Raw genomic sequence first — 57,671 nt, 5'->3', positions numbered from 1 at the left:
AACCAGTATCGGTCCTTATGGCGATTTCGTAGTTATGATAGACGACATGGTGCGCCAAATCGTAAAAACATTAAAGAAGAACAAGCAACTGGATAATACCATCATTGTCTTTGCTTCGGATAATGGGTGTGCCGGTTATATCGGCGTGAAAGATATGGAAAAGAAAGGACATTTTCCTAGTTACATCTACAGAGGCTACAAAAGCGATATTTACGAAGGCGGACACAGAATTCCCCTTATTGTCTCCTGGAAAGGAAAATATGGGAAAGAGATAAATAACTCTTTAGTCTCATTGATAGACTTTTATGCCACTTTTGCCCAAATGCTTAACCACAATTTGGAGACAGAAGAAGCTGTTGACAGTTACAGTATGTGGCCGATATTGAGTAAGAAAGGTGCTTCTACGCGTAAGGACTTGGTGCACGAAGCGGGAGAGGGGTATTTGTCTTTGCGTACTTCCCAACTGAAATTGGTGTTCTACGGAGGTTCGGGTGGCTTTTCTTATCCTGTCAAACCTTCTGATGTGGCGAAGTTCCCTCCGATGCAATTGTTTGATATCGTGAAAGATCCTTCGGAAAAAGAAAACATTATCGGTGATAAGCGTTACGAAAATGAGGTGAAAGAAATGAAACGGGCTATGAAGCAATATGTAGAGAATGGCCGTTCTACTCCTGGTGAAAAAGTATCGAATGATACGAAGAATAGTTGGAATCAGGTAAAGATCTTCATGCAGGAAGAGGAGGGAATATAATATACTGTATACTTTTTTACTAGTAGGCATGGATTACACGGATCTTACGGAAAGAGAATAAACTTGTCCCTATTAATCCGTGTAATTCGTGCCTGAATGATGTCAGTCAGTGAGCAAAGGTGCTGGGAAGGTACGCATTGCTCCACTCAAACGCGGATAAGTTTCCCAGATGTCATCTTGAGTCGGATCATCTAAGTAGCGTGTATCTTTGGTCTTTTTAAGTAATTTGTCCATTTCTTTACGGAGATTATTTAGCTTTTCGGTGCATTTACCATTTCCAACTAAATTATGAAGGCAACCGGGATCGGTAGATACATTATACAATTCTTCATAAGGTCGTTTCCCTGCTGCTTTCAGAAAATAAGGATATATTTCTCTGTCATCTCTGTTGCTGACAATGAAGTCCCATGCCGGACATTGGTCTATGTCGTAATAAGCACTATGCATTGCTTCTAGTTTCCCTTTTTTATCAATAGCGCAAGGGTCACCTGCAGGCCATCTCTCCGGACGGAAGTTTCTGATATAAAGAAAATCTTTTGTTCTTAATGCACGGCTCGGATATCCCCAATTATTATATCGCGCAGAAGCATGACGTTCTCTTCCTGCAAAAACCATCGTTCTTCCTGTGTCTTTTCTCTTTTTCTGAAGATAGGGTAGTAGGCTGATACCTGCCATTTGCCCTTTATTTGGTATACCGACTGCATCAAGGATCGTTGGGGCCAAATCGACGCCACTTACAAATTCATCGCTGATACCTCCTTCGTTAATCTTACCTATCCAGCATATAGCCATTGGAATATGGATACCATATTCAAAACAAGTTGCTTTGGCTGCGGGGAAAGGCATTCCATTGTCTGCCATGACAATAATCAGGGTATTCTCTAATTCGCCCTCTTCTTTCAATGTGTCAAGGATACGGGATAATTGGCTGTCGTACCATTCTATTTCCGTTCCATAGTCTAATAAATCTCCTTTTATGGCCTCCTTATCGGGAAGAAAAGAAGGAACTTTTGCATCGGCCAGTTTTCTATTGGCTTTTTTCCAGCTATCCTTTTCATAAGGACGATGCGGCTCACGTGAACCGACCCAGAAATAGAAAGGCTGTTTCTCCTTTCTGGCGTGGAGAAATTCTTTAAAGTTTTGATAATAATCGGTATTGGACACTCCTTTGAAAGGAGGTTGAATGTGTCTTTTATTGTATTCCGGACCTGCAGGGTTATGCTTTCGTCCCGATATTTTCCAGTCGCCGGGGCCCCATCCTTTCCCTGTGCAGCCAACATGATAACCAGCTTCCGCCAAAATATCAGGAAAGCATTTATATTCGGCAGGGAAGGAGGAAGCATGAGTGCCTGCTTCTGCTATTTGCCAGGGATAAAGTCCGGTTAAGATAGAAGCTCGCGAAGGGCTGCTTCCAGGAGAAGTAACGAACGCATTGTTGAATAACCAGCCGTTACGGGCTATAAAATCAAATGCCGGTGTTTTAGCTATGGGTGAACCATAGGCCGATGCGTGCGGGTAAGACTGGTCGTCAGAAATGACAAATAGTATGTTGGGTCTGTTGGTTTCGGCTGCATTGAGTGACGGAATTACTAAGGGACCGACTAAGGTGGATAAGAAGATATGCTTGCTGTTCATAAAAATCTCCTTTAAATGAAACATTGCTCTCTGACTGATGACAATGGGAGAGCTTTCTTATTATAAATGAAAATACAGCACCTCGAATTTAAAAATTCAAAGGTGCTGTCTTGATATTCAACAAGGAAAAGAGTATTTATTTAATTTGCTATTTCCTATTTATTCAGAGAGTTACAGATCTGTAGGTTGATTTCTCTGACTTTAGCTTCATTCATCTTGATAACTTTACGGTCATAAGTCATCAGACCGTTGATTTCACCTTCTACGTCTGTTGTCTGGGTATATACGGCAGCAGAGAATCCTTTCTGGATCAATTCCAACAGATGTTTGCCATATTTAATGTATTCGTTCGTTACTTCGTCCGATGTATTGAACTTCACATAACCCCAGTTTTTCTTGTCATTCACCCAAGTGTTTCCTTCTACTACCAAGCCGATACCTCCATATTCACCCAATACGGTAGCGCGTCTCGGATCGTAAAGGAACATGTTCGGGCCCGGATAGTGGTGAAGGTCGAGAATATCGCCACAAGTATAGTGATTACCACCACTGGCAGGATTCACCAGGCGGCTAGGATCGTATTCTTTAGTCCATGCTACGATTTCTGGAGTCTTGAATTGTCCCCATGCTTCATTGAAAGGAACCCATACGGCGATACTTGGATAAGAATACAGACAGTCGATGATTTCTTTCCACTCTTTGCGATAGTTAGCTTCCGAAGCAGCAGAACGAATCACTTCCGTACCGTTGAAATAATTGCGTGCCTGCCACTGTGGACTAGGACCACCGTTCGGCATATCCTGCCATACGATCAATCCTAATTGGTCGCAATGAGTGTACCAGCGTGCAGGTTCTACTTTGACGTGCTTACGTACCATGTTGTAGCCGAAGTCTTTCGTCTTCTTCAAGTCATAAACCAATGCTTCGTCTGTCGGTGCAGTATACAAACCGTCAGGCCACCATCCCTGATCGAGCGGACCGAATTGGAAATAGTCTTTGTTGTTCAATTGCAGGCGAGTGATGCCATTCTGACCCTTGCGGATAGAATATTTACGCATAGCCGTATAGCTCTTAACCTGGTCTATTGCTTTTCCGTCCTTATACAGAGTCACTTCCATGTTGTAGAGGAAAGGAGAGTCCGGAGACCACAGTTTAGCATTAGCAGGCATTGCCAGTTCAACAGGTACTCCGTTCAACGCTGCGCCTTTGGCTACAAGGTTCTTGCCATCGAATACTTTTACTTCCACTTTATCTGCAGAAGTTGTATTGGCGGCAACTTCTACCTTAACAGAATTATTGTCAATATCAGGAGTAGTTTTCAGATTAGTGATGTATTGTGTTGCAACCGGTTCCAACCACACTGTTTGCCAGATACCTGTAACCGGAGTGTACCAAATGCCATGAGGATTTGCTATTTGTTTTCCTCTGGGTTGTTCGCCACGATCTGAAGGGTCCCATACTTTTACTACCAAGTCATTATTTCCTTTATTAAGTACAGAAGTAATATCGAAATAGAAAGGAGTAAATCCGCCTGTGTGTTCGCCTACTTTTACATCATTCACCCAAACTTCTGCTTTCCAGTCTACTGCTCCGAAATGCAACAGGATTTGTTTACCACGCCAGGCAGAAGGAACGTCGAAAGTACGTTGGTACCACAGTTCTTCTTTCTCGTTTATCATTTTGCCTACGCCTGATAAAGACGATTCTACGGCAAAAGGAACAAGAATATCACCCTGGTAAGCAGCAGGTGCAGGAGTGCCTTTGGGAGTGATTGCATATTTCCAAAGCCCGTTCAAGTTTTTCCAGTCACTACGTTCCATGATAGGACGCGGATATTCCGGCAATACGTTTTTAGGGTCAAGCTGTTCTCCCCACGATGTTTTGATTTTGTCACCGGCAGGTTTCCATTGAGCAAAAGTCGAACTGCATAAAGCCAATGCAAGCAGCATTGTTAGAAAATTCTTTTTCATGTTCATGGTATAAAAATATAGTTAGTTATTAGATATAAATTCTATTAAAAGGATATTGCAAAGAAAGGGGAATTAAAAGAGAATAAAGGAAATTTGCCGTTCAAAAAACAATAAATTCTCTTCATTTTTGGTCGAATAATGAGTTTTTTCGCTAATAAAACGGACTATTGACTAATTTTTATTCTTTATTGGACCGTTAGTTTCATACGATATTGGAAATTATGTACATCTTTGTAATGCCAATATTGGGTAACGAAAATATAATAACTTCAAAAGTTTTCTTTACGTGAAATTTTATATATTTTTGCAATAACGATTGTGGTAGTTAATCTATATCTTATCTGATATGCAGGAACGTGGACAAAAATATATTTGGGGCTTTTGGATAATATCCTTTGTTATTACTTCTATATTTTACATGGGTTGTTCAGGTGAAAAACCATTTGGAAATAAGGAGGAAATAGCCGGGCAAATGTCGCTTGCTCTACAACAGAAAGATATGTATTGCCAAAAGAAACTGGAGCGTATCGATTCTATTCGAAACTTCTTGAATGTGAATGAAAAAAGGATGGCGGACGAAGAAAAGTTTCTGATCAATGCAAACTTGTATAATGAATTTAAACTTTATTCTTTCGATTCTGCCTTTCATTATGCCACGCAGTTGTGTAAGATAGCTAGTGTTATAGATAGTGCTGCATATATGGTAAATGCTAAAACCAAGCTGGGATATATTTTAGCACGCGGAGGTTTCTTTAAAGAAGCTATAGATTCACTTTCTTCCATCCGGATTGAGAAAGAGACATTACCTGCTCAAGTGTTGGCAGACTATTATATTAGCTTTGGGCGTGTTTATCATGATTTGGCGGATTATGCAAAAGACGATGTGTTTTCATCCAAGTATAACCAAATAGGAAATGAACTCTTGACGGAAAGTCAGTCTTATCTTTCTGATTCGTCAACAATCTATTATGTGAGAGGAAAAATAGCCCTTAAAGAAGATAAGTTAGCTGAGTCCAAACAACTTTATAGGCAGGCCTTAGAAATATGCGATACTACTGATACGGAAACACTTTCAGTACTCTTGTCGACTTTGGCGTTTATCGACCGTAAGTTGGAACTGAACGATGAGGCTATTTATTACTATGTGAAGGCGGCTGTGAATGATATCCGCAGTGCCACCAAAGAGTCAGTCTCTATGAGAGGATTGGCAACGATGCTGTATTATCATAAAAATGATGTAAACCGTGCATCTGAATATATAAATGAGGCATTTGAAGATGCAACTTTTTATGGAACCCGTCACAGGATTAATGTCATCGGAACTTTATTACCTGTATTTGTCGGGGAGAAACTCGATATAGAGCAGGTTAAGCGGCAGACTTTTCAGGATAGTTTTATCTTGACTTCTATTTTTGCGATTATATTAATAGTGGCCATCATTTATATTCTAGTACAGATGAAGCACTTGCGCCGTTCCCGTCAATTGTTGGAAAAACTGAACTTGAAATTGTCGGAAGCAAACCGTATTAAGAATTCGTATATAGGACACTATCTGGATGCTACTTTTAAATTAGTTAATCAGCTTGATAATTTTGTATTGGTAGGGCAGCAAAAGTTGGAGAATAAGCAGTATGATTCTCTTTCTTCGATGATTCATAATTTAAATTCGGATTTTAACAGGAAAAGTGCTTTTGCTGATTTTGATAGGACATTCTTGTCCTTATTTCCAACATTTGTCGAAAATTTCAATTCATTGCTTCAACCGAATGATAAATTTGCATTGGAGAATAAAGATGCGTTAAATTCTACCTTACGTATTTTTGCCTTGATCCGGTTGGGAATTACAGAGTCTGAACAAATATCAGAAATCCTGGGATATTCCGTGAACACCGTTTATAATTATAGAGTTCGCACTCGAAATAAAGCTGTGGATCCTGCTAATTTTGAAAAAAATATCAGAAAAATAGGTCTGTAGTTGTTATATAAGTACGTATAAACCCCTATATTCTCACCTGTTTTTGATTTTGTAATCATTTGATTATTAGTTGATTAGATTTCTAATTCCCCTATATTTTTGTTATATGGCGGATATATCCCCTCTTTTTCCGGTTGGTAATTCTTAATTTTGCCTATGCTTCGATTAACAAAGAGTATAAACGACTTAAATCAAAAAGAACCGTGAAAAGTATGAAGAACTACAACCGATTATTTTTATTGAATCTAATTGCTTTATTTTTTCTTTCCACTTCGTCTCTGGCAATAAATTCCATTTCTTCTTTAAAATTGGAGAAAGGTAATTTTCGGATTTTGTTATCCGGGCATGAAGTAGAACCTGTAAAGCTGGCGGCAGAAACCTTATCTAAAGACTTTGAGAAGGTAATGCATTACAAACCTGTAATCTCACAAACGATTGATGAGGCAAATAGTATTGATATTGTTATCATTAACGAAGAGACGGGCGGTTCTTTGCTTCAGCCTCGATTCATTCGTCCTTTGGATGGTTTCGAATCTCATAGGGTATATTGTAGTCCCGATGAGAAGCGTATTTATCTTCATGGAAAAGATATGCGTGGTGCTATATATGCTATTTATACTTTTAGTGAATTATTTCTTGAAGTGCCCCCGTTGTGGTATTTTTCTTCTTGGGAACCGCAGTATAAGAAACAGGTGGAGATACAATCGGACTTTGACTATTTTCAGAAGTCACCACAAGTCAGGTATCGTGCTTGGTTCCCTAATGATACCGATTTGTTCAGTCCTTGGAGACGCTTGTCGAAAGAGAACAACGAATTGTGGCTGGAGACTATGTTGCGGTTGAAGCTTAATACTGTCGAATTGGAAGCTACGGTTACATATCCGGATTATAAACTGAATGGTCAGGCTGCTTTATTACGTAAATACGGACTGGTACTTACTTCTCATCATCACGTAGCCTGCAACAATAATCTGAAAAACTGGGAAGGATACTGGCGACGAGTGCGCGGCATGGAAGCACCGGAGTTACTTTTATCGAATGAAAAAGCTCTTGTTGAGTTTTGGCAATATAGCATAGAAACGGTGTGTCGTGATAAACAGGAAAATCTGTGGCAGATTGCTTTTCGTGGTGTAAACGACCAGCCTTTTTGGGCTGCTTTTGCCGATGCTCCGGCGGGTGATAAGGAACGTGCAGAGGTGATTAACCGTATGATTCGCATACAATTGGCTATGATAAAAAAAGCAACAGGAGAGAATGATCCTTTTGTACGAATGACCTTCTACGATGAACTTTCTGACTTGTTGGCTAAAGGCTATTTACAACCTCCGACGGGTAAGAATATGCTTTGGACTTTTGTTGCCGGACGGAGAGATCACTATCCTTACGATGATTTGGTTACATTCGATACGACAAAGCAAGTGAAACTGGGATATTATATGAATCTTCAATTCACTTCGACCGGTGCTCATCTGGCTCCTGCAGAAGGACCATGGAAAATGGAAGCGAACTATCGTTATGTGAATACACGTGGTCCGCTGACTTTCTCGGTGGTTAATGCTGGCAACTTAAGAGAATTTGTCATGGAAATGTCAGCCAACGCTCGTATGATGTGGGATATGAAGGCGTATAATACAAATTCTTTCCTGATTGATTTCTGTACCCAACATTTTGGAAAGGAGCATGCTACTGAAGCTGCCAAGCTTTATCATGATTATTACTATGCCTATTGGCAACAGAAACCGTCAGAGTTTCCGGGATTGGAACGTCAGTTTATCTTTCAGGATTTACGCTACTCTCGTGTTTTTGAACAGATCGGAAAACGCTTTGATGACTTTTCTCCGAATCCTTTGTATGAGATCGGATTTGAACGGGTGCCCGGTCGTTCGTTCCGCATTGACGGAAATAATCAGGTTGATTCATTGATTGCGGGAATGAAAAAGACAGCTGTGCGTTTCGAGGAGGTTTCACGACATTGTGAAGATTTTCTCAAATCTTTGCCAAAACAAAATCAACGGTTCTTCAGAGATAACTTGGCTGCTCCTTGCCATTATATGGCAGCATTGAGTCATTCATTATATCATTTTGTATCTGCTTATAAAGAAAAGGATCGCGGTAAACGGACTGAACATCTGGAAGTCGCTATCCAAGAATTGGAAGAGGCACGCGATGCCCTGTATGAAACGCAGGAAGGAGTATTCTCCACTTGGTATATAGGTGATTCCATGAATGGTAAATTTAATATTCCACAACAACTCAAATTGTTAAATAAACTGCACAAAGAATTTTAGTAACAATTTATATTAATTACCTAATTGAATCTAATTTATGAGAAATTTAGACTTTAGCACGAAGGTATTTCGTCTGCTGATGCTGGTTCTCCTACTCTTTTCGGTACAGATAAGCCGTGCTGATGAAGGGTGGCCGAGAACTCTCAAAGGGCGAATTGTTGACGCGAAAAGTGGAGAAACCCTTATTGGAGTAAATATCCAGATCTTGGGAACTACCACAGGTACAATTTCAGATTTTGACGGAGGATTTCAATTGGTGGTCAAAGCCAATTCCGTTATCCAGTTTTCGTATGTGGGATATAAACCCATTGAAATCAAAGCTGAAGAAGCGGTAAAGAAAACTGTTTTCCAAATGGAAGAGGATGCTGGTGTACTTGAAGAAGTGGTGGTAGTGGGGTATGGTACCCAAAAAAAGGTGACTAGCGTAGGCTCTATCACACAAGCTGATGGAAATAAGTTATTAAGAGGAGGTAGTGTCAATTCTGTAACCGAAGCATTACAAGGGAAATTGAACGGTGTAGTAGCTATTAATTCCGGTGGTATGCCGGGAGGAAATGATGTTTCTATGTATATCCGTGGTAAGAGTACATGGGGAAATACAGATCCGCTTGTATTGCTCGATGGTATTCAGAGTGATATTAAGGATGTGGATATGAATGAGATCGAATCTATCTCTGTATTGAAAGATGCTTCGGCAACTGCTGTATATGGTGTACGGGGAGGTAATGGTGTCATTTTGATTACTACTAAGCGTGGTACAAATAAAGCACCTACTATCAGTTTTTCGGCAAATTATACCTATAAGTCACCGACTACCAGTATGGAACTTGCTGATTATGTTACGTCCATGCGGGCTTATAACCAAGCTATGGCTAATGATGGGAGCTGGAACAAGTTGATTCCCAGGTCTACACTTGATGCATGGGAACGTGCTTATGCCGAAGGAAATTATGGTGCGTACAATGATGTATTCCCTTATGTAAACTGGTGGGATGAGTTGGTCGGGTCAGGTTTTACCCAGAATTATAATGTTAATATTCGTGGTGGTACGGATTATATGAAGTATTTTGCTTCGGTTGGTTACCAGGGTGACGGTGATATTTATAAGTTAAAGAAAAATGACTCATTTGATCCCCGACATAGTTATAAACGTTACAACTGGCGGTCGAATTTTGATTTCAATATAACGAAATCCACAAAACTGTCTATTAATGTGGCAGGTAAGATGGCTTATCGTAATAAAGCACTTGATGACAGTAATCCGTTCTATGCTATATTGACGAGCCCGACGAGTGTTTATCCTGTGAAATATTCTGATGGGGAATGGGGAGATGATACTTACACCAATCCGGTAGCTAATATGAATATGGAAGGTGCTAATCTGCGTAAAACATTTCAAGGGTGGTATGATGCTTCTCTTGAACAGAAGCTTGATTTTATTACTAAAGGGTTGAAAGTAAATGCCAAGGTTTCTTATTCTTCATCATCTACTACTTCTACAGCCACTTATCTGGGTACGGAAGCAGCAAGTCAGGCGTTTAAATATATTATTCGTTATTCACGTACATACGACTATGCTAACCCGATTATTGGTGAAGATGGACAGTTAACTTATCCGATGTTGGAAAGCAAGCGTCTTCCTTATGAAACATCTGTGTCTAATCCGGCTTTTGTTAAATATTACGATCAGTTGGATGCTTATAGCCGTCGGTTTTATTACGAATTCTCTATTGCTTACAACCGTTCGTTCGGGGATCATAATGTAAGTGCACTTGCATTGGTGAATCGTCAGATCTTTGACTCAAAAGATGGTGGCGATATTCGTTTCCCGAACTATAATGAGGATTGGGTTGGACGAGCTACCTATAACTGGCGCGAACGTTATCTGGCGGAGATGAACATTTCATATACAGGTTCGGAGAAGTTCGCACGTGGACATCGGTTCGGTTTGTTCCCTTCTTTCTCATTAGGATGGCGGTTATCTGAAGAATCGTTTATCAAGAAACATTTGGGAGACGTACTTACAAATGCCAAAATTCGTTACTCGTGGGGAAAAGTAGGATCGGATGCCGGAGCAAGTCGTTGGAACTATATTCAATCGTTTACCTCCGGAGACCATCTGACTTTGGGCACTGATGCTACCGGACATAATTGGGGACCGCTTTATACAGAAGGTTCTATCGCTAATCTGGGCTCTACTTGGGAAAAATCAACCAAACAAAATTTAGGTATCGAAATTGGTCTGTGGAATAAATTGTCATTAACGCTTGACTTGTTTGACGAAAAGCGTAGGGATATCTTAATGACACCCAATACCACATCTTCTATTGCGGGAGCTACTTTTAATTCGTTGAATATTGGAAAAACGAAGAATCATGGTATCGAACTGGAGTTGCGTTGGGATGATAAGATTGGCAAGGATTTTCATTATTATGCCAATTTTACAATGGCGTCAAGCGAGAATCGTATTGTATTCCAGGATGATCCGTATAAATCTCCAGACCATTTGAAAAAGGCGGGAAAGCCGATCGGGCATCAAGCACGATATTTGGCAATAGGTAACTATGGCTCTATTGACGACGTATTTAATTATGCTCAAAGCGGCACTATCAATTCCATATCACCGAATCAGGTGATTCCTGGTGACTTGGTATATATCGATTTTGATGCTAACGGTATTCTGAACGGTCAGGATAAGGTGGCGGTCGATCAGTTGAATTATCCGCTTCATACCTATGGTCTTGATTTGGGATTTAATTGGAGAGGGTTGAGTTTCAGTGCTATGATATATGCTCCTACAGGTGTATGGAAATTGGTGGATACAGTTTATGCATCTTCGTTTAAAGGAGGAAGAGTAAATGCACAACCTGGAGCGTTAAATACCTGGTCGCCTGAAACGGCTAGTTCAAGTGGTATTCAGAGACCTTCTTTACATTTAAAGGATGATGGTGGATTTAACGGTACTGAAAGCACTTGGCGCTACCGGAACTTTTCATATCTACGTCTAAAGAATGTGGAGGTTAGTTATCAGTTACCTAAGCGTTGTCTAACTCCAATGCGTATCTCTAGTTTACAGGTTTACGTTACAGGTAATAACTTGCTGACTTTTTGGGGAGGTGACAATCGCATAGATCCGGAAGGTAATCAGACAGGTTATCCTATTCTGCGTTCGGTAACATCGGGAATCAGACTTTCATTCTAATCTTAATAAAAATAATGATCATAATGAAAAATAAATGTACATATATACTTGTCGGTCTCATGCTTTTCCTGACTGGATGTGAAGATTTCCTGGATAAGCGTGAAGATGCAGGCGGACTTGATGAAACTGCTATTTATGCCAGTTATGAGTCTATACGTGGCTTTTTGGATAAAGTATACAGTAAACTGGACACTTATAACTGTATGGTGAGCCGTGATGCAGGAAGTTACGGTCGTACGTATGTCGGCGCAATGGCTGATGAGATGGGAGTAGTATATAATAATACGGTTTTTAATAAGTTCTTTTCAGGAGCATGGTTGCTGACAGGGAAGAGCGAGAATGTTACCGAGATAGGTAATGGAAGCTTAACTCCGATTGGCAGGGCTTATCCGGCTTTGCGTATAGTGAACCGTGTTATTGAGAATATAGATAAAGTTCCACTGACGGAAGAACAGCGGAATGAAATATTGGGACAGGCTTATTTCTATCGTGCCTGGTTCTATTTTCAAGTTATCAAACGTTATGGGGGAATGCCGATTATTGATCGTGTATTTGCCGGTGGAGACGATGATTTGCCTCGTGTAACTTATCATGAGAGTTCGGAATGGATGGTTAGTGATATAGATAAAGCGATTGCAATGCTGCCTGATACTTGGGAAGCTATGCATTATGGACGTCCTACTAAATTGGCTGCTTTAGCTTTCAAAGAAATGGCACTTCTGTATGACGCCAGTCCGTTAATGCAAAATGACCTGGATGCGGTAGTGGTGAAAGAATACGATAAAGAACGGGCTAAGAAAGCAGCACAAGCAGCTTGGGCAGCTATCAGTTATATGAAAAAAAATGAATCGCTTACAGGAGTCCGGTTGGCGACAAAAGAGGAATATACGAATACTTTCTGGTTTCCCGATACGGAACTCAAGAGGGCGGAACATATATGGATGTGCCGTAATATACAGGGTACGACTAATCGCTCTATGTGTATTCGTGCATTTTGGCTGTATGGAGATATGACCGGGCAGACTGGGGCGGAATCTATGGCTATGTCATGTCCTACCTTGAACGCAGCTAACATGTACGAGCGTCAGGGCGAGGATGGTATCTATTATCCGATTGACGATCCGAGATCTGGTTACCAGTTTGATCCCGAACATGCTTTTGTCCGCCGTGATCCTCGTTTTTATAATAATATCCTGATTCCGGGTGATGAATGGGGGACGTATAAGGATGGAGCTCCTCATTATATCCGTTTGTGGGTAGGTTGTTCTGCTTATAATCAGTATTTGACGAATTCTAATACGAATGCTCGTGAATTGTCAGGTTTTATGTGTCGCAAATTCTTATGGCCGGAAGCAAACCAGAAACATACAGGAAGTACGAGTGGGGCAGTTACTTATATAGGTAAAATAGCACAAACGGTATTTATCAGAGTTTCGCAACTTTATCTGGATTTCGCCGAAGCCTCTTTTGAAGCTACGGGAAGTGCCACGGCTAAAGTGGAAGGATGTGATATGTCTGCTGTAGAAGCGCTGAATTTAATTCGTAAACGTATCGGGGTTACAAATTTGCCTTCTGATATTGTGAATGATCCAGTTAAGTTCCGTGAAGCTTATCGCCGTGAGCGTGGTGTGGAGCTGATGTTCGAGCATCATCGCTGGTGGGATTTGCGTCGTTGGATGGTTATGCACGAGGTGTTTAAAGCACCGTTCCCGCTCAAAGGGGTACGCTTCCATCCAGTAGGAAGTTATGGAGATAAGGCAGGTAACTATACTCGTCCGGCTAGCTTTACGTATGAAGAATTTGAAATGACTAAAGAGGTACGTAACTTTTCTAATATGCGTAATTACTGGTATCCGCTTCCTCAACATGACGTTGATGCTCTTCGCAATCTGAAACAGAATCCAGGTTGGTAATGAAAAACACTTAATAGTTGATGTTAATGAAAAACAAATATCATATATTCTTTACTGGTATGCTGTCCATTGCTTTTTTCATGGGAGCTACCGTAGACACGAAAGCTCAAGATTCGATAGCAGTCGTTAGTCGTGTCAATATTGAACACCTGAAAGCAATGCCCGACTTGCAACTCTCCAATACATTGCAAGGGCAAGCGGCAGGTTTGATTGTTATTCCTAATACGGGAGGTATCGGTTATGCCAACTCGACATTTTATGTTCGGGGACAACATAGTAACGGAACTAACAAGGCTATCGTAATTATAGATGGCATTGAACGTCCGATAGATGATATATTGCCTGAAGAGATTGAATCTATTGAGGTCTTGAAGGATGCGTCTGCCAAGATTCTTTATGGTGCGCAGGCTACGAATGGCGTTATCTTAGTGCGTACTAAACGTGGTCAGGCTGGTAAGCGGGTGATTCGTTTTGGTGCCGAATACGGGGTACAACCTGTGACTCGCTTACCCGAATATCTTGATTCTTATAATTATGCGACACTCTTTAATGAAGCTTGTGTCAATGACGGCTTGCTTCCTTTGTATTCCGACGCTGATCTTCAAGGGTATCGTAATTCTACCGGGGTGAATGATTTACTTCATCCCAATGTTGATTATTATAAGGAATTTTTGCGCAGCTCAAGTACGTTCCGTAAAGCGACACTGGAATTGAGTGGAGGTAATGCAAGAGCTAAATATGCCGTTACGGTAGGCTATACAGGAAGTTCCGGTTTGGAAAAAGTAGGCGATCGGTCTGACTTGAATCGGGTGAACGCCCGTGGTAATCTGGATATACGTATTACCGATTTCCTTTCGGCTTCGGCAGATGTGGCTGCCCGTGTGGAAAAAAAGGACTGGGGAGCTAAAGATGGTGGCGGGATGTTTAGCGAAATATCGACGCTCCGTCCCAATGAATATCCTTTTATGATTTCGGCAGAGGATATACACGGTCATAATGGCATAGCGGCAGATGAGACTTCGCTGTTATTTGGAGCCAGTTCACGTAAGTCAAGCAATCTTTATTCGGATATGCTCTATGGCGGTAATACGTCGGAACGTTATGTCAATAGCCAGACTAACCTCGGTCTTAATTTTGATTTGAATGAGTTTGTGGAAGGACTGGCTGCGGAAGCGTATATTACTTTTGATAATTATAGTTATCTGCGTCAACAATTACGGAATGATTATCCCACTTATTCTATTGATCGTTACCTGAATGCTGCCGGAGATGAGGAAATACGTTTTACAGAACGTAAGAAACTGAATTTGCCCAAGAAACAGTCTATTGCGTCTAACAGCACTTATCGCTATTTCGGATGGAATGCGCGTGTAAAATATAATCGTTCGTTTGGATTGCATGATATGGGAGCAAATGCTGCTTTTCGCTATACGGCAGAGGAAGCTACGGGCAGTTCACAAGATTTGAAAGAAGGTAATTTCACTTTCCGTGCCAATTATGCGTATAACAAACGGTATATGCTTGAAGCTACATTGGCGGCAATGGGGTCTAACAGATTTCAGGGAGATAATAAGTATTTCTTCGCTCATTCGGTAGGAGGTGCATGGATAATATCTAATGAATCTTTTTTTAAGGATATGAAGGCTGTAAATCTTTTAAAAATGAAGGTGAGCTACGGTCATTTAGGATATGCAGGGGATACTGACTTTTTTCTCCATAGAACAAATTGGAGACAAGGGGATAAGGAGGAATTCAAACCTAGTACGGGGGCCAATACAACCGATTTGATTCGTTTAGGTAATCCTGACTTGAAATGGGAGTATTCTAATGAACTGAATATCGGTATTGAAGGTCGTTTCCTGAATAATCGTCTGTCTGGTGAGGTTAATTACTTCCGTGAGTTACGTAAGAATATAATTGGTATCAACTCTGCTAAATATGCAACGATAGGAGGAAATTTCATTCCTTCTGAAAACATAGGTGAGGTATTGAATCAAGGTATTGATGCCTGTGTAAACTGGAATGACAAAGTAGGTGAAGATTTTACGTACAATCTTGGGCTTAATATTACTTTTACTAAAAATAAACTTCGTAAAACGAATGAACTAAGTAATATCGAAGACTATCGAAAGAGTATTGGACAACCTACCAGTGCCATTTTTGGCTGGCAGTCACAAGGTTTATTCGGAAAAGATGTGGCTATTGCCGGGCATCCCTTTCAGAGTTTTGGGAACTATCAGGTAGGAGATATTGCTTATGCTGACTTGAATAATGACGGAATGGTGGATAATAATGACCAGACATGTATCGGACAGAGTTTCCCGAAGACTACGTTGGGAGTGGATGTAACTTTAAACTACAAAGGATTCGGACTCTATATATTGGGTACGGCAACAACCGGAGTTACTCAAATGTTGACTAGTACTTATTACTGGAACAAAGGACTTGACGGTTATTCCGTACTTGCCGAGGAACGTTATCATCCGGTAAATAATCCTACTGGTACACAGCCTCGTCTGACTACCACTTCGGGAGTGAATAATTATCGCAACTCTACGTTTTGGACGAAGAACGGTTCATTTTTCCGTCTCAAGAATGTTGAATTGAGCTATACCTTGAATAATAATTCGAAAAAAGGCATAGGCAAGAATTATAAATTCTTTGTGAGGGGAGCTAATTTGTTTGTATTGTCGGGTATTAAGGAGCTTGATCCGGAACAGATGCTTGCCGGTATCAGCAATTATCCTGTGTACCGCACTATTACAGGTGGAGTATCTATTAACTTCTAAAGTTGATGTAATTATGAAAGTATTGAAATATATATTTAGTATGATGCTATTGGGTGGCATCATCAGTGCTTGTGCCGACCTTGACACTAAGCTGACAAACGAATGGTCGGAAAGTGATACATGGAGAGATGCGGATATGGCGCGAGGTGTTTTGTTATCTGTTTATCAGGATGTCATGATTGCGCCCGATGCTTGGGATGGCAATTTTCTGGATGCTGCTACAGATAATGCACTGACCCGGAATTATGACTCTAAGGTGTATCGTGCCAGTCAGGGGGCATTTAGTCGTTCTACTAATCCTCTTGGCAATTGGAGCAGTTGCTATGATCAGCTTCAACGGATTCATTTGTTCTTGGATAAAGGGCTGACAGATAACGTGAGTTATGATGTAGCAAATGCAACTAACGACAAAAGAACCAAGCGTCGCCTTCAAGGTGAGGCACTTTTTCTGCGGGCATGGTGTAGTTTTCAGTTATTACAAATGTATGGAGGAAAAACCGATGATGGAGAAGTGCTGGGATATCCTATTGTGACCCGGTATATTACTCCGGAAGAATCTGCCCATCCTGAAAATTTTAAGCGTGATACTTATGAGGATTGTGTAAAGCAGATATGCGATGACTGTGAAACAGCTATGTCTCTGTTACCATTAACCTATTCGGGAGGGGATGCTATCTTGGGCGATATATCTTTTGGTAGAGCGTCCGGATTGGCTGCTGCTGCATTGAAAGCGCGTGTATTGCTGTATGCGGCGAGTCCGGCTTATCAATCTGACCGCGTCGTAAAATTGAATGGTATGGGGGATTATACGATTATCGATCAGGTTGCCTATAAAGCAAAATGGGAACGTGCAGCACTCTATGCGTATGAGGTACTCCAGATGCAAGGGATGGCTACTTATGCAGCGTTGATACCCAATGAATTGTATGACGGCGGTGATGCACAATCTGCAGAATTTCTTTTTAGAACATTCGTAGGTCGCAGTCATGATATTGAAACAAGGCATTATCCTCCTTACTATTATGGGAATGCACAAACTATTCCATCCCAAAATCTGGCTGCTTCATTTCCTGCTAAAAATGGTTTCCCGATAGATGATCCTCGTTCTTTATACGATAAGGATAATCCTTATGATTGCGAACGCGATAACCGTTTTTTTGTGAATCTGTATTACCAAGGACGTCAGTTTGGAGCTAATGCATCTTATATTGACGTAACACCTGGAGGTAAAGATTCCGGTTATCTGGATGTGAAAGCCAGTCGTTCGGGATATTATCTGGCAAAGTTTATTAATGCGGATGTGGCTAATTTCCTGAAACCGTTGGAAGAGCAAGATTCACGTCATTATTATCCGATGTTGCGTAAAGGAGAGGTTTGGTTGAACTTTGCTGAGGCTTCCAATGAAGTGTGGGGGCCGAAGGTAGCAGGCCCCGGATGCTCCATGTCTGCGTATGATGTCATTCGTGTGATTCGTGAGAAATCGGGAGGGATTACGAATACGACCTATCTTGATGAAATGGCTGGTACACCGGAGAGTTTCCGGAAACTGATTCAGAATGAACGCCGGATCGAGTTTGCTTTCGAGAACCAACGTTTCTGGGATTTACGTCGTTGGTTGCTGCCACTAAATGAATCAATTTTAGGTATGGAGGTTACTCGTAAAGAGGATAGTAGCGAAAATTTTGAAGTAAAATTGGTGGAGGAACGGCCGCTCAATGATATCCGCTATTACTATCTTCCTTTGCCGTATGATGAATTACAGAAGAATCCGAATCTGAAAAATAATAAAGGTTGGTAATAATCTAATTAAAAGAAAATAAACACATGAAATTAGTAAAGTTTTTATTCGTATCGTTCGTTGTGCTGGTTAGCTTTACCTCATGTTATGATGAGTATACTAACGATTATGAAACTCCCAATATGGGTTTTGCTGTGGCTAACCCCTTGCGTACAGTGATTGCTGATAGAGATATGCCTATATATATAGGCGTATCTATCGGTGGTAAACGTGAAGTGGATATGTCGGATTGGGCAAAATTTGAGATTGATCCGTCATTGGTAGAAGGGACTGGCAAAGTATTGCTTCCAAGTAATTACTATACATTATCTGACCAGGAATATTTTCGTGTACGTAAGTCTAATCTTCCGGTTGCTGATGTCCGTATAGATTTTACGGAGGCATTTTATAACGATCCGCTTTGTCTGGAAGCGCACTATGTATTGCCATTTCGTATGACAGAAAACTCTTTGGGAGCTTTACGCGAGGGAGCTGAAACAACTGTTGCTGTTATTAAATACGTTAGCACTTACGCCGGAACTTATTATCGGATGGGAAAGGCGACAGAGGTGGATGCTTCAGGGATTGCCATAGGACAACCGGTAAGTTATGGTGATACGTATGATATCATCAACTGTAGTACCGTTGCTTTTAATAGCAAGGCTCCGCGCATTGTGGTTTGTCCTGGTGTTGGTAATGAAAAAGAGGGGGTTGGTAGTGTAACGCTCTCAATGGATGCGGACAAGAATGTGTCAGTTACTGGTGTGGATGGAAAGGCGGCTATCAGCAATGCTTCAGGAAGTTATAAAATAGAAGGAGACTATGAATATGTTGCTGATGTCACTAAACGCGCTCCTCAATTTGATTTGGAGTATACTTATGAGAAAGCGGGCAAATATTATCATGTAGTAGAAAAATTGGTTCTACGTCAGGATCCGCTTTATGATTTGCGCGTTGAGACATGGTGATGAGTAATAGATATGATTGAAACATAATATTAAGCAAAGATGAAAAAAAATATATTTCTCGTGCTATGCATTTCTTTTATTTGTTTTGGCTGTAGTGCAGAAGCGGAATGGGAAAAATTAAAAGTAAAAGAAGTAGTGAAGACGGATCCTGTTATTGATTGGTCGGCTACTGCTGATAGTTGTACCTATGTTCTTATTGAGCAGTTTATGAATAAAGAAAAAGGTACTTTCTGGAAATCACCGAAAGATGTGAGTGGAGGCTCGTATAATATTTATTGGCAACAGGCACATGCGATGGATGTTGTTATATATTCTTATGAGCGTATAAAGGATAAGAATCCGGCATTGGCTGCCACATACAAGAATTATTTCAAATTATGGTTTGATAATAAGGCGAATAATTATCATCATAGTGACAGTGATGAAACTGGATTTTTGAATCCTTTTACGGATGATATGTGTTGGATTTGCCTTACGTTGATACATTTGTCGGAAGCTACCGGTGATGCTGTTTATATAAATATGGCAAAAAATATTTATGATACACATATTATAACCCGGGCATGGACAGATGCTAAAGGAACCGGATTGCCTTGGAAAAGCGATGATAAGAGCCGGAATGCTTGTACAAACTCTCCCGGTTGTTTAGTTGCTGCCAAGCTGTATAGGAAGTTTGGAGGAGAAAATTATCTCGAAGATGCGAAAATGTTATATAAATATATTGTGGGTAGTTTACTGAAAAGTGATGGAAGAGTGGAAGAACCCCCTTTGACATATACACAGGGCACTTTTGGAGAGGCATGCCGACAATTATATCATATTACGCAGGAACGGGAATATATGAGAAGGGCTGAATTGGTAATAAACTATACAATGACTAGTGATCGTTGTTTGCAAAACTGGATTTTGCGGGATGAAGGAACAAATATGGATGGAAGTATTTTTAAAGCGGTATTTGTGCCTTATGCTGTAAATTTGGCTTTGGATGATGATACTTCTGATTTTGTGAAAAAGCGTATTAAAACTTTTTTGTTGGACAATGCCGAAGCATTGTGGAAAAACATGGATAGAGGAGAATATCCTGCTATGTATTGCAATTATTATTGGGGTAGTATGTTTCCTTCCAATGAAATTGCATCCATGGGGGCACAGGCAAGTGGTAGTTCTTTAATGGAAGGAGTTGCCCGAATGATGGTGACTCCGGAAAAATAAAGTAATCTTTGTAGCCCAATATAATTAAATCGAGCTTATGAATCATCGGTTCCGTTGTTCTTGCATTATCTTGTTCATTTTTTATTCTTGTATTAGTCATCTTTATGGGCAGGTGCAGGCAGTATCTACCGTTGATACAGGGTATGAACTTTGGTTGAATTACAAATCCGGTTCCAATTCCCGATTGAAGCAATCTGCTATTCGGTATGCCAGTCAGGTTCGTTTGGCGGGAAGCCAGTATGATGAAGTAATAAAAGAGGAGTTGGAGCATGCTTTAAAAGCATTGCTGGAAATTACACCGGGTTTTGTTCGTGGTGAAGAGACTGGAATTCAGATGAGTTTCTGTACAGATAAAAGGCTGGGTAAGGAAGGATATATCATCCGTAGTGGTAAAAAGAGGATAACACTTCAAGCCTATTCCGATGCAGGGTTTCTTTATGGCACGTTCCATCTGATTCGATTGATTCAATGTGGTGAACCACTTGTACAACTGAATATAAGAGAGATACCTGCATTGGAATTTCGACAACTTAATCATTGGGATGATTTAAATGGAAATATAGAGCGGGGATATGCTGGTAAGTCGTTATGGAAATGGGAGGAGTTGCCGGAGAAAGTCGATAGTAGATATACTGACTATGCCCGTACTAATGCGTCTATAGGCATAAATGGAGTTGTGTTGAATAACGTTAATGCCGATCCTCGTATTTTGCGCAGGGACTATTTGAAGAAAGTAGCTGCCTTGGCAGATGTTTTTCGTAAATACCATATACGGGTTTATCTTACAGCTAATTTTGCGGCACCTTTAAAACCGTCGGCAACTCCGGATGTGATGAAGCAATGGGGAGGGATAGGTGACCTTGATACAGCTGATCCGCGAGATCCGCATGTACAAGCGTGGTGGAAAGCGAAAGTTGATGAGATATATGAGCTGATTCCTGATTTTGGCGGATTTTTAGTAAAAGCCAATTCGGAAGGTATGCCCGGTCCTCAAGACTATCATTGTACTCATGCAGAAGGAGCAAATTTGTTGGCCCGTGCTTTAAAACCTTATGGAGGCATTGTGATGTGGCGCACTTTTGTTTATAATCCGGAGATTGATAAAGATCGTATCAAACGTTCTTATAAAGAGTTTCTTCCGCTTGATGGGAAGTTTGATGACAATGTGGTCTTACAGACGAAAAACGGGGCACTTGATTTCCAACCGAGTGAACCTGCCCAACCTTTATTTGGGAGTATGAAATATACTTCTTTGATGCCGGAACTCCAGATTACTCAAGAATATACAGGACATTCTACATATTTGGTTTATCTATTGCCTATGTGGAGGGAGTTCTTGGATTTTGATACCTATAGTGAAGGAAGAGGAAGTACAGTGAAGACTATTATTACAGGTAAGACTGCTTCTTATCCCTTTCGTGCAATTGCAGGTGTGGCAAATACTGGAGATTTACAGAACTGGACAGGACACCACTTTGCGCAAGCCAACTGGTTTGCTTTTGGGCGTTTAGCATGGAATCCCGATGAAGAAACAGAAAAAATAACTTCTGAATGGATAAAGTCTACTTGGAATTGTGACGAACAAACTCTAAAGGTTATTGAACAAATGATGATGCCGACCTGGGATCGCTTTGTTCGTAGTCATTCGCCTTATAGCCTTGGATTAACTACCCAGGTAAAATGTCATTATAAAGCAGGATTCGGAATACGTGCTAATAAAGAGTGGAAAATTAGTAAAGAAAGTATTGGTAATGATCGTACTGTCAATGGGTCCGATTATGTATCTCAATATTGGAGGCCTAATCGTTCAATCTTTAATGATATAAATCTGTGCCCAGAACTGTATTTGCTCTGTTTTCATAATGTATCGTGGGAGCATAGAATGAAATCCGGTTTGACTCTTCGTGAAGAATTAACCGCTAATTTAAAACTGGGAATAGAACAAGCTGATAGAAATATCCGGCTTTGGAAATCAATTCGTCATAAGATTGATTCCCGGAGATTTGCAGAGGTAATGGAAAGTCTTTTGAAAGAACGGAGAGATGCTGAAACATATTACAATGTTGCTATTCATTTTTTTGATCTTTACAAGTAAAATCTGTATTGGATGAGTTTTGATGTGAAAATGGTTATTTTTTGTCCTTTATTGAATGGCTATTTTCGTAACTTATTGGAAAGATTGCCGAACTTTGGGTGTGAGTAATTCATACACTTCTTGTTACTAAACTTATTACGATATTATGTTATGAATAGAAAAGTTTTATTCTCAATCTCTGCTGTTTCTGGTATGATAAATATCATCCCAATGTCGGCACAAACACCCAAACCCAATGTTGTTATCATCATGACCGACCAACAGCGAGCTGATTTGTGTGGTCGCGAAGGTTTTCCGATGGCTGTCACTCCTTTTGCCGATTCGCTGGCATTGAGTAATGTCTGGTTTGATAAGGCGTATACGGTAGCTCCTGCTAGTATGCCTGCGCGTTGTTCCATGTTTACAGGACGTTATCCGACTGCTACGCATGTCCGTACGAACCACAACACTCCCGATATGTATTATAAGAAAGATATGCTCGAAGTGTTTAAAGAACAAGGATATAAGACGGCATTAGTGGGAAAGAACCATGCGCATGTGAAAGGGAAAGATTTTGATTATTGTGAGGAATATTTTCATTGGGGAAAGAATCAGCGTGATACGCAGGAAGATAAGGACTTTGCATTTTTTCTGAATAATAAAGCGAGAGGTCAATATTTGGAAGCCACCCCTTTCCCGGCAGAAGCGCAGAATCCGGTGAAAATGGTTACCAAAGCTTTGGCTTGGGCGGAGCAGCAAAAAGATTCCGCATTCTTTATGTGGGTTTCAATGCCTGAACCGCATAATCCATATCAGATATCAGAGCCTTATTTCTCAATGTTTTCTCCGGAAAAGATACCGGCAACTTTGACTAGCCGGAACGATTTATCTAAAAAAGGAAATAAGTATGAGATTTTGGCGGAATTGGAAGATACAGCCTGCCCGAACCTGGCAAAAGATCTTCCTCGTTTGCGTGGAAATTATTTAGGAATGCTTCGTCTGATTGATGACCAGACCAAACGCCTGATTGAAGGATTCAAAGCAGCCGGGCTTTATGAAAATACCATTTTTGTAATCCTGTCAGACCATGGGGATTATTGTGGGGAGTATGGTTTGATTCGTAAAGGTGCAGGAGTGCCCGAATGTTTGACCCGTATTCCGATGATTTGGGCAGGATACAACATTCATCCGCAAAAATCTCCAATGGATGCGCATGTTTCTATTGCTGATGTATTTCCTACTATTTGTACAGCAATCGGTGCAGATATACCTCTGGGAGTGCAAGGACGCAGTTTATGGCCGATGTTGACGGGTAAATCGTACCCAAAGAAAGAATTCTCGAGTGTAATTGTACAACAGGGATTCGGTGGTGAAGATTTCACCCGGGATGAACCGTTGACATTTGCTAAAGAAGGGGCTTTGCAACCCAATAAAATAGCTCACTTTGACGAACTGAATACCTGGACACAAAGCGGAACTGAACGTATGGTTCGCAAAGATGACTGGAAACTAGTACTCGACAATTATGGTCGTGGTGAACTGTATAATTTGAAAGCCGATCCTTCCGAGATTAATAATCTTTATAATAAAAAGAAATATGCTTCCAAACAAATGGAATTGCTGGAAGAATTGATGACTTGGGAACTGCGTGTACAAGACCCATTGCCGGTGCCAAGAAATCGTTACCATTTTAAGCGGAATCCATATAACTATCATTTTGAAGATAAAAAGAAATAGAACTGAATAACTAGAACTACTGTATCAATGAGAATCTTTTCGCTATTAATATTATTGGTAGTGGCATCTGCCCTGCAATCACAAGTGGTTGTGAATGAGAATGTAAAACATAGTAAATATACTTTCCCATTAGTCGCATCGAAAATAAAGGCGACCGTGTGTTATGATGCCAATGATTACCCGGTTGTAAAGAAGGTTGCCGAACTGTTTGTGTCTGATATTGAAAATGTCACAGGGCAGAGATTAAAATTGGCAGATGAATGGCAGAAAGGAAGAACAGTGGTGATTGTCGGTACTATTGAAAAGAATCAGGCAATTCGTCAGCTAGCCTCCAATGGGAAAATAGATATATCTCCTTTGGAAGGAGCATGGGAACGTTATCTGATTCAGACAGTTAATCATCCTTTTCCAGGAGTAGATAAAGCGCTGATTGTAGCCGGAAGTGACAGGCGAGGAGCTTCTTACGGTTTGTTTTCTCTTTCGGAAATGGCAGGTGTATCTCCTTGGTATTGGTGGGCGGATGTCCCTGTGAAGAAACATAAAACACTTTATGTGGATGCTCCCACCACTGTTTCCAAGACCCCTTCCGTGAAATATAGAGGTGTTTTTCTGAATGATGAAGATTGGGGACTGAAACCTTGGGCCGCTAAGACTTTTGAGAAAGAGCGTGGCAATATAGGTCCCCGTACTTATGCCAAAATATGCGAATTGTTGTTACGGTTGAAAGCCAATCATCTGGCTCCTGCCATGCATCCGGTGTCGACCGCATTTTATAAGATACCTGAAAATAAGTTGGTGGCAGATACTTTTGCTATTGTAATGGGGTCCAGTCATTGCGAACCATTATTGTTAAATACAGCTAGTGAATGGAATTCAAAAACGATGGGGCCTTGGGATTATGGTAAAAATAAGGATAAAATTAATGAAGTTCTAGGAAACCGTGTAAAGGAAAACTGTGCTTATGAGAATGTATATACATTGGCTTTGAGAGGATTGCATGATGCGGCAATGGGAGGAGGTGATGTCCCCATGAAAGAAAAGGTCAAAATGCTGGAGAGTGCGTTGAAAGACCAGCGTAATTTGATTGCAGAACATATTGATCGACCGGTTGAAACAATTCCACAGGCATTTACTCCATACAAGGAGGTGTTGGAAATCTATTCGAATGGATTGGAATTGCCGGATGATGTAACCATTATTTGGCCGGATGATAACTTCGGCTACATGAAGCGCTTAAGTGGCCCGCATGAACAGAAGCGCTCCGGGCGTGCAGGTGTTTACTACCATGTCTCTTATCTGGGAGTTCCCCATAGCTATTTGTGGTACAGTACTACTCCCCCGGCTCTGATGTATGAGGAACTCCGAAAGGCTTATGATACGACGGCAGACCGTATCTGGCTGGCTAATTGCGGTGATTTAAAAGGAGCCGAAATGCAAGTCTCTTTATTCCTTGATATGGCTTATGATATAGATAGCTTTAATGCGAATAATGTGGTTACCTATCCCGCCCGTTGGTTGGCAAAGATGTTTGGGGAACAGTATTATAGCGTATTTGAAGATATCACTTCTTCGCATATCAATTTGGCTTTTTCCCGGAAACCGGAATATATGGGTTGGGGATATTGGAATAATTATTGGGGCGGGGGAGAGAAACGTACGGATACGGAGTTCTCTTTTGCCAATTATAATGAAGCAGAAAATCGTCTGAACGAATATAGCCGCATTGGGAAGAAAGCGGAAAATCTTTTGGCATCTTTGGATAAAGACAGTCAGCCGGCTTTTTATCAGTTATTATACTACCCGGTGAAAGGTGCCGAACTGATGAACCACATGACTATAAAAGGACAATATTATCGGCAGTATGTTCGTCAGCAGCGTGCCGTCGCTAATTTGATAAAGGAGAAGGTAAAGAATTACCATGATAGTCTGCAAATCATAACTGAAGGGTATAATTCTTTGTTGAACGGGAAATGGAAATATATGATGTCTTTGAAACAGAATTATGAAGGTTCCAGTTCTTACTTTATGCTCCCGTTGATGGAAGAAAGTTATACACCGGTTGGTGCTCCTAAATTAGCTCTTCAGGCAGAAAGTGAAATCTTGGATAAAGGTGGGTTGAGCTATCATAGTTTGCCTGTTTATAACACTTTTTCTCGTAAAAGCCATTGGATCGATGTGTATAATCAAGGAAGTGGAGATTTGAGTTGGACTGCAAAGCCCTCGGACGATTGGATTATAGTGTCTCAAAAAGCTGGGCAAACTCCGACAGAGGACCGAATCAGGGTATCTGTTGATTGGGAGAAAGTTCCGGTTGGAGAGAGTATTAAAGGTGCTGTGGAGTTTAGTTCTAATGATCAAAAAGAATGTGTATTGGTTTCTGTTTTTAATCCGGCGTCTCCTGTGCGTGATGAGATGCAAGGAGTATATATGGAAGAGAATGGGTATGTCTCTATTCCGGCTGCAGGGTTTCATCGTAAGTTTGAGAGTAATGACATAAAAATGAATATTCTTCCCGGGGTTGGGGTTGAAGGGTGTGCTTTGCAATTAGGGAATCCTATATCTCCCTTACAGATGTATCGTGCTGGTGATGTACGTAGAGTGGAATATGATTTTTATACGTTTAATGCCGGGATTTATGATGTGTATACCTATGTTCTACCTACATTCCCTTTACACGCAGAGCGAGACCATAAATTGCCGGAACATACTAATTCGGACACAAAGTATAGTGTCCGTATAGATGATGGTTCTATTTCTACTCCATCTACTTCTGCTATTGAGTATTCTCAAGTTTGGTATGATAGTGTACTGAAGAATTGTAGAGTGAATAAATCTACTTTGTATGTGAAGAAGCCGGGCAAACACACCCTACAGATACGTTGTGGTGATCCCGGGGTCGTCATTCAGAAAATAGTCATCGACATGGGAGGATTAAAACGTTCATACCTTGGACCTGAAAGTACAAAATGTAATTAGTCTAATTGATTGGAGAACCAGATGGCTTTGCCATGGGTTCTCCGGCTTTATCCGGTATTCCCAGTATAGGCATCCTATCTTTGTCCCACTCTATTTTCTGCAAGCGGGGAGTACGTGAGTCCATTGCACCCGGAGCATCATTCGGTATCTGACGGGCATGATAAAGCATATAACATTCCTTTCCATCCGGTGAAGAGACGAAAGAACTGCCGCCGGGGCCAAAAACTTCATTCTCCGGTTTCTGCTGAAATACGGGTGTCGGATGTTTCTTCCAGGAAGCAGGGTCCAACAGGTTGGCATTGGCGTCTGCTGTTAGCAATCCTACACAATAATAGGGAGTCCAGCTACCGCTGGCGGAATAAAAAATGCATACTTTATCTTTATTCTTCGGCTGGAAGAAATGAGGTGCTTCGTTCACATGGATCGGATAGGCTGTTTTGCTGCCATCGGGATTCACCCATTGACACTCCCATTCATATTCAGGTTTGGAAATCAGAACTCTGTCGGAAGAAAGAGTCCACGGATTTTCCATCGAAGCGATGTAAATACATTGTGTCTCGCTGTCAATTCTTCGTTTTTGCCATCCGCACCAAATCATGTAACGCTGTCCGTTGTGTTCGAAAGTACTCGCATGAATTGCCCAGTTGTTATCTTTGTCGGTCGGTATGCGCCCTTTCATAACAAACTTACCCTCTGTAGGAATATCAGCCTCGTTTTCAATTACATAAATCTGGTGATTATCCATATTACCATCGTCTGCTGCGAAGTAAATATACCATTTGTTGTTGATGCGATGCATTTCGGGGGCCCATAAGTGATGGGAATTGCTTGGATCGGTTGGTATCCATACCGGCTTTCTAAGACTGTCATTCAAATTTGTAATATCACTGGTCTCCCAGAGCATGATTCTGCTTTCAGAGCCTTGCGTATAATAATATTTCCCTTTATAAAAAACAGCCCATGGCTCTGCTCCTCTTTCACGTAGCGGATTTGTATAAGTAGCTCCTGTTATGGCTTCCTTTTCCGGCTCTGTTTTCTTCTTGGGTTGACAGGATGCACAAATAATGACTAAAAGTACGGCTAGTAATAACAATCTGCTTTTCATGGTATTTTTCATTTAATAATGACACTGCAAAGAAAGCACAAAATCCTGATAAATCATCTTTTTTTTGCAGATTGGTTAGTATTTATCCTTAATTGGTTTGTATTTATTGAATTTCTAGTTGTTTTTTCTCATCTTTGTGGCACGAACTTTAAAATTGATATTGTATGAAACTGAAGCACCTTATTCTTCTTAGTGTTATTTGCTGTTCCCAGTCTGTATTTGGACAAAAAGCCAATCAACAACCGAAGACGAGTGGCAATCCTGTATTTCCGGGATGGTATGCCGATCCGGAAGGAATTGTATTTGGGGATGAATACTGGATTTATCCTACGTATTCGGCGCCTTATGACGAACAGACTTTCATGGATGCCTTCTCATCTAAAGACCTGGTGAACTGGACAAAGCACCCGAAAGTGTTATCAAAAGAGAATATTAGTTGGTTTAAACGTGCTTTGTGGGCACCTGCCGTGATTCATGCGAATGATAAATATTATATATTTTTCGGTGCGAATGATATCCAAAGCAATAATGAACTGGGCGGTATTGGTGTAGCTGTGGCCGACAATCCTGCCGGACCATTTAAAGATGCGTTAGGCAAACCTCTGATTGATAAATTTGTAAATGGTGCGCAACCGATCGATCAGTTTGTTTACAAAGACGATGACGGACAGTATTATATGTATTATGGTGGCTGGGGACATTGTAATATGGTGAAACTGGCCCCGGACTTGTTGAGTATCGTGCCGTTTGAAGATGGTACCCTTTATAAGGAAGTAACCCCCGAAAAATATGTAGAGGGACCTTTTATGTTGAAACGTAACGGAAAATACTATTTTATGTGGTCAGAAGGCGGTTGGACCGGACCGGATTATTGTGTTGCTTATGCCATTGCCGACTCACCGTTCGGACCTTTCAAAAGAGAAGCAAAAATATTACAGAGGGATCCCAATATTGGAACAGGGGCCGGCCATCATTCAGTTGTAAAAGGGCCGGGAGAGGATGAATGGTACATCATTTATCATCGCCATCCATTGGGTGAAACGGATGGAAACGCTCGTGTGACCTGCGTTGACCGTATGTACTTTGATAAAGATGGAAAAATAAAACCCATAAAGATGACTTTCGAGGGAGTAGAGGCAAGCCCATTGAAGTAAAATCTGAAAAGTTCAGTCCATCCGTAATTAATATTTTAATAAAGATGGGCTTTTTTTGATTTATTGTTTTATTTTTGTCCTTGTAAATCAAACATACTTATTATAATGAACCCAGATATACACACTCTTTCCGACTCCCTTTTGTGGAAAAGGTTTCTCGAGGGAGATTCGAGTGCGTATACCCAAATCTATAATCGAACGGTGCAAGATCTGTTTCGATTCGGACTATTATATACTTCAGACAAAGAATTAATTAAAGATTGCATACATGATGTGTTTGTGAAAATCCACATGAATCGTGCAAAGTTAGCCCCAACAGATAATATTGCAGCTTATTTGACGGTAGCGTTGAAAAACACTCTTTTTAATGCGCTAAAAAAGACAACAGATTCTCTTTCGTTTGATGAAATAGGTGAGAGAGAAGAGACGGTTGACGAATCCCCCTCCACTCCGGAAACTATATATATTAATAATGAACAGGAAAAACAAGTTCAGGCAACCGTACATACTATGATGTCTGTATTGACGGACAGACAGCGTGAAATTATTTATTATCGATATATCAAAGAGATGAGTATTGATGAAATAAGTAAGGTGACAGACATGAATAATCAATCTGTTTCTAACTCCATTCAACGGGCTTTGGGACGTATCCGGGACTTATTTAAGAGAAAATAAGAGAGAATAATCAGCCTATTTTTCCTGTCAATCAAAAAAAAGTGGAAAAAACTTCGGAAAAGGTGAGTATAAAATGAAAGTACAACTGTTATTCATACGTAAAGACAATGAAAATGATGAACTCTGAACAAAAACATACAGATTTTTCCCTATATACTTTTGAAGAATTCCTTCAGAATGATTTCTTTATTTCTTCCATGAATCATCCTACGGAAGAAACACAGAAGTTCTGGGATGAATTTGAACAGATGAATCCTTCCAATATAGATGAATATATAGCAGCAAAAAGATATTTGGAGGTTTTTTCAAAAGAGAAAGAAGAAGTACTTTCAAACGAGGAAACGGATGATTTATGGACTCGTATACAGGCAACCAATATAAATAAGGAGAAGGCGAAACGTAAGAACTATTTCTTAATAGGATTGAGCTCGGCGGCCAGTGTTGCTATTCTTGTGGGATGTTTCTTCTTATTAAAGAGTTATTCTTCGGTGCTGGATCCGGATATTGCCACTTTTGCAGTGAATACCAAAGCTGATTTGCCTCTGACGGAGGAAACACTGTTGATTTTGGCGGAAGATAACGTAGTGAGCCTGAAAGAAAAAGAAACGGAGATTACGTATGATTCCGTAGAAATCAAAACAAATCAGGAAAGTATACAAAAGGAAAAATCGGCAGCTTACAATCAATTGGTCATTCCGCGTGGAAAGCGATCGGTATTGACGTTTGCCGATGGATCTAAAGTCTGGGTGAATGCCGGCACGAGAGTGATTTATCCGGTAGAGTTTGAAAAAGATAAACGTGAAATCTATGTGGACGGAGAAATCTACATAGAAGTAACCAGAGATGAAAACCGCCCTTTCTATGTGCGGACCAAAGATATGAATGTCAGGGTGCTTGGTACTAAATTTAATGTAACGGCGTATGAGTCGGAAGCAATTAGAAGTGTAGTGCTGGCGCAAGGATGTGTTCAGGTAGAGACAGCCCGGACTCCGAAAGCGATTTTGGCTCCTAATCAGATGTTCAGTTCTGCCGATGGAAAGGAAAATATATCACAAGTAGATGTAGAACAGGCAATATCGTGGATAAATGGACTATATTGTTTCCAAAGTGCCGATTTGGGAATAGTCTTGCAACGCCTGTCTACCTATTATGGTGTGAATGTAGAATTTGACCCAGCGCTAAGTAAAATAAAATGTTCCGGAAAAATCGATTTGAAAGACAGCTTTGAAACAGTTATTAATGGATTAACCTTTGTTGCACCAATTTCTTATGCCTATGATGAACAATATAAAACGTATCGAGTAGTAAAGAAATAGATATAAAAAATAAGATAATAAACTAATCTAACTCCCTTATTTTATGGTAATTATTGAAGAGAGTGGATGATACGAACTATCATCCAGATGGGACTTGTGTGCCTATGAATGTTTATATACAGAAAATAATATTATGAGAAATTTTTAACATGTTTAATATGAAAAATGCAATTAGAGAACGAAAGAGTAAGGTTCTCGGGCTATTCCTGTGCTTTTTACTTCTCGGAATAGACTACTCTTTCGCAAGTTACAACAATTATTCTCAATTTAAGACTCTTTCGGTCAGCATGAGTAACTCGACGTTGAGAGAAGTGCTTAAAACAATAGAGAAAAGTAGTCAATTTGTTTTCTTCTATTTAGATGACGCTGTCAACTTAGAACGTAAGGTATCTATCGACAGTAAGAATAAAAATATAGAAGAAATCCTTTCTGAACTTTTCGAAGGTACTTCGTGTACTTATCGGATCTCTGACAGGCAAATATTTATTTCCGGAAAAGACCCTGCTTCAACCGAACAGCAACAGAATAAGCGGAAAATATCCGGACGTGTCACTGATATAAAAGGAGAGCCGCTTATTGGGGTGAACGTCACTGTGGATGGAGATGCAAACGGTTCGATTACAAATATGGATGGTTTGTATGAGATATTCGTAACCAAGAAGAGCGTAGTGCTTAAGTTTACCTATATCGGGTTTAAAACTTCTGAAATACGAACCAATGCCTCGACCAACATTTATGATGTCACCTTGGAAGAACAGGTCAACGAATTGGAAGAGACTGTTATTGTGGGTTATGGTACCCAGCGTAAAATAAGTAATATCGGTGCACAGTCTTCCATGAAGATGGAAGATATTAAGACGCCTTCTGCCAGTTTGACAACTACATTGGCGGGACGTCTGGCGGGTGTTGTGGCTGTACAACGTACAGGAGAACCGGGAAAAGATGCTGCTGATATCTGGATTCGTGGTATTTCCACTCCCAACACTTCTTCTCCGCTGGTATTGGTGGATGGAGTGGAACGTTCGTTCAATGACATCGATCCGGAAGATATTGAATCGTTGACAACGCTGAAAGATGCATCAGCAACAGCTGTGTATGGTGTACGTGGTGCCAATGGCGTAATTTTGATTAAAACCAAACCGGGAAAGGTAGGAAAACCGACAGTGAGCGCGGATTATTATGAATCGTTTACCCGTTTTACGAAGATGGTCGATTTGGCAGACGGTATCACTTATATGAATGCAGCCAACGAGGCAATGCGTAATGACGGTATTGCTACGAAATATACAGAAGATCAAATACGTAACACGATTGCCGGCAAGGATCCTTATCTATACCCGAATGTGGATTGGTTGAAAGAAATCTTTAATGATTGGGGACATAATCGTCGTGTGAATGTAAATGTACGCGGTGGTAGCGAGAAAGTCGCTTATTATGCATCAGTCAGCTATTTTAATGAGACAGGTATGACGGTGACTGATAAGAATATCAACACCTATGACTCCAAAATGAAATATAGCCGTTATAACTTTACTACCAATTTGAATATCGACGTAACTCCTACTACTAAGGTCGAGATCGGTGCGCAAGGTTATCTGGGAGAAGGAAACTATCCGGCCATCTCTTCTGCCGATTTGTATAATGCGGCAATGTCTATCTCACCGGTTGAATATCCGAAGATGTTCTTTGTTAACGGAGAAGCCTTTGTGCCGGGAACTTCAACCAATAACAACTTTAATAACCCTTATTCACAGGCTACACGTCGTGGTTATGACAACCTGACGAAAAATCAGATTTACTCTAATTTGCGCGTCACACAGGATTTGGATATGCTCACGAAAGGACTGAAACTGACTGCTATGTATGCATTCGACGTATACAATGAGATACATGTACATCAGGACCGTGCAGAGTCTACCTACAACTTCCTGGACACTAGTGTTCCTTACGATATGAATGGACAACCTATTCTGCAACGTATTTATGAAGGAAGTAACGTGTTAAGCTATACACAGGAAACGAGTGGCAACAAAAAGACTTATTTGGAGGCTTCCTTGAATTATGACCGGACATTCAACGACGATCATCGTGTTAGTGCGTTATTCCTGTTCAATCAGCAATCCAAACTATTATATCCGAAAGGGACATTGGAAGATGCGATTCCGTATCGTATGATGGGTATTGCCGGTCGTGCCACTTATTCATGGAAAGACCGTTACTTCGCAGAGTTCAACATCGGTTATAACGGTGCCGAGAATTTTTCGCCCAAACATCGTTTCGGAACTTTCCCTGCATTTGGTGTAGGATGGGTTGTTTCAAATGAGAAATTCTGGCAACCTCTGTCGAAGGCAGTTTCTTTCTTGAAGATACGTTATACGGATGGTAAAGTGGGTAATAGCGAAGTTTCCGACCGTCGTTTCATGTATCTGGATCAGATGAAAGAGAATGGAGACTATGGCTATAAATTCGGACCGAATGGAACTAAGTGGGCCGGTTATGAAACAGTGAATATGGCTGTTGACCTGATCTGGGAAGAATCTCGCAAACAAGACTTGGGTATTGACCTTAAGCTATTTAATGACGACCTGTCTATTGTGTTCGACTTGTTTAAGGAACGTCGTGAAAACATTCTGTTGAAGCGTGAACATTCTATGCCTTCATTCTTGGGGTACAACACATCTGCTCCTTACGGAAACATCGGTATCATAGAAAATAAGGGATTTGACGGAACAATCGAATATAACAAGCGTATCAATAAAGACTGGGTAATTGCGCTTCGGGGTAATGTCACCTTTAATAAGGATAAATGGATTCAGGGAGAATTGCCGGAACAGAAATACGAATGGATGAACCAATATGGACGTAACATCAATGGAGCGAAAGGGTATGTTGCCGAGGGACTGTTCACTCAGGCTGAAATAGATGATATGGCACGTTGGGAATCTTTGTCGGCTGCCAATAAAGCCATTACTCCCAAACCGTTTGCTTCACAGTTTGGAACAGTGAAAGCCGGAGATATCAAATACAAGGACTTGAACAATGACGGTCAGATTGATGCGTACGACCAGACTTACATTTCTCGTGGAGATGTGCCGACAACTGTCTATGGTTTCGGATTTACAGTAGGCTGGAAAGACTTGTCTGTGGGCATGATGTTTCAGGGCGTAGCGGGAGCCGAACGTGTATTGAACGGTAGCAGTATTAATCCGTTTAATGGCGGTGGTGGTAGCGGTAACCTCTACTCTAACATTGACGACCGTTGGACAGAGGAAAATCCGGATCAGAATGCCTTTTATCCGCGTTTGTCTTATGGAAGCGAAACAACCAGTAGCATTAATAACTTCCAGAAAAGTACCTGGTGGGTGCGTAACATGAACTTCCTGCGTCTGAAGACATTGCAGCTCTCTTATAATCTGCCGAAACCCTGGGTGAATAAAGTTCATCTGAAGAATGCGGCTGTATATGTAATGGGAACTAACCTGTTCACTTTGAGTCGCTTCAAATTGTGGGATCCGGAGTTGAATACCGATAATGGTGCTTCTTATCCGAATACGACTTCTTATTCAGTTGGTATTAATTTCACATTCTAAACAAAAAGATAATGAAAAAATATAATTATATAATCGTAAGTTTGCTGGCGTGTCTCTTGACGACATCTTGTAATGACTATTTTGACCAGGTGCCTGATGACCGTTTATCACTCAAGGAGATTTTCACAACCAGAGATGGAGCCTTGCGGTATCTTTCGAATGTATACACATTCTTACCGGATGAATTTAACCAACGTCAGGTGCATGAAACAAGTCTGTACCGTACTCCCGGTCCTTGGACGGGCGCTAGCGATGAGGCGGAGTGGACAAATGACAAAAAGGAAAAACTGATAAATAACAACTCTATCGATGCGACGGAAGGAACAATGGTATTATATCGCTGGAAGAGTTGGTTTTCAGGTATTCATGAAGCGGCAGTATTTACAGAAAATGTAGATCAGGCACCGCTGACTGTTACAGAAAGAAATCAATGGAAAGCGGAGGCAAGAGCTTTGCGGGCGATCTATTATTTTTATTTAGTACGTACTTATGGTCCGGTTCCTTTGCTTGAAAAGGATTTTCCGATGGATACTCCGAGTGATGAGTTGCAACTCTCGCGCAATACGGTAGATGAGTGTTTTGATTTTATCGTATCAGAACTGAAAGGTGCACAAAACGATGGTTTATTGGACGATGCTTCTACCGACAAAGTGTCCGGATATGGCCGTATTGACAAGGCGATTGCACAGGCGTTTATCATTGAAGCATTGACTTATCGTGCCAGCTGGTTGTTTAACGGAGAGTGCACTTACTATTCAGGCTTGGCTAATACGGACGGAACAAAGCTGTTCCCTAACAAACCGGATGAAGCTACCAAACGTGCCAATTGGCAGAAAGTGATTGATGAATGTAACACTTTCTTCTCTAATTACGGAAGTCGTTATCATTTGATGTATACCAATAAGGACGGTGTTGCTGTTTCCGGTCCGGACTCGGAAGGATTCAGTCCGACGGAATCTTATCGCCGTGCAGTAAGAACCTTGTTTTCTGAAATGGGTAACAATAAAGAAATGATTTTCTACCGTTTGGATAATGCTGCCGGAACCATGCAGTACGACCGTATGCCGAATAGATCCGGTAATACGACCAACTATAGGGGTGGTAGCTTGTTGGGAGCAACCCAAGAAATGGTAGATGCCTATTTCATGTCAAACGGAGAATCCCCTATTTCCGGTTATAGTGCTGACGGTGTCACTCCGATTATCAACGAAAAATCCGATTATGTAGAAGAAGGAGTCTCTACAGCAGAATACAAAGGAATAGACGGTACTTTATATGCACCGGTAGGAACCAGAATGATGTATGTTAATCGTGAACCTCGTTTCTATGCAGACATAACCTTTAGTAATTCAAAATGGTTTGAAGGAACAGAAGGCGGTTATATAGTAGATTTCACTTATAGCGGAAGCTGTGGTAAGGAACAAGGTAGCAATGACTATACGAGTACAGGTTATTTAGTACGTAAATGTATGGATTCCGGTGACCGTAACCAGAATCTGGTTTGTGTGCTCTTGCGTCTGACTAATATTTATTTTGACTATATCGAAGCGCTTGCTCATGTCAGCCCGACTCATGAAGACATCTGGACGTATATGAACATGATCCGTAAGCGTGCGGGCATTCCGGGCTACGGTGAAACAGTCAATCTGCCTAAACCGACTACAACGGAAGAAGTCATGGAGCTGATTCGTAAGGAGAAACGCATTGAGTTGAGTTTTGAAAACTGCCGTTATTTTGATGTACGTCGCTGGGGATTGGTAAATGAGTATTTCAACAAGGCAATTCACGGTATGAATGTCAATTATGACGGAAATGAATTCTTCAAGCGTACGGAGATTGTGAAGCGTATTTTTGACCGTCAGTACTTCTTCCCCATACCACAGGGCGAAATTGATATTGATAAAAACTTGGTTCAGAATACAGGATTCTAAATACTGATTATAAAATAGAAATGATGATGAAACAATATATTTTCTCTGCAGTTTGTCTCATGTCCGGTGTCCTTTGTATGTCCTCTTGCAATGAGGATAAACAGGCAAAGCCATATACCCCGGATTACGAGATTGTACCGGAGTATACTAATGCGGATACCTGGACTGCCTATGAAGCATTTAATGATAACTTACTGGATCCCGATAAGAACATTTATAAAACAAGTACCGCTTATACTGCTGCTACCGACCGTAATAACGGAGCTGCCGCTATCTGGTGCCAGCCGATCTATTGGGATATGGCCATGAACGCATATAAACGTGCAAAAGCGGAAGGGGATACGGAAAGAGAAAACAAATACAAGCAGTTGTGTGATGATTTATTTGCCGGAAATAAAGCACATTATGTAAACTTTGATTTCGACAATAATAATGAGAATACCGGCTGGTTTATCTATGATGATATACAGTGGTGGACCATTACTTTGGCACGTGCTTACGAATTATTTAAAGTGGAAGAGTATCGCAGTCTGGCAGAAGCAAGTTTTGCACGTGTATGGTACGGTTCTCCCCGCGTAGGTGATACGGGTTCTTATGCAGATCCTGAAAAGAATTTGGGTGGAGGTATGTTCTGGCAATGGCAGCCTATCGGCAATCCGAATGAAAATGCCGCCGGTGATGGTAAGATGGCTTGTATCAATTTTCCGACAGTGGTAGCTGCATTGACCCTTTACAACAACGTTCCTGCCGATCGTGTGGCTGATCCGAATCCGGAAAATTGGAGTAATAAGTACGGTGATTTTACCCGTCCGCATTATGAAACGAAGGAAGCTTATCTGGCAAAAGGAAAAGAAATCTATGAATGGGCTGTGAAGAATCTGGTAGACAGCAATACCGGAGAGGTTGCCGACAGCAAGCATGGTGAAGGCAATCCGGCATGGTCGGACCATGTATACAATCAGGCCACTTTTATCGGAGCTTCGTTATTGCTTTATAAAGCTACCGGTGAGAAAACATATTTGGACAATGCAATTTTGGGAGCTGACTATACAATGAATACCATGTCCGAAACGTACGATTTACTGCCGTTCGAGAGTGGCGTGGAACAGGGTATTTATACCGCTATCTTTGCGGAATACATGGCCATGCTGGTGAATGATTGTGGCCAGACCCAGTACGTACCGTTCTTGAAACGTAACATTAATTACGGCTGGGCTAATCGCGACCGGACACGTAATTTGTGTGGTGGCGAATATTATAAGGCACAGATAGAAGGTGCTACTATTGACAGCTATAGTGCATCCGGAATACCGGCATTGATGTTGTTGTTTCCGGCAGATAAATAATTGTAACCCATAAAAAAGAAGAATAATGAATACGAAATATTCAAATTGGAAAATGTGGTATTATGTGTTATGCATGGTACTGACACTTCAATTGGCAGCTTGTTCTGAAGAAACGCATGACGAGTATACTGCGGCTCCTGAAATAGAAGATACCTATATCGACCAACTGGATGCATTGATTGCTGAAATGACCGATTTGCAGCAAAATTCAGACTACGGAGATAAGAAAGGACAGTACCCCACCGAAAGCCGGGCAATTCTGACAGATGCGATAGATGATGCCAATCGTGCGGTACTTTTAATCAAATATCAGCAACCCTCTCCGTCGGAAAGTGAGAAACAACGCTATGTGGCAGAAGCCAAGGCGTCTATGGAACAGTTCAAGAGTACGATCCGTACAGAAGACGCTGAAACAACACCGGCTGAACTGTTTGTGGACGGACGTGGTGATGGTGGTTCTTATATCGATTTCGGACGTAGCGAAGAATATGTCAATTTCGGAACCGAAGGAAACCAAGCCTTTACTGTTGAGTTTTGGGTGAAAGTAACCAAAGGTGGTGGAAAAGACCAGAATGTGTTCCTGTCAACTTATATGGGCGGTGACGGATGGCGTAATGGCTGGATGATGTACTGGCGTAATGCGGACGGTGGTATTTATCGTGCAACTTGGGGCGAAACAGGAGGAAATATCTGTGAACCGTCACTAAAGGCACCGGAAGATGGAGAATGGCAACATTTCTTGTTTGTGTACAGTGATAAAGGCTTGCCGGGCAGTCCGGAGCTTCGTGCGAAATTGTATGTGAACGGAGAAGTGAAAACAACCGAGGGAAGCGTGGGTAACAGGTTCTATAATTCGAGCAACTATGCCAACTATAATGCACCGATGACCGCTTTCGGACGTTATATGCGTACCAGTGATAATCTGTTTGAAGAAGGCTTTGCCGGTTATATGAAGAAAATCCGTATCTGGAAAAGCGCAAAGGATAACGAATATGTTCAGAATTCTTATAATGGAACGGCTGAAGTGACGGGTAAAGAAGCAGACTTGGCGGCAGCATGGGATTTCATGACCAAACCTTCCGGTTCGGGTAATGAAGTAATAGACCTGACAGGCCGTCATACTGCTAAGATTATCGGTACTTACGAGTGGCAACGTATTGTTGAATAATAATGTAAAAACGATGAAAAACATGAAATGTTTAACTAATAAATGGAGAGAGGGAGCAATGCTCCTCTCTTTCCTCCTGATTTCTTGTCTGGCAGGGATATTTACCGCTTGTGACGATATTGAAGACGAGTACATAACAGATACACAATTAAGTATCTTACAGGAAAGCCGTACGTCATTGAACTATTTATTGAAAAATTCAACCTACGGAACTGCTCCCGGAACATATCCTGAAACCGGAAAGGATATATTAAATGCTGCTATTACCGAGTTGGATGCACTGATAACACGGGTAGAAGCTGGCGAAGAACTGGATGAAACAACTTTGGAAGCTGCTGTAGCAAAGGTAAATCAAGCGATTGACGAGTTTAAAAAATCAAAATATTATAATCTGTCTCCGGAAGCACAGCAATATATCAATAATTTACTGGCTAAGGCGGATGAAATACTTGCAATCGTTAATGATGAAACGAAGTGGGGAAATCATCAGGGACAATATCCGGTAGAAAATAAGTCGGTTTTGGAGAGTGCAGCTAAAGACTTGGAAAGTCTGGCTGAAAGAATCAAATCCGGTTCCATCACAGATATGACGCAGGAGATTTATGATGAGGCTGTTGCTGCTGCCGATAAGAAAGTAGAAGAAGTAGAAGATTCTGCATGGCCGGATAACAGTCAGATTACCTGGAATCTGTTTGTAGATGGAAATGCCGGTTCCTATATAGACTTTGGTTATAGCGAGGATTATGTGAAGTTTGGAGAGGATGACAATCAGGCATTTACGATTGAACTTTGGGTGAATATCAAAGAATATTGCAATAAACAGGGAGAAGACAACTGTACTTTCCTTTCTACCATGACAAACGATCCTTATTGGAGCGGATGGCGTGCCCAGGATCGTACGAAAGGATTATTGAGAACAATGGTTGCTCACTGGGAAAATGAGAATCATACAGCGGCAGGTATATGGGAACCGGGGTGGAAGAACTCAGATAACTGGACTAAAGATCGTTGGACACATTATGCCTATTTATTTAGTGATAAAGGTTTGCCGGGATTTGATACACCAACTGATATTAAGAGCTATGCTATGGTTAATGGTGTAAGGCGAGATGGAACAGTAGTTCGTATTGGTGAATCTTATAAGACTTATGTAAATAACAACTCTATTTCCAATCAGATTCACATGACCGGATTCTGTATGATGGACAATAATGGAAACCGTAACGAATGGTTCTCCGGTTACATAAAGAAGATCCGTATCTGGAAAACAAACCGGACAGAAAATCAGGTATATGCTTCTTATATGGGGAATGAAGAAGGTGTAAGTGCCGATAATCCGAATTTGGTAGAAGCCTGGGATTTTGAAGTGAAAGGTGATCAGCCTACTCAAAGTGCTACCAGGACAATAACAGGTTTGAAAGGTCATACAGCAACATTAGTTGGTGATAACTGGCAATGGATTGAATCCACAGACATTACAGATAACAAATAATTGTTTACCGGAATGAGTTTTCAATAGGTAGATTAAATATTCCCCTTATCTCTGTCATAAGGACAGAGTAAGGGGAAATTATTCTCCAATAACCCTTTATTAATCCTTTATTTTTATTGTAGAAAAGTGTTTTGGTCTGTATTTGTTCTTTATTGAATAAATATTATCGTTTTTTTTCAGCTATTTCTGCAATCTTTGTAACAGGAAAAATACTATAAACTTATAAACTATCATGAAAAGCAAAATTCTTTTGGCTCTGACACTACTATTGGGAGTATCAACTACCACATGGGCAGTCGGTAATTTAGGAAAAGCAAACCAGAAGAAGCATGCGTATACGAACGAAGATGTATGGGCAGCTTATGAAGGATTTAATAATACACTACTAGACTCCAATAAATATATTTACAAGACAAATTCGTCCTATCCGAGTGCTGTTGACCGTGGCAATGGAGCAGCGGCTATCTGGTGTCAGCCTATTTATTGGGATATGGCAATGAATGCCTATAAACTGGCAAAGGCACAGAAAGACAGAAAGAAGACAAGTTATTATAAAACACTCTGCGAGAAAATATTTGCAGGGAACAAAGCGCAATATTGTCAGTTTGATTTTGATGATAACAACGAAAATACCGGCTGGTTCATCTACGATGACATCATGTGGTGGACTATCAGCCTGGCACGCGGCTACGAGCTTTTTGGAGTGGATGAATATCTGAAACTTTCGGAAGCCAGTTTCAAACGGGTATGGTATGGCTCGGAAAAGGTAGGTGATACAGGCTCGTATGACAAAGAAAACGGAGGTATGTTCTGGCAATGGCAACCCATTCAAAATCCGAAACCGAATAAATTCAGTGATGGAAAGATGGCCTGTATCAACTTTCCGACAGTTGTTGCAGCATTAACCCTCTACAATAACGTGCCTGAAAATAGAAAAGAATCGACCGACAAACGGCCGGATTATCAGACGAAAGCTCAATATCTTGCCAAAGGTAAAGAAATCTATGAATGGGGAGTGGAAAATCTCTTGGATAAAGCAACAGGAAAGATTGCCGATAGCCGTCATGGAAATGGCAATCCTGCCTGGAAAGCACATGTCTATAATCAGGCAACCTTTATCGGAGCTTCCATACTGCTTTATAAGGCGACCGGAGAGAAACGTTATCTGGACAATGCTATTCTGGCAGCAGACTATACAGTGAAAGATATGTCTGCAGAACATAAAGTGCTACCTTTCGAAGGTGGTATTGAACAGGGTATCTATACTGCCATCTTTGCGGAATATATGGCATGGTTGGTGTATGATTGCGGACAAACCCAATATCTCCCGTTCCTGAAACGTACCATCAAAACAGGTTGGGCAAACAGAGATAAGACACGGAACGTATGTGGAGGCGAATACTATAAAAAGTTGCCGGAAGGTGCGGAAATCGACAGTTATTCTGCTTCCGGTATACCGGCATTGATGCTTTTGTTTCCGGCTAAGAAATAAATAGAAAACGACGGAATTTGCGTAAAATAGATTAAATAAACAGGTGATTTAAATTATGAAACAACAACTGATGATGCTGTTACTGGGAACAGCTTCTGTATTTTGTAGCTGTGAGACCCAGGTAGAACAGCACGAGAAGAATGAATTACGTGCTCCGGCATATCCGCTGGTGACAATTGATCCTTATACTAGTGCATGGTCTACTACGGACAATCTATACGACAGTCCTGTAAAACATTGGACAGGCAAGGATTTTTCTTTACTTGGTGTTGCAAAAGTAGACGGACAAACCTACCGTTTCATGGGAACGGAAGAACTGGAACTACGTCCTTTGGTAAAGACATCCGAACAAGGTAGCTGGACAGGAAAGTATACCACTCAACAGCCTGCTGACGGATGGCAGAATGCCGGATTCAATGATAAAGCATGGAAAGAAGGCGAAGCTGCCTTCGGAACGATGGAAAATGAGCATACAGCCAAAACCCAATGGGGAGAAGAATTTATCTGGGTACGCCGGGTAGCTGATATTCAGGAAGACTTGACAGGAAAGAATGTATATCTTGAATTCTCTCACGACGATGATGCTATTATTTATATCAACGGCATCAAAGTGGTAGATACAGGTAATGCTTGTAAAAAGAACGAACGGGTGAAACTGTCGGAAGAAGTAGTAGCTTCTTTGAAACCGGGTGAGAATCTGATTGCAGGCTATTGTCATAACCGGGTAGGAAACGGACTGCTGGATTTCGGATTATTGGTAGAATTGGACGGTTATCGTTCTTTCCATCAAACAGCACAACAAACTTCTGTAGACGTACAACCTATGCAGACTTATTATACATTTACTTGCGGTCCGGTAGATTTGAAACTGACATTTACCGCTCCTATGTTCATGGATAATCTGGACTTGTTGTCACGTCCGGTCAACTATATTTCTTATGAAGTAGCCTCCAATGACGGAAAGAAACATCAGGTTGAGCTGTATTTCGAAGCATCTCCGCAATGGGCAATCGACCAACCTCACCAGGAATCTGTTGCCGACAGCTTTACTGACGGCGATTTGTTATTCCTTCGTACCGGAAGCCGCAATCAGGATATTCTGAAGAAAAAGGGTGATGATGTTCGTATCGACTGGGGACATTTCTATCTGGCAGCTGAAAAGGAAAACAGCACATCTGCAATCGGTGACGGCAGAGAGCTGCGCAAGAACTTCGTAGCCAATAAACTGGAAGCTCCTACCACAAACGGTTATGATAAACTGGCTTTGGTACGTTCATTGGGCGAAACACAAAAAGCTGATGGCCATCTGTTGATCGGGTATGATGATATTTATTCTATCCAATACTTTGGTGATAACCTGCGTCCTTACTGGAACCGTGAGGGTAATGAAACGATTGTTTCCCAATTCCAGAAAGCAGAGAAAGAATACAAGACACAAATGAAGAATAGCGCTGCTTTCGACAAGAAACTGATGGAAGAAGCTACTGCTGCCGGTGGACGTAAATATGCCGAACTTTGTGCATTGGCTTATCGTCAGGCATTGGCTGCACATAAACTGGTACAGGCTCCGAACGGCGACTTGGTATTCCTTTCTAAGGAGAACTTCAGTAATGGTTCCATCGGAACAGTCGACCTGACTTATCCGGGAGCTCCGTTGCTTTTATACTACAATCCGGAATTGGTGAAAGCTACCATGAACCATATCTTCTATTATAGTGAAAGCGGAAAATGGACGAAACCATTTGCTGCGCATGATGTCGGTACTTATCCATTGGCTAACGGCCAGACTTATGGCGGTGATATGCCGGTAGAAGAATCGGGTAATATGGTAGTGTTGGCTGCTGCCATTGCAAAAGTAGAAGGTAATGCAGATTACGCACAGAAACATTGGGAAACCCTGACTACGTGGACAGACTATCTGGTAGAGAACGGACTTGATCCGGCCAACCAACTTTGTACCGATGACTTTGCAGGTCACTTTGCACACAATGCCAACCTTTCTATCAAAGCAATCATGGGTGTTGCTTCATACGGTTATCTGGCAGATATGCTGGGCAAAAAAAGACGTGGCTGAAAAGTACACACAGAAAGCGAAAGAAATGGCTGCCGAATGGGTGAAAATGGCTGATGATGGTGACCACTATCGTCTCACATTTGACAAACCGGGAACATGGAGCCAGAAGTATAACCTGGTGTGGGATAAACTGTTGAATCTGCAAATCTTCCCTAAAAATGTTGCAGAAACGGAAATAGCTTACTATCTTTCGAAGCAAAATAAATATGGTCTTCCGTTGGATAACCGTGAAACATACACAAAGACCGACTGGATCATGTGGACAGCTACATTGGCAAATGACAAAGCTACCTTTGAGAAATTTATCGAACCCGTATATCTGTTTATGAACGTTACACCTAACCGTGTTCCGATGTCCGACTGGGTATTTACAGACGAACCGAATCAAAGAGGCTTCCAGGCACGTTCCGTTGTAGGTGGATATTATATCAAAATGCTTGAAGGAAAACTGATTAAATAAAACAAAAATACCATGAAGAAACTAGCTCTATTCGCTTTTACGTTACTTAGTGCATGGGCTATGACTGCAAAAACAATTACCGGACCGGTGGACTATGTTAGTCCGCTGGTTGGTACGCAGTCAAAGCACGCATTATCTACCGGAAATACTTACCCTGCCATTGCGCTGCCCTGGGGAATGAACTTTTGGGTTCCGCAGACTGGTAAAATGGGTGATGGATGGGCCTATACGTATGACGCTGACAAGATCAGAGGATTCAAACAAACCCATCAGCCAAGTCCCTGGATCAATGATTACGGTCAATTTGCCATCATGCCGGTAACCGGTAAGGCAGTATTTAATCAGGATGAGCGTGCCAGTTGGTTCTCTCATAAAGCTGAAACGGCTACTCCTTATTATTATAAAGTATATCTTGCCGATCATGATGTAGTGACCGAAATTGCTCCGACAGAGAGAGCAGCTGCTTTCCGTTTCACTTTCCCCGAAAACGACCACTCTTATGTAGTGGTAGACGCTTTTGATAAAGGCTCGTTTGTGAAAGTAATCCCTTCGGAGAACAAGATTATCGGTTATACCACTAAAAACAGCGGTGGTGTTCCTGTCAACTTTAAAAACTACTTTGTACTAGTATTCGACAAACCGTTTACTTATACGGCTGCCGTAGCCAGTGGTGTGATTGACACCAACAAACTGGAAGCGACAGACAATCATGCCGGTGCACTGATCGGTTTCAAAACCCGCAAGGGCGAACAGGTAAATGTGCGTGTAGCTTCCTCTTTTATCAGCCCTGAACAGGCGGAACTGAACCTGAAAGAGCTGGGTACGGACAACATTGAACAGATTGCTGCGAAAGGCCGCAAGGTATGGAACGATGTTTTAGGACGTATTGAAGTGAAAGATGATGATATCGATCATTTGCGTACCTTCTACTCTTGTCTGTATCGTTCAGTATTATTTCCCAGAAGTTTCTACGAGATAGATGCTAAAGGAGACGTGATGCACTACAGCCCTTATAACGGTGAAGTGCTTCCGGGATATATGTTTACCGATACCGGTTTCTGGGATACGTTCCGTTGTCTGTTCCCATTCCTTAACCTGATGTATCCATCCATGAATACAAAGATGCAGGAAGGATTGGTGAACACTTATAAAGAAAGCGGATTCCTGCCGGAATGGGCAAGTCCGGGACACAGAGGTTGCATGGTTGGAAACAACTCCGCTTCCGTCGTTGCCGATGCTTACCTGAAAGGATTGAAAGGATACGATATTGAGACATTGTGGGAAGCCGTGAAACACGGAGCGAATGCAGTACATCCGAATGTTCGTTCTACCGGACGATTAGGACATGAGTATTACAATAAGTTGGGATATGTACCTTATAATGTAGGTATTAACGAGAATGCAGCCCGTACACTGGAATATGCATACGATGACTGGTGTATCTATCAATTGGGTAAAGCCTTGAAGAAACCGAAAAAAGAGATTGAAATCTTTGCAAAGCGTGCAATGAATTATAAGAATCTCTACGATCCCGAACACAAACTGATGCGTGGTAAGAATGAAGACGGTACGTTCCAGTCTCCGTTCAATCCGTTGAAGTGGGGGGATGCCTTTACGGAAGGTAATAGCTGGCATTATACCTGGTCGGTATTCCACGATCCTCAAGGTCTGATCGATTTGATGGGCGGTAAAGACGGATTCAACCAGATGATGGATTCTGTATTTATCCTGCCTCCGATTTTCGATGAAAGTTATTATAGAGCCGTTATTCATGAAATCCGTGAAATGCAGATTATGAACATGGGCAACTATGCACATGGCAACCAGCCGATTCAGCACATGCTCTATATGTACAACTATTCCGGACAACCCTGGAAAGCGCAACATTGGATTCGTGAAGTGATGGACAAACTTTATACTCCTGCTCCCGACGGTTATTGCGGTGATGAGGACAACGGCCAGACTTCTGCCTGGTATGTATTCTCGGCAATGGGATTCTATCCGGTATGTCCGGGTACGGATGAATATGTTTTGGGTACTCCCTACTTCAAGGAGATGAAGCTGCATCTGGAAAACGGAAAGACGGTGACTATCTCTGCTCCGAATAACGGAGACGATAAACGTTACATTTCGTCGATGAAATTGAACGGTAAAGAATATACCAAAAACTATCTGACTCATCAGGATTTGTTGAATGGCGCTAGCATTTCTTTCAAGATGGACGCGAAACCCAATCAGCAACGTGGTACCAAAGAGGCCGATTTTCCTTATTCTTTCTCTAACGAATTTAAAAAGAAGAAGTAATCATGAAGAAACAGATCAAATATATCAGCGCAGGTATGCTGGCAGGTATGCTTCTCTGTGGCGGGGAGCTGCAAGCCTCCAACCGTATGACAGAAATGCATGTATGTCTGGCGGATGCTATTCAGAAAGATAACCGTCCGGAAATATCCAATCGTCTGTTCCGTTCCAATGCGGTAGAGAAGGAGATTCTCCGTGTACAGAAACTTTTGAAGAATGCGAAGTTGGCATGGATGTTTACCAACTGTTTCCCGAATACACTGGATACAACCGTACATTTCCGTAAAGGAAACGATGGCAAACCGGATACGTTCGTATATACGGGAGATATTCACGCTATGTGGCTACGCGACTCCGGTGCACAGGTATGGCCTTACGTACAATTGGCTAATTCGGATCCTGAACTGAAAGAAATGCTGGCAGGTGTTATTCTCCGCCAGTTCAAATGTATCAATATCGATCCGTACGCAAACGCTTTTAATGACGGCGCTATTCCTGACGGTCATTGGATGAGTGACCTTACAGACATGAAGCCGGAATTGCACGAACGTAAATGGGAAATTGACTCCTTGTGTTATCCTTTGCGCTTGGCCTATCATTACTGGAAGACTACCGGAGATGCGAGCATATTCAACGAAGAATGGATTCAGGCAATCACTAATGTACTGAAAACATTCAAAGAGCAACAACGCAAAGACGGAGTAGGTCCTTATAAATTCCAACGTAAGACGGAACGTGCACTGGATACTGTGAGCAATGACGGTCTGGGTGCACCGGTGAAACCTGTCGGTTTGATTGTTTCCAGCTTCCGTCCTTCGGACGATGCTACTACGCTTCAATTCCTGGTTCCTTCCAATTTCTTTGCCGTATCTTCTTTGCGTAAGGCTGCCGAGATTTTGGAGAAGGTAAACAAGAAGACAGCTTTGTCTAAAGAATGTAAGGACTTGGCGCAGGAGGTGGAAACAGCTTTAAAGAAATATGCGGTGTATAATCATCCTAAATATGGTAAAATCTATGCATTCGAGGTAGATGGTTTTGGAAATCATCATCTGATGGATGATGCCAATGTGCCGAGTTTGCTTGCGATGCCTTATTTGGGTGATGTGAATGTAAACGATCCGATTTATCAGAATACCCGCCGTTTTGTGTGGAGTGAGGACAATCCTTATTTCTTTAAAGGCAAGGCAGGCGAAGGGATCGGCGGACCGCATATCGGTTACGATATGGTGTGGCCGATGAGTATTATGATGAAGGCTTTCACAAGTCAGAATGATGCCGAAATCAAGACTTGCATTAAGATGTTGATGGACACGGATGCTGACACCGGCTTTATGCACGAATCTTTCCATAAGGATAATCCGAAGAAATTTACCCGCGCATGGTTTGCCTGGCAGAATACTCTTTTCGGTGAGTTGATTTTGAAGTTGGTTAATGATGGAAAGGTAGATTTATTGAATAGTATACAGTAATATGCTGACATAGTAATTTGAACGCGGATAACGCGGGTGATGCGGCTCTTTTTCTGATGCAAAATTAGAAAAAACGCGTTATCCGCGTCGTCTGCATCTAAATATGAATAGCTGAAAACTAATATTTAAAAACCAATTGTATCATGAAAAAGTTATGTGTATGGGCAGTTGCCGCCCTTTTAATGGCAGCTTGTACTCCGAAAGCTGAAAAGGCTACAGATTCCGGTTTATTGCAGAGTAAATTCCAGACAGAAGTAGATGGAAAGAAGACTGATTTGTTCACTCTGCGTAACAAGAACAACATGGAAGTTTGTATCACGAACTTCGGTGGACGTATTGTTTCAGTGATGGTTCCCGATAAAGACGGACAGATGCGTGACGTTGTTCTCGGTTTCGATTCTATTCAGGACTATATCAGCAAGCCTTCGGATTTTGGTGCGACTATCGGACGTTATGCCAATCGTATCAATCAGGGACAGTTCACCTTGGATGGTGTGGAATATCAGCTTCCCCGCAATAACTACGGTCATTGTCTGCACGGCGGACCGCAAGGATTCCAATACCGGGTGTTTGATGCAGAATTGTTGAATCCGCAGGAATTGCAGTTGACTTACCGTGCAGAAGACGGTGAAGAAGGTTTTCCGGGAAACATCACTTGTAAGGTGGTGATGAAACTGACGGACGATAATGCCATCGATATTCAATACGAAGCGGAAACAGACAAACCGACGATTGTCAATATGACCAACCACTCTTATTTTAACCTTGAAGGTGATGCCGGCAATAATTCCGGTCATTTGTTGATGGTGGATGCGGACTATTATACTCCGGTGGACAGTACTTTCATGACAACTGGCGAGATTGTTCCGGTAGAAGGAACTCCGATGGATTTCCGTACCCCGACTCCGGTAGGCGAACGTATCAACGACTATGATTTCGTACAGCTGAAAAATGGCAATGGTTACGATCACAACTGGGTATTGAACACGAAAGGCGACGTAACCCGTAAATGCGCTTCTTTGAAATCACCGAAGACTGGTATCGTACTTGACGTTTATACTAACGAACCGGGTATTCAGGTATATGCAGGTAACTTCCTCGATGGTTCACTGACCGGAAAGAAAGGCATTACTTACAACCAACGCGCTTCCGTATGTCTCGAAACACAGAAATATCCGGATACTCCGAACAAACCGGAATGGCCGTCGGCTGTACTTCGTCCGGGCGAAAAGTATACAAGCCAATGTATCTTCAAATTCTCTGTAGACAAATAATGGATTTATGAATGAGCTCCCTGCTCTCGGTTGCGGGAGTAGCGGAGCTTGATAAGTCTGTTATCAGACTGCTTTTGGCGGAAGGTGAAAATAGAAATAAATTATGAAATATTGGAAAACATATTATATCACCTGTTTTATTTTTGTGCTGATTCCACTTACATTGTACGGGCAGGAGAATGTTGAACAGTTGCAGAAACTGGACAAGTTAATGTTTAGCGGAAGATATTTTGAATCAAAGGAATTGTACGAGAATCTATCAGAGACAACGACAATCCCTTCTGATTTAGAGTTATACTATAAATTTCGAATGGCGCAGTTTTTAAACAAGACAGACAGTGTCGCTTACTATTTAGAGCAGTTTATACCTCACCATTATGCAACTTTTGGGGAGAAAACACTTGTTTTTTATTCTAATTTGTTTGATGCGTATATAGAACTAGGGGATACGGATAAGGCATTGGATACTTATCTGCAGATGAAACGAATTTGGAATGAAAGTCTTACAAAGACAAATACAGGCGGAAAAGAATATGAGGAATGGCGAACTGCTACAGAGAATTTTTTATCCTATGCTGAAAATGCAGTGAATCTGCCTCCTATAAAAATGAAACGGAACGAAACGTCTTCTTTTGTTGATATAGAAGAAGGTGATAAGTCTGTTTTCCAGGCAAAATATAATGGAATATCACAGAACACTATCTTTGATACAGGGGTGGGACCCTACTGTATCCTAAGTAGAAAGTTGGCGGATGGGATGGGCTTTAAATATGACAGCATTGACGAGAATAAAGTAACAATCAATGAGAACTTGATTTCTGTCCGGAGTATCATTGATTCTATTGAAGTTGGAAATATAACTTTTTACAATATTCCAGCCTTCATTTACTCGGACACCGCGAGTGTTCCATTTGTATCCGGTTTATCAATTAAGAGAAGAAAGAAGAGGAAGAAGGCTCATACTGTTGTAGATTCGGTGCGTACATTGTTTACGGATTGTGTGTTTCTTGGACTGCCGGTAATGAAATTGATAGGGAAGATACAGACTGATTACGAACATAACAGAATGTGTTTCCCCGTCTCTGTGCCCAATGCTCACCTTCCTAAAGCCCCCAATGTTTATGCATACAAATACGATTTGTATATGCGTATAAAACTTAATGGAACTGATTTTACGGCTCATCTGGATACGGGTTCTGATGAATATATTACAGTAGATTCTGCATTTTACGAGAAACATCAGACAGAATTGCCGATTGGTTCTACCAGTAAAAAGAATACATTCGGGGTAGCTATGCTGCATCAGGCACGGGCGATCACATATAAAACGTTAAAAGATCCTGCAATAATATTTGATGATAAATTAATGCAGCCTCCTGGTCTGGAAGCTGTAAAGACATATCCTCTTGGCCAAATAGTTCCCGGTATATTTTTTGATGGAGTTATAGGCAATGGCTTTTATCGGAGAATAGGAAAGAAAGTGCTGCTGGACCTTGACAATATGCGTCTTGAAGCAGTGCAATGAGAGTTGAAATAATCTAAATGAGAATAGACGAAATGAAGAAAAATACAACTAAAGGACTTTTTGCATCGATAGTGCTTGGAGTGGCGGTTACAGCTTGTGCGCCTGCTTCTTCTAGTGGTACGGTGACGGTAGTGGACCGACCGGACATACAGTCCGTCAATACCAATTATATCGGGTATCGCGCTCCGCTTCGACCGTTGAATTTTATAAAGTTGCCGGTAGGTAGTATTCAGCCTGAAGGCTGGGTGAAGAAGTATCTGGAGTTGCAACGCGACGGTCTGACCGGACACTTGGGAGAAATCAGCGCTTGGCTGGAAAAGGATAATAATGCCTGGTTGACAACTGGTGGCGATCACGGCTGGGAGGAAGTCCCTTACTGGCTCAAAGGGTATAGCAATCTAGCATATATCCTGAATGACCCGAAGATGATTGAAGAAACCAAATATTGGATTGAAGGTGTATTTGCCAGTCGCCAGCCGGATGGCTATTTCGGTCCGGTCAATGAACGTAACGGCAAACGCGAACTTTGGGCACAGATGATTATGCTCTGGTGTCTGCAATCTTATTATGAGTATTCTCAAGATCAGCGTGTCATTGACCTGATGACGAATTACTTCAAGTGGCAGATGACTGTTCCCGATGACCAACTTCTGGAAGATTATTGGGAGAAAAGCCGTGGCGGTGATAACATCATCAGTATCTACTGGCTTTACAACCATACTGGGGATGCTTTCCTACTCGAATTAGCCGAGAAGATTCACCGTAACACAGCCGACTGGACGAAATCCACCTCCTTACCTAACTGGCACAATGTCAATATCGCCCAATGTTTCCGTGAACCTGCCACTTATTATATGCAGACCGGAGATTCAGCGATGCTGAAAGCCTCTTATAATGTCCATCATCTGATTCGGCGTACTTTTGGTCAGGTTCCCGGAGGTATGTTCGGTGCGGACGAAAATGCTCGTCTGGGATATATCGATCCCCGACAGGGAGTGGAAACCTGCGGTTTGGTAGAACAAATGGCTTCTGATGAAATCATGCTTTGCATGACAGGAGATCCCATGTGGGCTGAACACTGTGAAGAAGTAGCGTTCAACTCTTATCCGGCTGCCGTGATGCCGGATTTTAAAGCATTGCGTTATATCACTTGTCCGAACCATGCCATCAGTGATTCGAAGAATCATCATCCGGGCATTGACAATCGTGGCCCGTTCCTTTCGATGAATCCTTTCAGCAGTCGTTGCTGCCAACACAATCATGCACAGGGCTGGCCTTACTTCACCGAACATCTGGTACTGGCAACTCCCGACAACGGAGTGGCAACAGCTATTTATGCAGCTTGCAAAGCTACAGTGAAAGTGGGTGACGGCAAGGAAATCACTCTTCACGAAGAGACAAATTATCCTTTTGAAGAAGCTATTGCCTTTACTGTTTCTACCGGTGAAAAGGTCGCTTTTCCATTTTATCTTCGTATTCCTTCATGGACTCAAAAGGCGGAAGTACGGGTGAATGGCAAGAAGGTAAGTGCAGCTCCTGTAGCGGGAAAATATCTTTGCATCAATCGCGAGTGGGCGAATGGTGACCGTGTGGAATTGACTCTTCCGATGTCTTTGTCTATGCGTACCTGGCAGGTTAATAAAAACAGCGTAAGCGTAGATTACGGACCTTTGACTTTGTCTCTTAAGATTGCAGAGAAATATGTAGAGAAAGACAGTCGCGAGACTGCTATCGGTGATTCAAAATGGCAGAAAGGTGCTGATTCGAAAAAATGGCCTACTACTGAAATCTATCCGGATAGCCCCTGGAATTATTCGTTGGTATTGGATAAGAAAGAACCTTTGAAAAATTTCAAGGTCATCCGTAAATCCTGGCCGGCTGACAACTATCCTTTCACAGTAACCAGTGTACCTTTAGAAGTAAAAGCTATCGGTCGTCCGGTTCCTGAATGGAAGATAGACGAAACAGGACTGTGTGGCGTATTGCCGGAAGAAGATGCGGTGAAAGGTGATAAAGAAGAAATAACATTGATTCCTATGGGTGCGGCACGGTTGAGAATCTCTGCGTTCCCGAACACAAAAGAATAAATTAATAACTAGAAAACTTAGAATAAATGAAACGTATTGTTTTTTTAGATTACATCCGTGTGTTTGCATGCTTTCTCGTCATCCTTGTTCATGCCAGTGAGAATTTCTATGGTGCTCCCGGATCTACTGATATGGCAGGTCCGCAGTCTTTTCTAGCGAATGAAGCAGACCGGCTATGGGTATCAGTATACGATGGCTTTTCACGTATGGCAGTACCTCTGTTCATGATAGTCTCTGCCTTCCTGCTTGCACCGATGAAGGAAGAGCAGTCTATGTGGCAATTCTATCGCCAGCGTTGTCTTCGCATCCTTCCACCGTTTTTCATATTCATGCTACTGTACAGCACTCTACCTATGTTGTGGGGACAGATAGACGGAGAAACATCTATGAAGGACTTGTCGCGGATATTCCTGAATTTCCCGACGCTAGCCGGACACTTGTGGTTTATGTATCCTCTGATAAGCCTTTATTTGTTTATCCCAATTATATCCCCATGGTTGAGAAAAGCCACGGCTAAAGAAGAGCGTTTCTTTATAGGGCTGTTCGTGTTGTCAACCTGTATGCCTTATCTCAATCGTTGGTGCGGTGAAGTGTGGGGACAATGTTTCTGGAATGAATACCACATGTTGTGGTACTTCTCCGGTTATCTGGGCTATCTTGTTCTGGCGCATTACATTCGTGTACACCTTACCTGGAACCGTTCCAAACGTTTCATTATAGGAACTATTTTAATGGTGATCGGTGCTGTATGGACTATTTATTCATTCTATGTGCAGGCTATACCCGGCGAACTCCATTCCACACCTGTAATAGAAATAGGATGGGCTTTCTGTACGATTAACTGTGTGCTTCTCACAACGGGTACATTCCTTATGTTTACATGTATCAAACGTCCGCAAGCTCCCAAGTTGGTGACGGAAACATCGAAACTTAGCTATGGCATGTATCTTATGCACATATTCTGGCTCGGACTGTGGGTGACTGTGTTCAAAGATACATTGGCGCTTCCCACTGTTGTCGCTATACCATGTATCGCAGTGGTTACGTTTATCTGTTGTTTTGTAACAACTAAGATCATTTCGTTTATACCGGGCAGTAAATGGATAGTAGGATAAATATCCGGAAACAAAGTAGCATATACTACTGACTTCAAGCAGATGATCCTAGGCTATAAACAGTAAGATTTTGAATAGATAACCAAGTTATTCCTGATTTTCTATTCAAAATCTTACTGTTTATAGCTTATTTTCCTCTTAATATCCTCTTTCTCTTTTCACCTCTTTCACTCCTTTGTAAACACTTCTTTACCAGTTTTTTACGGGTGAACCCTCCCTCTGTTTGGAGCTTTATGCCGCTTTCATCGGTTTCACCAAATATACATTCCCATATTTGGTATGTTTGCGGGTGACCCCTGCCGCAAGCAAAACTTGCGCGAACGTAGCCGGATTACTTCCACGCATGGCAGCGGGGTTATACATCTTCAGTCTCCTGAATATGTCCGAAGCCGAGAGCCGTTCGCTTCCCTCTTCATTATCTTTAGCAATCCGGAAGCAGGCATGAAAGACTTCCTCTGCCGGACACGGATGATAAAAAGCAGCATTGTGGCGTTGCAGTTCCCGTTCCTCTTCTTTTGTGAACCAATAGCGGATGCCGGAGAGTAGTTCAGCTTTCAGTTGGGCATAGATCTGATCGTGCATGATACCTTCGCAATCGATCAGATGTTCTGCTTCAATGCAGATGAATCGCCGGCTACCGGTGGGATCGGTGAGCAAGTCAAAACGGTTGCTTGTACCGATGAAAGAAGCGATGCGCGGCAAGTTGCGGAAATTCTTTTGATAAGCTTTGCAGATATTCAGGTTTGCCATTTGCATCAGATTCTTCAATAATGGCATTTGCTGCGTTCCGTATTTGTCAAATTCATCCATGTTCAGAAGTCCCATTTCGGCAAGTAACCTTTCGGGTTTTCCTTGTGCAGACAGTTTCAGGTTGTCCATGTAATAACGTGACAGTGCCGGCGGCATCAGTGCCTTGCAAAATGTGGATTTTTGTCGTCCCTGCTCGCTGCTGACAAGTATGGGGGCTACGCTGTTGGCATGTATTCCCGTCATGCCTAACCATTGGGCGGTGAGTCCCAGCATCCAGGTATGGAAGCTTTTTATCCAGAGCTGATTGTCAGAGACACGCTGCGCCAAAGCTTCCAGTCTGTCTGTCCCATCCCAGCCGGGCAGTTCCTCCATGTAAAGCCGGAAAGGATGGTATTCAGGAATACAAGTGGAATAAATGTAACGGCTCAAGTCTTTATCCCAGCAGGATATGCCCTGGTCGTGTGCTTCCATGCAGAAAGTGTTCAGTTCCCGCTTACTTACAGGTTCGAAAGGAACGGCACGCTTGTTGGCAGGACGATATTCCGTTTCTTCCGTCAATAGGTTGTAACGAAAATCATACTGTTTTTGCAGGAATGTACGTACCTCTTGGGTTAATCGGACCGGTTGTTTTCGTTCTGTCTCTTTCTCTTTTCCAGTAGGCGGTACAGTGTCCGGCAGGGGAATGGTATATTTATCTTCATGACATTTTAGCGTTTTCTGTAGCTCTTTTTCTGTTTTCTCAACTGCATCTTCTTTGTTTTCCTTCATTTGAAACAATTTTAGTTCCTTCAATACCTGTCTCCATATCAATGTTATTGCATTCATTATTTTTTCTATTTTTAAGTGATTAAAATCGGTTTATTGTTCAGCGCTGATACTGCGAATGTACTATAGGATGATATCGGTTTGCAAGTATTTCTCCGGAAAAAATATAAATTTCTACTTGACTGAAGAAGGCGGCTTCTTATCGTCCTTTTCTCTATTTTTTATCGTATCTTTGACGAAGAGTTATTGTTGATTCACTTTCGTGGTCCAATTAAATGACAAGAGTGATTTAATTGGATAACGAGTGTGATTTAAATGAACCACGGTAGTGGTTTGATAATAAACTTAAAGTTTTTACATGAAATATATTCACTATCAAAACGTTAACGACTAATGGCTATACTTTACGATTGGTATGAGAATCCCGGTGAGTCCGATGATTCGGAAGAGAAAGGTTTGCATCCCCGCATTTTTTTGAATGGTAAGGTGGGAACGGATAAACTGTGCCGGATGATTCACGGACGCAGTTCGCTTTCTGTAGGTGATGTAAAAAATGCGTTCGAGATGCTTGCCCAAATTTGTGGTGAAGAACTACGTGAAGGACGCGAGGTACATATCGAGGGGCTAGGCTATTTTGCCCCTATTTTGAGGAGCACGCAAAAGGTGACCCGCAGTACTAAAAACAAATGGTCGAAGATGGAACTGAAAACAATCGGTTTCCGTCCGGATGCCCGCCTGCGGGGTGAATTAGTAGGTGTCAAAGCCAGCCGGAGTAAGTATGCGCGCCATTCGGAATCTTTGTCGGCAGTGGAGATAGATATGCGGCTGAAGGAATATTTCGCCGATCATGACGTAATGCTTCGTTATGATTTTCAGGAAGTATGCTGCATGACACGGACTACGGCGAATCGTCATCTCCGGCGATTGCTGGAAGAAGGTAAATTGCGAAATATCGGCAAACGAATGCAGCCGATTTATGTGGCTGCAGCGGGTTATTACGGGGTGTCTCGTGATGTGCTCCGGCGGTAAATGGAAACTTTGAGTAAGCGTCGATTTGAAGTGTGTCGGTGAAAGTGGTGAAAGCGTGATAGAATGGCTTTTGCATGGTCGCTTTCACCCGCTTTCCTGCTCTGGACGGAGGTTTCGGGAAGAAGGTGAAAGTGGTAGGCTGTAGGTATTTCGTATGATAATATAGGGCCTTTTTGTCTTTCAGTAGAAATATAGAGGCAGATTAATGATGTAAATATACTTTTTAATTATATTTCCTCTATGAAAAGCAAGACCGCGACTATCTTTGTGAGTGGAAACGAGT

Annotated in this window: 32 protein-coding genes and 1 pseudogene (1 of these 33 running past the window's edge); 29 read left to right on the top strand and 4 right to left on the bottom strand. The window is 41.7% G+C overall.

Annotated elements, in window-relative coordinates; genetic code table 11:
• Positions 1–751, top strand: the 3' end of a protein-coding gene (locus KTR06_RS14585) for a sulfatase-like hydrolase/transferase (RefSeq protein WP_217290472.1). It extends 776 nt beyond the left edge of the window; only the last 751 of its 1,527 coding nucleotides appear in the window; the start codon falls outside the window, past its left edge; the stop codon is at positions 749–751.
• Positions 752–853: 102 nt separating this feature from the next.
• Here the strand turns inward: KTR06_RS14585 and KTR06_RS14580 are convergent, their stop codons facing one another.
• Together KTR06_RS14580 and KTR06_RS14575 are read right to left on the bottom strand one after the other, a co-directional pair.
• On the bottom strand, positions 854–2,410 hold the full coding sequence (locus KTR06_RS14580) for a sulfatase (RefSeq protein WP_217290471.1): 1,557 nt from the start codon (positions 2,408–2,410) through the stop codon (positions 854–856).
• A 131-nt stretch (positions 2,411–2,541) separates the two neighbouring features.
• Positions 2,542–4,356: a glycoside hydrolase family 2 protein gene (locus tag KTR06_RS14575; protein ID WP_217290470.1), complete on the bottom strand. Its 1,815-nt coding sequence runs from the start codon at positions 4,354–4,356 to the stop codon at positions 2,542–2,544.
• A gap of 418 nt (positions 4,357–4,774) precedes the next feature.
• Here KTR06_RS14575 and KTR06_RS14570 point away from each other — a divergent pair, with 418 nt between their 5' ends.
• From KTR06_RS14570 to KTR06_RS14520, 11 genes are all read left to right on the top strand, one after another.
• The gene (locus tag KTR06_RS14570) at positions 4,775–6,331 is read left to right on the top strand and encodes a DUF6377 domain-containing protein (RefSeq protein WP_254306427.1); all 1,557 of its coding nucleotides are present in this window, start codon (positions 4,775–4,777) and stop codon (positions 6,329–6,331) included.
• 212 nt (positions 6,332–6,543) lie between these two features.
• Positions 6,544–8,619, top strand: a complete 2,076-nt coding sequence (locus KTR06_RS14565) for a glycosyl hydrolase 115 family protein (RefSeq protein WP_217290469.1) — start codon at positions 6,544–6,546, stop codon at positions 8,617–8,619.
• Positions 8,620–8,656: 37 nt separating this feature from the next.
• Entirely contained in the window at positions 8,657–11,821 is a 3,165-nt protein-coding gene (locus KTR06_RS14560) for a TonB-dependent receptor (RefSeq protein WP_087318149.1), read from the top strand.
• A 23-nt stretch (positions 11,822–11,844) separates the two neighbouring features.
• On the top strand, positions 11,845–13,734 hold the full coding sequence (locus KTR06_RS14555) for a RagB/SusD family nutrient uptake outer membrane protein (protein WP_118299716.1): 1,890 nt from the start codon (positions 11,845–11,847) through the stop codon (positions 13,732–13,734).
• Positions 13,735–13,760: 26 nt separating this feature from the next.
• Positions 13,761–16,523, top strand: coding sequence for a SusC/RagA family TonB-linked outer membrane protein (locus tag KTR06_RS14550; protein WP_217290468.1), 2,763 nt, complete (start codon positions 13,761–13,763; stop codon positions 16,521–16,523).
• 13 nt (positions 16,524–16,536) lie between these two features.
• Positions 16,537–18,321 carry a RagB/SusD family nutrient uptake outer membrane protein gene (locus KTR06_RS14545; RefSeq protein ID WP_217290467.1) on the top strand — a complete coding sequence of 595 codons (1,785 nt, stop codon included), beginning with the start codon at positions 16,537–16,539 and terminating at the stop codon, positions 18,319–18,321.
• Between the two features lie 26 nt (positions 18,322–18,347).
• A complete protein-coding gene (locus KTR06_RS14540; protein WP_217290466.1) occupies positions 18,348–19,268 on the top strand; it encodes a DUF1735 domain-containing protein in 921 nt (306 codons plus the stop codon).
• A gap of 39 nt (positions 19,269–19,307) precedes the next feature.
• Entirely contained in the window at positions 19,308–20,480 is a 1,173-nt protein-coding gene (locus tag KTR06_RS14535) for a glycoside hydrolase family 76 protein (RefSeq protein ID WP_217290465.1), read from the top strand.
• Between the two features lie 37 nt (positions 20,481–20,517).
• The gene (locus KTR06_RS14530) at positions 20,518–22,575 is read left to right on the top strand and encodes an alpha-glucuronidase family glycosyl hydrolase (RefSeq protein WP_217290464.1); all 2,058 of its coding nucleotides are present in this window, start codon (positions 20,518–20,520) and stop codon (positions 22,573–22,575) included.
• Between the two features lie 150 nt (positions 22,576–22,725).
• Positions 22,726–24,291: a sulfatase gene (locus KTR06_RS14525; protein WP_371745219.1), complete on the top strand. Its 1,566-nt coding sequence runs from the start codon at positions 22,726–22,728 to the stop codon at positions 24,289–24,291.
• 27 nt (positions 24,292–24,318) lie between these two features.
• Positions 24,319–27,267 carry a glycosyl hydrolase 115 family protein gene (locus tag KTR06_RS14520; RefSeq protein WP_217290463.1) on the top strand — a complete coding sequence of 983 codons (2,949 nt, stop codon included), beginning with the start codon at positions 24,319–24,321 and terminating at the stop codon, positions 27,265–27,267.
• A 1-nt stretch (position 27,268) separates the two neighbouring features.
• On the opposite strand, the gene KTR06_RS14515 is transcribed toward KTR06_RS14520, so the two are convergent.
• The gene (locus KTR06_RS14515; protein ID WP_128858802.1) at positions 27,269–28,372 is read right to left on the bottom strand and encodes a family 43 glycosylhydrolase; all 1,104 of its coding nucleotides are present in this window, start codon (positions 28,370–28,372) and stop codon (positions 27,269–27,271) included.
• A gap of 164 nt (positions 28,373–28,536) precedes the next feature.
• Between KTR06_RS14515 and KTR06_RS14510 the strand changes: the two genes are divergently transcribed.
• From KTR06_RS14510 to KTR06_RS14435, 16 genes and pseudogenes are all read left to right on the top strand, one after another.
• Positions 28,537–29,526, top strand: a complete 990-nt coding sequence (locus KTR06_RS14510) for a glycoside hydrolase family 43 protein (RefSeq protein ID WP_118029770.1) — start codon at positions 28,537–28,539, stop codon at positions 29,524–29,526.
• Between the two features lie 105 nt (positions 29,527–29,631).
• Complete coding sequence (locus tag KTR06_RS14505; RefSeq protein WP_004299529.1) at positions 29,632–30,204, top strand: RNA polymerase sigma factor; 573 nt, start codon at positions 29,632–29,634, stop codon at positions 30,202–30,204.
• Positions 30,205–30,317: 113 nt separating this feature from the next.
• Entirely contained in the window at positions 30,318–31,520 is a 1,203-nt protein-coding gene (locus KTR06_RS14500; RefSeq protein ID WP_049702267.1) for a FecR family protein, read from the top strand.
• 158 nt (positions 31,521–31,678) lie between these two features.
• Positions 31,679–35,110 (top strand): TonB-dependent receptor, encoded by a 3,432-nt coding sequence (locus KTR06_RS14495; RefSeq protein ID WP_217290462.1) that lies wholly within the window; start codon positions 31,679–31,681, stop codon positions 35,108–35,110.
• An 11-nt stretch (positions 35,111–35,121) separates the two neighbouring features.
• On the top strand, positions 35,122–37,041 hold the full coding sequence (locus KTR06_RS14490) for a RagB/SusD family nutrient uptake outer membrane protein (protein ID WP_004322390.1): 1,920 nt from the start codon (positions 35,122–35,124) through the stop codon (positions 37,039–37,041).
• 23 nt (positions 37,042–37,064) lie between these two features.
• Positions 37,065–38,387: a glycoside hydrolase family 76 protein gene (locus KTR06_RS14485; RefSeq protein WP_117512506.1), complete on the top strand. Its 1,323-nt coding sequence runs from the start codon at positions 37,065–37,067 to the stop codon at positions 38,385–38,387.
• Between the two features lie 25 nt (positions 38,388–38,412).
• Positions 38,413–39,555, top strand: a complete 1,143-nt coding sequence (locus KTR06_RS14480) for a DUF4972 domain-containing protein (protein ID WP_052587962.1) — start codon at positions 38,413–38,415, stop codon at positions 39,553–39,555.
• Between the two features lie 22 nt (positions 39,556–39,577).
• The gene (locus KTR06_RS14475; protein ID WP_120068905.1) at positions 39,578–41,047 is read left to right on the top strand and encodes a DUF4972 domain-containing protein; all 1,470 of its coding nucleotides are present in this window, start codon (positions 39,578–39,580) and stop codon (positions 41,045–41,047) included.
• Positions 41,048–41,279: 232 nt separating this feature from the next.
• Positions 41,280–42,539, top strand: a complete 1,260-nt coding sequence (locus KTR06_RS14470) for a glycoside hydrolase family 76 protein (RefSeq protein ID WP_120068890.1) — start codon at positions 41,280–41,282, stop codon at positions 42,537–42,539.
• 55 nt (positions 42,540–42,594) lie between these two features.
• A pseudogene (locus KTR06_RS14465) lies at positions 42,595–45,073 on the top strand (glutaminase domain-containing protein).
• Positions 45,074–45,085: 12 nt separating this feature from the next.
• A complete protein-coding gene (locus KTR06_RS14460; protein ID WP_217290461.1) occupies positions 45,086–47,377 on the top strand; it encodes a GH92 family glycosyl hydrolase in 2,292 nt (763 codons plus the stop codon).
• A 47-nt stretch (positions 47,378–47,424) separates the two neighbouring features.
• Entirely contained in the window at positions 47,425–48,843 is a 1,419-nt protein-coding gene (locus KTR06_RS14455) for a glycoside hydrolase family 125 protein (RefSeq protein ID WP_254306429.1), read from the top strand.
• Between the two features lie 143 nt (positions 48,844–48,986).
• The gene (locus KTR06_RS14450; RefSeq protein ID WP_004299540.1) at positions 48,987–50,117 is read left to right on the top strand and encodes an aldose epimerase family protein; all 1,131 of its coding nucleotides are present in this window, start codon (positions 48,987–48,989) and stop codon (positions 50,115–50,117) included.
• A 103-nt stretch (positions 50,118–50,220) separates the two neighbouring features.
• Positions 50,221–51,642: a retropepsin-like aspartic protease gene (locus KTR06_RS14445; RefSeq protein WP_217290459.1), complete on the top strand. Its 1,422-nt coding sequence runs from the start codon at positions 50,221–50,223 to the stop codon at positions 51,640–51,642.
• Between the two features lie 32 nt (positions 51,643–51,674).
• Complete coding sequence (locus KTR06_RS14440) at positions 51,675–53,729, top strand: beta-L-arabinofuranosidase domain-containing protein (RefSeq protein ID WP_217290479.1); 2,055 nt, start codon at positions 51,675–51,677, stop codon at positions 53,727–53,729.
• 26 nt (positions 53,730–53,755) lie between these two features.
• Positions 53,756–54,844 carry an acyltransferase gene (locus KTR06_RS14435; protein ID WP_120070410.1) on the top strand — a complete coding sequence of 363 codons (1,089 nt, stop codon included), beginning with the start codon at positions 53,756–53,758 and terminating at the stop codon, positions 54,842–54,844.
• 231 nt (positions 54,845–55,075) lie between these two features.
• On the opposite strand, the gene KTR06_RS14430 is transcribed toward KTR06_RS14435, so the two are convergent.
• The gene (locus tag KTR06_RS14430; protein ID WP_087322825.1) at positions 55,076–56,419 is read right to left on the bottom strand and encodes a VapE domain-containing protein; all 1,344 of its coding nucleotides are present in this window, start codon (positions 56,417–56,419) and stop codon (positions 55,076–55,078) included.
• Between the two features lie 333 nt (positions 56,420–56,752).
• On the opposite strand from KTR06_RS14430, the gene KTR06_RS14425 reads away from it, so the two are divergent.
• The gene (locus tag KTR06_RS14425; protein WP_087323738.1) at positions 56,753–57,388 is read left to right on the top strand and encodes an HU family DNA-binding protein; all 636 of its coding nucleotides are present in this window, start codon (positions 56,753–56,755) and stop codon (positions 57,386–57,388) included.
• Positions 57,389–57,671: the final 283 nt, after the last annotated feature.

The sequence above is a fragment of the Bacteroides sp. MSK.20.12 genome (assembly GCF_019052435.1).
Taxonomy (GTDB): domain Bacteria; phylum Bacteroidota; class Bacteroidia; order Bacteroidales; family Bacteroidaceae; genus Bacteroides; species Bacteroides xylanisolvens.
Note: the sequence above shows the minus strand (reverse complement) of the source record. Positions and strands in the feature narration are given on the sequence as shown.

Coding starts and splice junctions, on each gene's coding strand:
- KTR06_RS14425 (WP_087323738.1), top strand. CDS start 56,753: ATGGCTATACTTTACGATTGGTATGAGAATCCCGGTGAGTCCGATGAT.
- KTR06_RS14445 (WP_217290459.1), top strand. CDS start 50,221: ATGAAATATTGGAAAACATATTATATCACCTGTTTTATTTTTGTGCTG.
- KTR06_RS14535 (WP_217290465.1), top strand. CDS start 19,308: ATGAAAAAAAATATATTTCTCGTGCTATGCATTTCTTTTATTTGTTTT.
- KTR06_RS14550 (WP_217290468.1), top strand. CDS start 13,761: ATGAAAAACAAATATCATATATTCTTTACTGGTATGCTGTCCATTGCT.
- KTR06_RS14495 (WP_217290462.1), top strand. CDS start 31,679: ATGAAAAATGCAATTAGAGAACGAAAGAGTAAGGTTCTCGGGCTATTC.
- KTR06_RS14520 (WP_217290463.1), top strand. CDS start 24,319: ATGAGAATCTTTTCGCTATTAATATTATTGGTAGTGGCATCTGCCCTG.
- KTR06_RS14510 (WP_118029770.1), top strand. CDS start 28,537: ATGAAACTGAAGCACCTTATTCTTCTTAGTGTTATTTGCTGTTCCCAG.
- KTR06_RS14455 (WP_254306429.1), top strand. CDS start 47,425: ATGCTTCTCTGTGGCGGGGAGCTGCAAGCCTCCAACCGTATGACAGAA.
- KTR06_RS14515 (WP_128858802.1), bottom strand. CDS start 28,372: ATGAAAAGCAGATTGTTATTACTAGCCGTACTTTTAGTCATTATTTGT.
- KTR06_RS14490 (WP_004322390.1), top strand. CDS start 35,122: ATGAAAAAATATAATTATATAATCGTAAGTTTGCTGGCGTGTCTCTTG.
- KTR06_RS14525 (WP_371745219.1), top strand. CDS start 22,726: ATGAATAGAAAAGTTTTATTCTCAATCTCTGCTGTTTCTGGTATGATA.
- KTR06_RS14440 (WP_217290479.1), top strand. CDS start 51,675: ATGAAGAAAAATACAACTAAAGGACTTTTTGCATCGATAGTGCTTGGA.
- KTR06_RS14430 (WP_087322825.1), bottom strand. CDS start 56,419: ATGAATGCAATAACATTGATATGGAGACAGGTATTGAAGGAACTAAAA.
- KTR06_RS14470 (WP_120068890.1), top strand. CDS start 41,280: ATGAAAAGCAAAATTCTTTTGGCTCTGACACTACTATTGGGAGTATCA.
- KTR06_RS14575 (WP_217290470.1), bottom strand. CDS start 4,356: ATGAAAAAGAATTTTCTAACAATGCTGCTTGCATTGGCTTTATGCAGT.
- KTR06_RS14475 (WP_120068905.1), top strand. CDS start 39,578: ATGAAATGTTTAACTAATAAATGGAGAGAGGGAGCAATGCTCCTCTCT.
- KTR06_RS14560 (WP_087318149.1), top strand. CDS start 8,657: ATGAGAAATTTAGACTTTAGCACGAAGGTATTTCGTCTGCTGATGCTG.
- KTR06_RS14565 (WP_217290469.1), top strand. CDS start 6,544: ATGAAGAACTACAACCGATTATTTTTATTGAATCTAATTGCTTTATTT.
- KTR06_RS14580 (WP_217290471.1), bottom strand. CDS start 2,410: ATGTTTCATTTAAAGGAGATTTTTATGAACAGCAAGCATATCTTCTTA.
- KTR06_RS14480 (WP_052587962.1), top strand. CDS start 38,413: ATGAATACGAAATATTCAAATTGGAAAATGTGGTATTATGTGTTATGC.
- KTR06_RS14450 (WP_004299540.1), top strand. CDS start 48,987: ATGAAAAAGTTATGTGTATGGGCAGTTGCCGCCCTTTTAATGGCAGCT.
- KTR06_RS14540 (WP_217290466.1), top strand. CDS start 18,348: ATGAAATTAGTAAAGTTTTTATTCGTATCGTTCGTTGTGCTGGTTAGC.
- KTR06_RS14545 (WP_217290467.1), top strand. CDS start 16,537: ATGAAAGTATTGAAATATATATTTAGTATGATGCTATTGGGTGGCATC.
- KTR06_RS14460 (WP_217290461.1), top strand. CDS start 45,086: ATGAAGAAACTAGCTCTATTCGCTTTTACGTTACTTAGTGCATGGGCT.
- KTR06_RS14570 (WP_254306427.1), top strand. CDS start 4,775: ATGGGTTGTTCAGGTGAAAAACCATTTGGAAATAAGGAGGAAATAGCC.
- KTR06_RS14500 (WP_049702267.1), top strand. CDS start 30,318: ATGATGAACTCTGAACAAAAACATACAGATTTTTCCCTATATACTTTT.
- KTR06_RS14555 (WP_118299716.1), top strand. CDS start 11,845: ATGAAAAATAAATGTACATATATACTTGTCGGTCTCATGCTTTTCCTG.
- KTR06_RS14505 (WP_004299529.1), top strand. CDS start 29,632: ATGAACCCAGATATACACACTCTTTCCGACTCCCTTTTGTGGAAAAGG.
- KTR06_RS14485 (WP_117512506.1), top strand. CDS start 37,065: ATGATGAAACAATATATTTTCTCTGCAGTTTGTCTCATGTCCGGTGTC.
- KTR06_RS14435 (WP_120070410.1), top strand. CDS start 53,756: ATGAAACGTATTGTTTTTTTAGATTACATCCGTGTGTTTGCATGCTTT.
- KTR06_RS14530 (WP_217290464.1), top strand. CDS start 20,518: ATGAATCATCGGTTCCGTTGTTCTTGCATTATCTTGTTCATTTTTTAT.